Below are 55665 nucleotides of genomic sequence, written 5' to 3' on the forward strand. Positions count from 1 at the left end.
GGCAAAGTGCCAATGGGCTTCATCCCTGATCAAGACCAGGGCTACTACATCACCGTGGTGCAGATGCCCCCAGGTGCATCGCTTGAGCGGACCGATGAGGTGGTGCGCCGGGCAACCCGTGAGATCCTCGAGATTGAGGGTGTTGAGAATGCGGCTGTGTTCTCAGGCTTCAATGGCGCCACCTTCACGACCGAGAGCAACACGGGTGTCATCTTCTTCACCACCACACCGTTCGACGAGCGGGCCGAGGCTGGATACAACGGCGAGGCCGTGTTGGGTGAAGCGCGCCAACGGATGGCCGGTATCACCGATGCTGCAATCTTCGTGATTGCACCGCCAGCGGTGCGCGGCATTGGTAATGGTGGTGGCTTCAAGATGATGCTGCAGGATACCGGTGAGCTGGGCCCTGTCGCCCTTGAGCAAGCCGCCCGCAGCCTCACCGCCGCTGCCAATGCGGATCCCGATCTGGTCGCCGTATTCAGCCTTTATTCAACCGGTACCCCACGGGTCTGGGCTGAGATTGACCGCGAGCGGGCAGAGATGCTGAACGTCCCGGTCGCCCGGGTGAATGAAGCACTCGAGGTCTATCTGGGGTCGGCTTACGTGAACGACTTCAACCTCGCTGGTCGCACCTATCGGGTGACGGCACAGGCCGATGCCCCATACCGGGCAACGGCGGAGGATGTGGCCCGGTTGCGTACCCGTTCTGATGATGGCGCTATGGTGCCATTGGGTGCGGTTGCCACCTTCCACGACACCACGGGTCCACTGCGTCAGCCACGGTACAATCTGTTCCCAGCGGCTGCTGTCCAGGGCCAAGCAATGCCCGGCATCTCATCCGGTGAAGCACTTGATAAGATGGAGGCCTTGGCGGCCGAAATCCTACCTGAGGGCATCTCCTTTGAGTGGACTGAGCTGAGCTTCCAAGAGAAGAACACTGGCGATACAGCAATCTATGTCTTCATGCTGGCCGTCCTGTTCGTCTTCATGGTGCTGGCGGCACAGTATGAGAGCTGGGCCCTGCCTGCTGCTGTGATCCTGATCGTGCCAATGGTGCTGTTATCCGCCATCACCGGTGTCGATTTCCAGGGCTTTGACAACAACATCCTGGTGCAGATCGGCTTTGTGGTGCTGGTTGGCCTGGCGTCCAAGAATGCGATCCTGATCGTTGAATTCGCCCGCCAAGCTGAGCAAGAGGGCCACAACCGTTGGGATGCCGCGGTTAAGGCCGCGCAAACTCGGCTACGCCCAATCATCATGACCTCGCTGGCTTTCATCCTGGGCGTTGTGCCCCTGATGCTGGCCACTGGTGCTGGCGCTGAGATGCGACAGGCGCTTGGCACTTCGGTCTTCTCTGGCATGTTGGGTGTGACCCTGTTCGGCCTGCTGTTTACACCGGTCTTCTATGTGATCGTCCGTGGTGTTGAGCAGAAGCTGAGCCGCAAGAGTGGTGACGCCAACCAAAGCGACAAAGCTGAGGACATTGATCCTAACACTCTCGCCAACCAGATCGCCGGTGCGTGATTTGTCCTCACCTACGTAACCGGCGTTGAAAGGCCCGGGCTGGAGACGGCCCGGGCCTTTTGCTGTTTGATTGGACTGCTTAGAGAAGCATTAGTGAGACATCGTCCGAGGTAACGACAAAGAACCGGCCCCGTCGCCACCGGTCAGCGTATCGTTTCCAGCCCCGCCATACAGGTTGTCATCGCCCTGGCCGCCATACAAGTGGGGCTAGCCGTCTAATGACATGTGCGCACGACGCAAGCTGGGGTGACGTATGCTCAACGCACATGGTCACCAGAAACCGGACGTTAATCCCTGTCCACTAGGTAATCGGGGTAAAACTCTCTATCCTTGTTTCGGTAGTTTCTAGGCTGTGAGCGCCTCAAATCTGGGGCGTTGTCTCTGATGCAGAAAATCACCTTCATTACCGGCGCGGCGGGTGGTCTGGGCTCTGCCTTGACTGACTTACTCAAGGCCGATGGCCGGGTGGTGGGCTCGCTTGACCTGAACCCAAACCCTGCTGCTGATGCTTCAGCCTGCGTAGATGTTAGTGATCCGGAGGCGTTGGGTGAGGAGTATGCCAAGCTGGCTGATGAGCTGGGCACCCCTGATGCGATGGTCTGCCTTGCTGGCCGTGTGCAAGATGGGGTGGTGGCTGGCATTAAGCCCGGCGGCCTATCGATGTATCCGATTGATCAATGGCGCACCACGCTGGATGTGAACCTCACCGGCACCTTCAATGCCATCCAGTGCTTTGCCAAATCGATGATCATGGGTCGGCGCAAAGGGGCGATTGTAACCGTCAGCTCCCCCGCGGCGGTTGGCGCGCCAGGCCAAGCAGCCTATGCCGCATCAAAGGCAGGGGTTGAGGCGCTCACCAGATCGGCAGCGATTGAGTTGGCGCCCTACGGTATTCGGGTTTGTGGCTTCCGGCCGCCAATTACCAAGACCCCGATGGCGGACCTATACCCAGGCGAGATCATGGACAACCTGAAGAGCCGTAGCAATCTAGGCCGGTTCGCCACGACGGAAGAGGTGTCCGAGGCCATTAAGTTTCTGATCGATAGTCCCCTGGCCAGCGGTAAGACATATCCGCTGGATGGCGGGCTGGATCTTTAATCCAGAACGATCAGGAGTGGCGTGATGCAGGATGTGGTTTTGGTCGGTGCCGGTGGCTTTGCAAAAGAGCTGCTGGGCTATCTACACGNGACATCCCTGTTTAACCCGGTTGCCCTCTTGGTTGACCGTGACGCGGACACGCCGGAGCAGGTTCTGGGCGTGCCGGTTGCTGATCTCTCCAGCTTTAATGACGATCAGATGCCAGTCTTGCTCGCTGTTGGTGATCCGATGGGTAAAGAGTTGATCACCCGTCGTGCTGAGGTGCAGGGATTTAATTGGGCTAGCTATGTCGATCCACGGGCCCATATCTCGGGTTTTGCGAAGATAGGGAAGGGCAGCATCGTTGCCCCCTTTGCCGTGGCGGCTGGTGATTGCCAAATCGGTGATTTTTGCTTGCTGAATGCCTTTACCGGTGTCGGCCACGATGCCCGGTTATGCGCCTTCTGCAGCCTGATGCCTGGGGCTACCGTTACCGGTGGCGTTACCCTGGGCGAGGCCGGGTTCATTGGCCCGAACGCCACCATTACCCCTGATCTGACACTGGGTGATCGCTGTCGCGTGTCGGCCGGCACGACGGTTTTCAAAGATGCGGAAGCGGACCATTTGATCGCCGGATCGCCAGCAATGGCTCATATCGATGTGTTCTCCCTCAAAGAGCGCAAACGCCATGGCCTACCGCCGGGCGATGCCAAGGCGGGTGGGGCCTGATCTAGATGTCTCAACAAGCCCGCGATCTTGATCGATGCATGGTGTGTGGAAGTCCCGCCGACTTCTATTTTGAAAAGGACTTTGCCGGGCGGCACGATCTTGGGGTTGTTCGCTATGATCGTTGCCGATCTTGCGGCTTTGTCTATTCGCGTACCCATCAGGAAATGTCTGATGAGGTGTGGGGCAAGCTGAACATCGATGTTCATTCAGCCTATCAAGGCATTGACGACAATCCGGAGGATCCGAACTGGATCCCAAGGATGAAGGCCCAGGCCTCAGCGCTCAACCTGCTCGCCACACAAGGGGTAATCCCACAGGATAATCCTTGGGTTGATTGGGGCGCTGGCGATGCGACCCTAACCAAGTTCACGGCTGAGCATGGGCTCGATCTAAAGCCCTATGACAAATACATCAGCCAGCCGGGCTTCCTGACCGATGAAGAGCTGACCCCTGGCGGTTTTGACCTGGTGATCAGCACATCCCTGCTTGAGCATGTGATGGATTTGAGTGTGCTTGATGGCATGTCAGATCTGGTGTCGTCCAAGGGCATTCTGGCGGTCCATACCCTCGTTCGGGAAGAGGTGCCCAAGGACCCAAGCTGGTTCTATCTGGTCCCGGTTCACGTCTCGATGTTCACAAACAAGAGCATGCAAATCCTCTTTGATCGTTGGGGATATGCCTCATCGATCTACCATGTGCCATCACGGCTTTGGTTCTTCTTCCGTGACCCGGCTGTGAAGGTTGAGGAGATTGCCGCCCAGGACCCTGAGGCCTTCTTCGCCAAGCGTGGTTTTATGGATTATTGGAAGCTTTGATAGCGTTTGGTTAATCGAAACCCGCTTGCTCAGGGATTCCTTAACACTTATACACCAAGATACTGTTTTTCTTCTCTGGCGAGGCAAGTTGTGGCCGTGGCTACGGTAGATATTTCCGCCCTTCGCGATGTTTTTCAGAAGACCCTAGGCGTTGACCCCGAGCTGGTGACCGAGGCGGCGGGCCCCGATGATATTCCGGGCTGGGATTCACTCGGCCATATGACCTTAATGACCGCGCTTGAGCAGCATTTCGGTATATCCCTTTCCATCGATGACATCATGGAAATGGACACCATCGCGGCGATCCTAACGGTGTTGAAGCGGAACGCCGAAGGCTGATTTAGGGCGCCATGGGATCCGCTAACTTCGCCGCCTATCTCTTTGCGAATCGTTCTTTAGCGCCGGCCCTTATCGATGCGGCCGATGGCCGTGAGGTAACCGACCTCACCACAACCGTCGGACAGGCAGCGGCCTGGCTTGAGAGTGCCGGACTGAAGCCTGGCGATCGTCTGGTTCTCATCAGCACGTTAAGTCTCGACTGCGCCGTGGCCTATTTGGCCGGTCTTTGGGCTGGGTTGACCGTTGTTGCGGTTCCCGATGCGGTTGCCGCTGAGATTTCCAGAACGGTTGAGGCGCGGGCGATCTGGACGCCTAAGGACCCAGCGAAATTAGGCTGGGGTACCGATGCCCTTGTCTTCACCGGTATGCCCCAGGCTGATGGCGCTTGCGATGTTGCTGATCGGCAGGTCGATGATCCAGCGTTGCTGGTCGCAACCTCCGGCAGCTCAAGGACAACCCCGGATTTGGTCCAGCTGACCCATGGTAATCTGGTGACCAATATCGGTGCGGTGATTAAGTCCCAGGACCTAGTCGTCGATGACCGCGCGCTGCTGTTCCTGCCACTGCATTATTGTTTCGGCGTCAGCGTGTTTCTGAGCCACCTCGTGGTTGGTGGCAGCGTGGTCCTGGATCGGCAATTCATGTTCCCGCAGCGGGTGGTCGATAGTGCCGTTGCCCATAGCTGTACGACCCTGGCTGGCGTGACCACCCACTACCGGTCATTACTTGAGCATACGCGGTTTGCCGAGACGCCGTTGCCCAGTCTTAGGCGGCAATTGCAGGCCGGCGGGCCGATTGATGAGGATCTGGCCTCACGCTTACAGGCAGCACACCCAGGGGCTGGCCTCTACTCCATGTATGGCAAGACTGAAGCTACCGCGCGCATCTCAACGCTCCACCCGAATGACCGGGCGAAGTTTAAAGGATCGGTTGGCAAACCGGTTGAGGGTGTTGAAATCAGTCTCAGGCCACTTGATGCCGATACCCCCGATGGTGAAGGGGAGTTGATGATCCGTGGCCCATCCGTGGCGCCCTGCCTTTGGGGGCAGGCGGGTGGTGTTGTGGATGATGATGGATGGCATGCCACAGGCGATTATGCGGCCATTGATGCCGATGGGTTCATCTGGATTAAGGGGCGGCTATCCAACTTCACGAAGCTATCGGGCGAGCGGGTTTCATTTGAAGAAGTTGAGGACCGGGTGCGTTGGTTAAAGCTGGCCCATGACGTGGCCGCCCTGACCACGCGGAATGTTGCAGGCGATGAACAACTGGTCATCCTGCTGGAGGTTGGTGAAGGATCAGGGACGCCATCTGAGAAACCGGACGACGCAGCACAACAAATTAGATTTGCGCTACCCCGAAACTGGCCCATCGATTGCGTGCAATGGGTTGATGCACTTCCCCGCACCTCAAATGGCAAGCTGGCGCGGCGTAACTTGCCGTCGATGATCAGCAAGGAACCTGGCGATGCGTGACGACGCGGCTACCAATGATCAGATCCAGGAGATCTTAAAGCGTCCGGTCTATGACCGGGATGACGGCGCGGTGCTTGACCTCTTTCGCACCCATATTGAGCGCGGGATGGCGTTGAATGAGGGGTACCGGAACTTTGTCGAGCATTGGCCAAAAGATTTTGCCAGCGCTGAGTTGGCGGACTTTCCCTATCTGCCAGTTGGCATCTTCAAACGCGAAGTGCCGTTGGCACTCTGTGAGCCGGATAAGATCACCCGTGTGATTAGGTCGAGTGCCACAACTGGCCAGCAACCAGCCGCCATACCCATTGATTTGCAGACCGGTCGCACAATGGCAAAGAGTGCGTCCCTGATTTTCCAGTCTATCCTGGGTCCGGATCGGCGGCCCTTCCTGGTTATTGATGCGGCATCAGTGAACGCGGCACAGGCCGACCTCAACGCGCGCGGTGCCGCCATCCGCAGCTTGATGCCGTTTGCCAAGACGGTGACCTACGGCCTCTCAGATGATGATCTTGAGCCGCTGATTGATCAGCTGAGCGTCTTCTCAGAAGAGCATGGTGATGAGGATGTGCTGGTCTATGGCTTTACCTGGGTGCTCTGGGCCCGGTTGGTTGACCAGCTTCAGGATAAGGGGATTAAGCTCAACCTTAAGAACGCCAAGGTGCTGCATTCCGGTGGCTGGAAGAAGCTGACAAGCGAGGCCGTGGACAAAGCGACCTTCAATCAAAGGGTGGCCGAGGTGGTGGGCTGCACCCCTGCCGATGTCATCGATTTCTACGGCATGGTTGAGAATTTGGGTGTGGTCTATCCCGATGGGCCAACCGGGTTTAAGCATCCGCCGATCTTTGGTGGGGTGGTGATCCGTGATCCGTTGACGTTAGAGCCGGTATCACCCGGTGAAACCGGTCTACTGCAGGTTTGTAGCATCGTGCCGACCAGCTTTCCGGGCTGGCTCTTGCTGACCGATGATATGGCAGAGCTGGTGGGATACGATGACCCTGAAAGCCGCCGGCCGGGACCCTACTTCCGATTGAAGGGCCGTGCGCCAAAGGCCGAAATTAGAGGGTGCGGTGAAGTCATTGCCAAGCGTTTTGCCAATGCATAGCGATGGCCCGAACATGGTTCTGCGCCCGCAATCCGCCGAGGATGTTCGGGCGGCGGTGGCACCACTGACCCGGGTCGATTTTGAGCCTGAGCGGGACATCCAAGCCCTGGCCGCCTTTGGCGATGCGCTTGAGAAGGCGACGGACCTTCACACCATCCCAGGCTTTGTGTTCCTGCGCCTTTGGCTGCGCCAGGCGTCACTTGAACGGGTGATCGAACAGGATTTTGGGACAGACCAAACGCAAGCCGACAGCATCGTGATGCCACTTGGTGTGGTCAGCTGCTGGCCGGCTGCAAATGTTGAGATCCAGCCGCTCTTAGCAGCCTCAACCATCTTGCTGTCCGGCAATGCCTGTGTTCTGCGCGTACCTAGCGATCTAGTTAAGATCACGGAGCTGTTCTTAAAAACGCTTCGTGAGTCTGACGCTTGGCCCGTATTTGAGAACCGGTTGGTTGCCATGGCAATTGATCGGTCAAATACCGAGCTGCTCGGGGCCATGGCGGCGACGTCTGACGGCGCATCGATTTGGGGTGGTGCCGAGGCAATCAATGCTGTTCGTGCCTTGCCCTTCCGACCCGGCGCACGGTTTGTTGTGTTTGGCCCACGTTACTCAGTCGGCGTGGTGTCCGCTGATATGCTGGGCCGTCCGGATACCCATCAGCTGATCTGTGAGAGGTTGGCCCGGGATGTTTGGCCATTTGAGCAGAATGCCTGCTCCTCGCCCCATGTGCTTTATGTTGAGGCACCGGAGCAGGAACCTGGCGGTGCTTTAGGGGCGGCGGCAACCGGTTTTCTGGATACCCTGAAAGATGCGTTTGAGCGTGAGGATCGGTACCACCCGCGGGAGGTGTTGGAGCCTGTTATGGCGACCTCAGTCTCACTGGTGCGGGCCGAATGGTTGATGCGTGATCAGAACCATGTCGCGGTTCAATCGAGCGCCCCGTCTTGGACGATCCTCGCTGGTTCGTCGCCTGTATCCATGCCCACCTCTGGTTACCGGGTTTTGGTGACGTTGTTCGTCAATAACCTCGATGACGTTGTCGGCACGCTAGACCCTGATGTTCAAACAGTCGGCATGGCCTGCGGCGATGAGGGGCGAGAGCGAAAGCTGGCGCGAAGCCTTGCCTGCCGCGGCGTTGACAGGATTGTCCCGTTTGGGCAAATGCATATCTTCGATACACCTTGGGATGGACATGCAGTCTGTGCATCATTGACCCGCATTGTTCGCCATAATCTTTCAACCACTGCCTTCGGGAGCCAATCATGATGGATGGTTGCGCGTTCTTCTTGGACGCCGTCAAAACCCACGCAAAGCTATTCTATGGTGAGGCTGAGAAGGCGGTTAACGCCGATCGCGAGGTGGCCGGTTGGCTGCTGGATCCGCTCGCAACCTGGGCGGTTGACGCCTATGGCGACGAGATCGCGAAGCCAGCCGCCCAGGGCTATGCGACCTACGCGCTGCACGTCGCGAAATCCCAACAGGCCTATGAGGCGAATGGTTCGTTCAACGATCTGGAGTTGGATGAGATCGTGAACTCCGTCTATGACGAGCCCGGCTACATGGTCCCGTATATGTGGGCGGCGATCCTGATCTATGGCCTGTGGCCGACAATGCAGCCGCATCTGCGCCTGTTCCGCGATGATTTCCTGGCCCATCTACCAGAGGGCGCGACCGTTTCTGAGATTGCCTGCGGCCACGGTGTCCTGTCACTCCTGGCGCTGCAGAGCCGCCCAGATATCACGGTTATTGCCCAGGATATCTCACCCTCAGCGCTGAAGATTGCTGAACGCCTGTCTGCCAGCGCCGGCCTGACAGAGCGGATCGAACTCAGTGTTGGTGATGCAACCGCGCCGACCGATGACCCGCCGGTTGATGCGGTGATCGCGGGCATGCTGGCAGAGCATTTGCCCGAGCCACAGAAGATGTTCCATGGCGTAGCCGACCGATTGAAGCCAACCGGCACAGCGTTCATCGGTGCCGCGTTAGAGTCAGCGCAGCGCGATCATATCTATGAGTTCCACCGGGAGAGTGAACTCGTCGTCATGGCGGAGACGGCAGGTTTAAGGGTCGAGAAGCTGCTGTCCGAACGTGCCAAGCATCGTAATCGCGGTAAGTTCTCACCTCGTGCCTTGGCTATGACGGTTGAGAAGTTCCCGTTGAACGCATAACGCCAGCCCAAACCGCGTTCTGCTGTTTCCCCATCTGAATGTGACCCATGACAACTCTAGTATTTCCAAGCAGCACGCCAGAAAGTCATCGCTACCTTCAGGAGGCGGTGAACAGAGGTGAGCCGGTTGTTGCGGCATCCTCTGTTAAGGCGTCGCTCGATATTGATGGTCTAACGGATCATGCCTTACCGCTAATCAATCAAGACGGGTTTGATGAGGCGCTGATCGCCTTGGTTAAGGCCAATGGGGTAAAGCGAGTTTTCTCACCCTCGGCGGTTGTCTATGTGCACCTTCGCAAACTGATTGAGCGTGAGAATTTACCGCTCCAATTTGTCCAACTGCCACCGATCTATCAGGAGATGGAGCGGCAGACCGATGAGGCAGCAGCGGCAAGGCTGGATATTGAGTATGCGTCCCAGTTTCTGAACGGTGGTGACTTCCTCACCGCGCCACAGCTGCAGGCCCTATTGCGGGCTGCTTTTGGGATTTACGGTGAGTCTTACCGCCATAAGTTGGTTGCACTGGCGGCCTGCGCGTTTACCGCGCCAGCCGGTGACTATGTTGAGATTGGGTGCCTTTATGGCCGGTCCTGTAGCGTGATTGTGCAAGCGCTGAAGATGGCAGGTCGTTCGGATGCCGTGCTTGCGATTGATGCCTGGGCTAGTGATGTCGCCCACCAGACCTCTTTGTCTGATGATCTCGCCGATGAATGGCTATCCCGGGACCTAACCCCCATCGCTGATGCGTTTGATGCCAATCTGATGCCACTGGCAACCAGGGGGCAGTTTAACCGTTTGCGGCTACCCTCAGCGGAGGCACGCCCGCAATATGGTCCCAAGGCGGTCATCTCAACCGATGCATTCGGACCGACCCAGTACACTGGCCAGATCGGTTTTCTGCACATTGACGCCAATCACGATTATGAGGCGGTTAAGGCCGATCGCGATCTGTGGTGCCCACTTGTTAAGCCTGGCGGTTGGATCGTCTTTGACGATTATAATTGGCGCCATGGCGCGGGGCCTGGCCAAGCCGCTGATGAATTTTGCGCGGCGCGTCAGGATGATATCGAGCGATGCGTGTTCTTGGATGGCGCGCTGTTTATCAAGCTTGCCGCCTGAGGGGCGCCGGTTAGTTGAGCGCCGTACTGAGTGTTGAGCAGACAATTTCCACTTGCTCATCAGTCAGGTCGATTGAGAACGGTAGGCCAATCGTCGTTGTCGCCAACGCCTGCGTCGCGGGCAGCGGGTCCCGCGCGATGCCCATATATCCCGGATGGGTATGACAGCCGCCGCGCCACCAACGCCTCGTGTCGATGCCATGGTCATTCAAACGCTTGGCAACCCGGTGGCCATCCCCTTTGACCCGGACACAGCAATAGGATGAGACCCAGCCATCACCATAGGCAGGATGCAGCGAGACGTTATCCATCGAGCCTAACAGCTCTTGATACTTATGCGTGACGCGTTCCCAGGCGACGCGTTTATCCGGCCAATTATCCATGCAGGCCATGCCGACGGCGGCCGCATACTCACTCAACTTGGCATTCCAGCCGCTAATCTGTGCGACAGAGATTTGGTAGAAGCCAAAGTTACCGATCTGCCGGGCGCGTTGGACAAGATCACTATCGGTGCAGACGATAAAACCGCCCTCACCAACGCCAAAGGTCTTGGTGGCGTGTAGGCTAACCGCCATAGGCGTTGGTCCCGGCTTCATCATCTCAGTACTGGCAATGGCATCGAAGGCTGCCGCCGCATCGATCACCACAGGAATGCCGGTTTGTTCGGTAAACCGATCCCAGGCGGCCCGGTCGAGCGGCGCGCCAAATGGGGCGACGGTGACGACGGCGCCGATCTCATCCAGATCATTGCGGTCATAAAGCTGGTCTGGGGTTAGGGCCCAACTATCAATATCCACATCGACAAAGTACGGCTCCAATCCGGCCGTAATCACCGCCGATACGGTGCCCACAAAGGTCCAGGATGGCATCAGGCATTTGCGGCCAGGGACTGCACCCGCCGCTGTTAGGGCAACGGTGATTGCCAGGGTTCCATTTGAGACGCAGGCAATACCCTCTGGGATGACATTGACCGTGTCCGCAATCCCTTGCTCAAACTCAACCAACAAGGGGCCACGGTTGCTGTACCAACGGGTTTCGTCGATCCGCTGAAGATAAGGCAGGATCGCTTCCGCTGGCGGCAGCAGGGGTTTTAGGACGGGGATGCGATTGTTCTTATTGCCGTCGGCCATTGTCTTCTCACCTATATGACGATGATCCAGCCACGGGCTGGTTCTCGTCTTTTCCTCAGATTAACCCCAGCGCGCTTCTGCCCCGGCGATAAAATCATCGGCAAAATGGGTCATCAGATGTCGATCAAAGATACGACGTCGTGTCTCTGCACCCATCGTCGCAATCTTCGTGCCATCATATTCGTCGAAGATTGAGGCAGCGGATCGGTCCGTTCCATTCACCCAATCATCGCCCAGCTCTTTAACGAGAACCGGGGTGTGGTCACTGATGACCATGCAACCATAAGCACCAGCATTCACCACCCGCTCATGCAGGCATTCGGTCAGGTTGGGGTGAGAGTTCACCACTGCCTTCGACCGACCCATCAAGTCACAGAGCTGATCGGCGGGCAGTGCGCCGTGATGTTGAATGCCCGGTTGGGCAGCCGCGGGAATGTCGGAAAAGTCGCCAACCATATGAATACGGAGGTCGCCGATATCTTGCAGCAGCGCATTCACCAACTGTCGGCGCCGCTCATTTCGTGTCACGCGGTCAAGCTGGCTAAGCATTTGAAGCATCCCAAAGCCGGCATTCTTGTTCCGTGTAAAGAACTCCGGGAAAGCCATGTTTAAGGTCTGCTGGAACGCTTCGTTGAACAGATCAAAAGCTGGCCGCTCAACGGGTTTGCGCATCAGTTGGTAAGCAGCGTCCAGTACAGCCGATGCTTCCCTGTTCGACTGATACTGCTGTACCAAGTTGTCAATGGGGTTGCTTACCGTGTTGCCGAGGGGGATCAGAACATCAATATCCCGATCCTCATGGGGCAGATTGGTTATCTCTTTATCCTGGATAAGGGGCGTGTTGCAGAACCTGAAATGTTTCAAGCCGGGCTGTAGCAGCTGCGCCTGCGGTACGAAGGCGGTCTCGACAACCTGGATCAGCGTCTCTGGGTGGCAATTGCCGACCCGCTCCCACATGAAGTTGATGAAGGGCTGATCGGCGACAAACGCCATCGTCTTACAGGGGAATAGATCGTTCAGCCGGGCGTTCTGGAAGTGCTGATGCGCGGTTACCCGCAGGTCCATGAAGAAGTTGGTGTAGTAGATCAGGGTTTCCGGGTCCTGCGCCGCGGTGAACAGCCTGGGCAGGAAGTCCGGTTCGGTGACATAGGCCACCTCTGCTGTCAGGCCGCGCTGACGCAACGCCGATGATAGGCCCTCGGCAAACACACCGATGATATTGTTGTTATTGCCCAGACTTGGAACCAGGCTCAGAACCTTGCCGAAGCTACTGGGCATGGCTTGGGCTCTCCATGTTCATGGTCTTGGCGAACTCGGTAAACCGGTCAAACTGTTGATCGTAGATCCGCTTCATCCAAAAGCTGAGCTTCAGCTTCTCCCAGTTAAACTGGCGGTCCAGGAACTGGTCATATAGAGCGTGCCAGTCGTCAGGTGATTGGCCCAAGAACTCATCCCAATCATCGATAAGCAGGACCGGCAGGTCTTCCAGCTCGCCCATGAAAACCGCCTCCCGCTTAACCACGGGAATAACGCCTAGATAGAGGCAATCCCACATGCGGAAGCTTTCAATGCCATTGCCTCGAGGGCTGATGGCAAACTTCGACCGCGATAGCCGATCAAAGAAATCCGCACGGGAGAGGGAGTACTTCATGAACGCACCCATATGTTCGCACAGGATATCGGGTGCCTCGACCAGGCGCTCTGCCAGGGGTGGTCTGCTTGGGTGGGTGTTCACCGAGAAGTTGGCGTAGCAGAGGATATCCCGCTCCTCAGGTGTGCGGGGCTTAATCGACTGGGCTTCCGTTCTAGACCGGAAGTCGCATCCCATGGGCAGATACAACGCCCTTGGGTCGGTTGTGTTCACGCTACAGCCAGCGATCAGCACAACATTCGGTGGCAGCATGGCCATGAACGCATCATCGATCTCAAAATCGCTTTTGCCCATGATGATTGAGTATATGCCCTGGGCCTGGCCGACCGCTTGGAAGGCTGGTGCCAAGCCACGGACATTGTTCTGCACCAGGGCGTCCAGGCTTACATCCGCTGAGCCGACGAACAGCATCTGTTGACCGGTTGGCACTTGTTTGTGCTGCGCCAAATCGATACCAGCCCGGAGGTAGAAATACTTGTTCTGGAGCGTGTAGATCCGCTCCTCATCCGGGAATGGTGGCTGCTGAATGAAGTCGCGAAGTTTCATCAATGATCACGCGTCGCGCAGCATCTGCTCAAAATAGGCGATGGTTTTGGCCAACCCTTCATCCAAAGGCACCTTCGGCTCCCAATCCAAGTCTTGCTTAGCTTTGGTGATATCCGGGCGGCGCTGCAGTGGATCGTCAGTAGGCAGTGGTTTGAACACCAACTCGGACTTGCTGTTGGTTAGGTCAATAACCTTGTCGGCCAGCTCGCGGATTGTCATCTCAGCCGGGTTGCCGACATTGATCGGGCCGGTGAAGCCGGGCGGCGTATTCATCAACCGCAGCATGCCGTCGATCAGGTCGTCAACGTAACAGAAGCTGCGGGTCTGGTTGCCCTCACCATAGATCTCAATCGGGTCATTATTCAGCGCGCGCATGATGAAATTGGATACCACCCGTCCGTCGTTGGGGTGCATCCTAGGCCCGTAAGTATTGAAGATCCGTAAAACCTTAACGTCGACATTATGCTGCCGGTAATAATCGAAGCAGAGCGTCTCAGCGCAGCGCTTACCCTCATCATAGCAAGCGCGCGGGCCAATTGGATTGACGTTGCCCCAGTATTCTTCCGGCTGCGGTGAGACGGTGGCGGTGCCGTAAACCTCAGAGGTTGAGGCTTGCAGGAACTTCGCACGGGTCCGCTTGGCAAGGCCTAGCATATTGATGGCGCCATGCACCGATGTCTTCGTCGTCTGCACCGGGTCGAACTGGTAATGCACCGGTGACGCTGGGCAGGCGAGGTTGAAAATCTGGTCCACCTCAACATAGAGCGGGAAGGTCACGTCGTGACGCATCAGCTCAAAATTCGGGAGATCCATAAGGTGCTCGATATTCGCCCGGCGACCGGTGAAGTAGTTATCGACGCACAGGATCTCATGCTTACTCTCGGTCAGCCGGTCGCAAAGATGGCTGCCCAAGAACCCGGCACCGCCGGTGACAAGCACGCGGTTGCTGGTAAGGGATGTCATAGAGTTTGAGGATTGGGTCACGTCGCGGGAGGTGACCTCCTGATCCTTTGACCAGGTCATAGCGCTTAGACGGGTATCACGGGTTACAAGCGGGAATGAGGGTACCCCCATCGGCAGGCGGGGCGAAAGCGAAAAGCCAAGCACTCAATGAAACCGTTTTGGTGTCGCCACAATTTTGGTAAGCCCAGCGAAATCAATCTTCAGATAGTGACGAAGCCCGTGGACCCACTAGATACCAAGCCGGTCACCAGTGACCCGCGCTCGCTATACATCAATCTGCTGCTGCGTACCGTGGCCAATACCATCTATCGCGACCGCCCGCAGGTCGATAACCCGGACGTTCAGTTCGATATGACCGCGCGCGCAAATGGTGTCGATTGGCCGTCGGTCGCCCACACCATGATTGGCATCAAGCGACTGAATAGCCTACGCGCGCTATGTGAACAGGCCATTCAGGAGAATATTCCCGGCAATTTCATGGAAACCGGTGTTTGGCGCGGCGGCGCCTGCATCTTGATGCGGGGCATCCTCGCCGCCTATGGCGATACGGAGCGCAAGGTGATCGTGGCGGATTCTTTTGAGGGGCTGCCAGCGCCGAATGCTGAGCAGTTCCCCCATGATGCCGGCGGCACCTATCATGAGTTTGATGAGCTCAAAATCTCGATGAAGACAGTGGCGTCAAACTTTGCCCGCTACGGTCTTTTGGACGATCAGGTGGTGTTTCTGCCTGGCTGGTTCTCAGACACCCTGCCCAAGATGCGTGATCAGCAGTTCGCAGTGCTACGACTTGATGGTGACATGTATGAGTCGACCATCGTGGCGCTCGATAATCTGTATGACGGGCTCTCCCCCGGCGGGTTCATCATCATCGATGATTACGGCAACATTCCCGAGTGTAAGAAGGCGACAGACGATTTCCGTGCCACCCACGGTATTGATGCCGAACTTCACCAGGCTGACTGGACCGGTGTGTGGTGGCGCAAGCCATTGAGTTGATTGCCCAATGGTAAGCTGGTGTGTAGTCTCGTAAGCGTCGAGCTTCGCAGGCGCATCCGCGCCCTCTCTCACCCAAGAATTGCGGCATCTTCCATGAAATCTCTGTTGGTCCTCTTGGCCTTCTTTCTCACATCTTTGCCGCTTACCAGCGCGTCTGCGACTAGCTCCACGGACTTCCTGATTTGCCAGGCCAAGCAGCTTGAGGATGTGGCGCGGGTGGCGCCCGGGATTGATGAGCCTGCCGCCTTCATCGTTGAGGTGCTGTGTCGGGATGAGGCTTTGGCTGTGGCCCGAACCTTGGCTGCTAGCAACGCAGACCTTAAGGCACTCCCGCGGGATGAGGCCTTGGATCAGGCCATGGATTTGGTCCTGCGGCAGACCCGCTTGCGTATCTATGAGTATCGGCGAAATCGCTGACCCGCCAACTCCGGTTCGGCATGATTATCCAAACACTTAGGGCGCTGCTGCTCTTACCTGTGATTATCCCTCAGGCAATTTGGGTTCGGCGTAACGCAACCCGGATGCCAGAAGCGGCGGGACCCCGCCATGGCATGCGCGGCAATGGCCCACCCTTACGCATCCTTGTCATCGGTGACAGTTCGGCCGCTGGGGTTGGGGCGGAGCATCAGGATCAGGCGCTCACTGGCCAGTTGGTGCGACAGCTTGAGGCTAGTCATCAAGTTACCTGGCGGATTATCGCTAAGTCTGGCGGTACCGTTGCCTCAACGCTTGAGATGCTGACGCCAGTGCCCGCTGAAGCATTTGATGTGGCGGTCACCGCGCTCGGCGTAAACGACGCCAAGAATGGTGTTTCAATGGCCACCTGGCAGCGAGAGTATGGTGAGCTGCTCGACCTGCTTGAGCACCGCTTTGGCGTGACCAAAACCATTGTGTCGGGACTGCCGCCGGTTCGGCATTTCCCACTGCTGCCCTGGCCCCTGAAGCTAGTGCTGGGGGAGCGGTCTGAGCAGTTTGATCGCGCACTCGCCAAACTCGCTGATAAGCGTGAAAAGGCTGCCTATCTGCCGCTTAACTTCACCCTGGATATTTCGCATATGGCGAGCGATGGCTTCCATCCGGGGCCCGCGATCTATGCCGAATGGGCTGAAGGCGTGGCGGCGCTGATCGAGGCTGAGCGGACCACCTAAGGGGAGGCACGTAACCAATCTTCGGTGAACTCGACGCTCGTTGCGCCTGTTAGGCCCAGCAGGCGATCCAGCTCTTTGCCTAGGCCATTTGTCCTGGCCTTACCCATTCTCACTTTGGCCTCTGGCCAGAAGGCACGGACGGCCAGGACCTCATCCTCACGCTTCACATCCAACCGGCCGATTAGCTTGTCACCCTGCAGTATCGGGAAGACGTAGTAGCCATATTGGCGCTTGGCCTCCGGCACAAAAATCTCAATGCGGTAGTGGAAGCCAAACAGCCGCTCAGCCCGTTTTCGGTCACGAAGGGCTGGGTCAAAGGGTGATAGCAAGCGCACACGAGAGGATGGTTCGGGCAATCCCTGTGCCTGATCCAGGATAGCCTCGGTGGTGAAGCTGCGCCTTAAGGCGCCATCCGCCATCTCGATATCAATCTCAATGATGCGCCCGCTGGCGAGGGCATCCTGGCACCAGGCCTTTGCCTCGTCCTTGGTGATAATCTCAAAGAACGCCGCCATCTCACCACTGGTCGCAAATCCCAGACGATCAAGCGCGGCACTCATCGCCCAATCGATGATCTCATCCTTATCCAGCCGCTGGTTCAGATAGCTGCCCGGGATCACTCGCTCGGTAAGGTCATAGTATTTCCGAAAACCCCGGCGATGACAGATTGCCAAGCGGCCCGAGCGCCAGAGAAATTCCAGCGCGGTCTTGCTCGGGTGCCAATCCCACCAGCCGCCAGAATTGCGCTTCTCATCCTCCCCCACATCAAGGGAGCTGGTGACGCCATTTTCGTCCACATGGCGCAGTACCTTCTCAACCTCCGCCTGCCAGGCATCACGTCGCTGGGTTTGCCAACGATCCCTCATCCGCTGCTCATCCCGGGCGAATTTTAGGCGCCACTTAGGGTAAGCGGTCATCGGAATGACCGAGGCATCATGGGTCCAATGCTCGAACGCCGTCCGGTCCTTTGCCACCAGGCGCTGAAGAGCCGTTGGTCGGTATTGCTGACGGCGTGACCAGAGGATCAGGTCGTGGGCCCGGGCCAGGGTGTTAACGCTATCCACCTGCACAAAGCCAAGCCGGTCCAAGACCCCATCCAGATCGCGCCCCTTACCGGGCCCGGACTCTGACCGCAGCAATAAATGCCGATCCAGGAACAGCCGCCGGGCCTGCTGATTAGTTAGATTGGGCGTGGTCATGGCTCTTTGTCGCTAAGGCGGCGGCAACGGCCAGTAGGGTTAAGTGGCTGGCGCCTGATCTCAACCGAGGGTTTTGGCGAATTCAGCCATTTTGTCAAAGGCCTGATTCCAACCGCCATCGCCAGCGGTGCCCGCAACAACACCTTTATGGACCATGATCATGCGGGTCTTGTCGCCAGCTTCTGTTAGCTCAACAATCACTTCTGTGATGTCGGGGAAGTCGTTCGGCATACCCATGGCCTGTGGTGACAGGATGTTGCCCGCCTCATCGCACATACTCTCTGTGTAGATTAGGCGATTAGGCGCGCTCACCTCTTTATAGACGCCGGTGAACCACATCGTCATTGAGCGTTCCGGCGTCTCCATCGCCATACAGACCTTGCGTGTTCCGCCGATGCGCACATCCATCTCAGCAACGGGCACAGACATGCCACGCGGTCCGTACCACTGTTTAAACAAAGAGGGATCAGTCCATAGCTGCCAAACCATGTCGATTGGGGCATCAAACTCACGTTCGATCCGAACCCATTCCGGTTCATCATTCATGATGTCTTATCTTTCATCTCGCTAAGCAGCAGATCCATCTTCTGCAGCCGAGCATCCCAGATGTGGCGATACTGGTCGGTCCAACTCGCCACCGCTTTCAATTGTTCTGTTTCAAGATTGCACGGGCGGAACTGTGCTTCCCGCGCCTGGCTGATAAGGCCAGCCGCCTCCAAGACTTTGATGTGCTTCGACACGGCAGGAAGTGACATCGAGAATGGCGCCGCCAACTCATTCACTGTTGCTGTCCCCTCAGCCAGCCGCGCCAGAATGGCCCGTCTTGTCGGGTTGGCGAGGGCGGCAAAAGCCGCATCGAGTGCTTGGTCATCCGTCATATCTGTTTAATAAACTATCTGGTTAATTAAGCAAGTGGTTAAAAGATGGCTGAGCCAGATCACCTGATGCTGAAGTGCTGTGATTGGCCTGTTCAGCTGATCAATGCAAAACTACGAGTTGGTAGAGGATCGGCACTGGGAAAGATGATTTGATGCGGTCGAAATCTGGTTGGTTAACGCGCCTGGTCCTAATGGTGCTGTTGGCCCTGGTTCCTTTGTTCCAGGCTGATCCTGCACAGGCTGACAAACCGTTATCGCCCCATGTGATTGAGCAGTTTGGTGAGCCGCCAGCCATCCCAACCGGGCCGTTATCTGATGACCTGCAACGGGCGGTTCGGGTCGTCTTCATGGATAGTTTGGAGCAATCATCCTGGGGGCGTGATCAGGTGATCGCCTTGCATGAGTTATCGGAATCTGGTGACCCCAGAATTGCTTGGGTGATCAGCGATATGATGCGGTTTACCTGGCGGCGGGAGTTTGATGACGCACTTGCCAATGCGGCGGCCAACCTGCTGCAGATTGAGTTCACCTCCCCACGCCGCTGGGATGACATTACCAACCATCTAATCGCCTGGGATATCCCGGCCTATCCAGGGTATCTCGAGGCAAAGCGCGCGATTTTCACCCAGTTTGTGCCGGGGTGGGAGGAGATCTTTATCGAGGGTGAGATCGACTGGCGCATGGTTTCCTGGGGTGGGGTGCTGATCGATAACCGCCCCTATGACACGACGGACCAGGTCTGTAACTGCATCCCCGCCGCTGATAACCCGGAGGTCAGCAGCGCCGATGATGCCGATTGGCTGGATGATGACGACATCGTCTTTGGCGTGGTGGTGAATGGTGAGGCCCGCGCTTATCCGCGCCAGATCATGGAAGTGCGTGAGATGGTGAACGACACCCTGGGCGGTCGCGACCTTGGCATTCCTTACTGCACCCTTTGCGGGGCCATGCAGGCCTATTTCACCGACCGCCTGCCTGAAGGGGTGGAGCGGCCAATCCTACGCACCTCTGGTCTGCTGATCCGCTCAAACAAGGTGATGTATGACATCCAAACCTATTCGGTGTTCGACACCTTCCTAGGCCATGCGGTGACTGGCCCCTTGGCTGAAAAAGGGGTGAAGCTAGACCATGCCACGGTGATCACCACGGATTGGGCAACCTGGAAGGATAAGTACCCAGAGACCACCGTATTGGTTGAGCGCCTTGCCCTTGGTCGCGACTTCGATTTCCGGAATGGCCGTGATGCCAATGGCCCGATCTTCCCGGTTGGTGACGTGGATCCACGCCTTTCCGTGCATGAGGATGTGATCGGCGTGATCACCGCCTCAGGCAAGCCGGTCGCGTTCCAGCGCAGCACTGCCTTTGCCGCGCTTAAAGATGGCGCCGAGATCGCGTTTGAGAATGTGCGCCTTGAGCTTGATGCCGGGGGCATCCGCGCGGTGGATGCGGATGGTTCGGACCTTGGCAGCCATCAGGCCTTCTGGTTCGCCTGGTCACAATTCCATCCCGGTACTGAGCTCTGGTCACCGTGAAATTGAGGGCTTAACAGCCTGATGTTTGCCCGGGCCCGCCATTGGGCGTAGAAGTCAGCGCATACCCCGCGCTGAAGGAACCCCCATGGCATCACTCTTGGTCTATTACGCCCATCCCGGGCACCAATCCTCACGGGTTAACCGACCCATGGCCGAGGCCGCGGCAGCTGTTGAGGGCATCACCTTCATTGACCTCTATCATGCCTATCCGCGCCACCACATTGATGTGAGTTTGGAGCAGGAGCGCCTGCTTGCTGCTGATGTGGTGCTCTTCCAGTTTCCGCTGTTTTGGTACTCCACCCCATCGCTGGTTAAGGAGTGGATCGACCTGGTTCTTGAGCATGGCTTTGCCTATGGCTCAGGCGGTGATCGCCTGGCCGGTAAGACCATGATGCTGGCCCTAACCGCCGCGGGTCCGGAGGATGCCTACACGCCCGATGGGTATCAGAATTTTCCCCTTCGCACCTTCCTGACACCGCTGGAACAGACCGCGCGCCTTTGCCAGATGCGGTTCACCGCACCCTATGTCCTGCACGCCTCTCTCAAGGCACCGGTGGATGGTGAGGTTGCCCCCCATGTGGCGGGGTATGAGCGGCTGCTGACCGCCATCCGCGACGACAATTACGATTTTGATGCTGCCGATGCCCTGCAATCGGTGACTTACGCAACCCTGCCAATTCGGGGGACCAAGTAATGGGTGAACTGCTTTTCCTCGCCTTCGTCTTCCTGGTGGCCGGTGTGATTGCGGTGCCGATTGCCTCGCGCCTCGGCCTCGGTTCTGTGCTTGGCTATCTGATCGCCGGTATCGCGATCAGCCCGTTATTGGCCGCGTTCAATGTGGATGTGGTGAGCATCCAGCACTTCGCCGAGTTTGGCGTCGTCATGATGCTGTTCCTCGTCGGTTTGGAGCTTGAGCCAAAGGTCCTTTGGGAACGGCGGGCCAAGCTGTTGGGCCTTGGCGGTTTGCAGGTTGGCGCTACGGCGGCATTGGTCGCCGGGATCGGTATGGCTCTTGGCCTGTCCTGGAGTGTGGCGGTGGCCGTTGGTCTTGTCCTCTGTCTCTCCTCGACCGCGATTGTGTTGCAGACCTTGAGTGAGAAGGGGCTGATGAAAAGCGATGGCGGGCAGAGCAGCTTCTCGGTCCTGCTATTCCAGGACATCGCCGTCATTCCGATGCTGGCGCTGATCCCATTGCTCGCCCTGCCAGAGCTTGCGGATACCATGGCATCCGGAGCTCCCGCTGATCTCCATGCCGATCCCCATGCAGCCATGCCGACCGGTGAGTCCCATGGCGGTGATCATGGTCACGATCACGGACATGGTCATGGTGGCGGCCATGATGATCATGGCGGCCATGGTTCCATGAGCCTGGTTGATGGCCTGCCCGCCTGGGCCCAGGCTCTGGTCACCCTTGGCGCCATTGCGGCCGTTATTCTGGGTGGATCGCTGCTGACCCGTCCGGCTTTTAACTTCATCGCGGTTGCCCGGCTGCGTGAAATATTGGTCGCTGCTGCGCTGCTTTGGGTGATCAGTGTTGCCTTGCTGATGACCCTTGTCGGACTATCGCCAGCCCTCGGCACTTTTCTTGCCGGTGTGGTGCTGGCCAATAGCGAGTACCGCCATGAGCTGGAGAGCAATATTGAGCCGTTTAAGGGGCTGTTGCTCGGCCTGTTCTTTATTACCGTTGGGGCCAGCATCGACTTTGCCCTGTTGGCTGAGGGCTGGGATCAAACCCTGCTGCTGACCTTTGGTCTGATGGTCCTGAAGGCTGCCGTGCTGTTCGTGCTCGCGGTGATCTTTAAGGTGGGTGGGGCTGATCGCTGGTTGTTCACGTTGGGCCTTGCCCAGGCTGGTGAGTTTGGCTTTGTCCTTCTATCCCTCACCGTTGCCAGCTCGGTTGTTCCGCAGCCTTTGGCCGATCAGCTCTTGCTCGTCGTTGCCCTTTCCATGCTGCTGACCCCTGGTTTGTTTATTCTCTATGACCGGGTTATTGCGCCCATGTTCACCGCGGAGGAGGTCGAGGAGGATGGTGAGGCGCCGCATCAGGGTTCGATCATCATCGCTGGCCATGGTCGGTTTGGTGGAATCATAAACCGCATGCTGCGCGGCCTCGGCTATGAAACCGTGGTGGTCGACTACAGCTCAGCCCAGCTGAACCTTATTCGTACCTTTGGTATCCGCGCCTATTTCGGCGATGCCACGCGGCCTGATTTGCTGGAAGCGGCGGGGATTGAGCATGCGAAGGTGCTGGTCGTCGCCATTGATGGCAAAGAGCAGATCACCCAGCTGGTGCACTACGTTCACAAGGCCTATCCGCATGTTCATGTGGTCGCGCGGGCGGTGGACCGACCCCATGTCTACGAGCTCTATGCCGCCGGTGCCCGGGATATCATTCGGGAAACCTTTGATAGCGGTGTGCGTGCCGCCCGCTCAACGCTTGAGGCCATGGGCGTGCACCCGTTCCAGGCTGAGCGCAAAGCCCGACAATTTGTCGATTATGACCGGCAAACCATCGCGGCGCTTGCCAGCGTTTATGACCCGGACATCCCGCTCCATGAGAACAAGACCTATATCGAGCTTGCCAAGGAGATCGGCCTCGCCAATGACGAGATGATGCGGGGTAAGGATACGGCCTTTGCCGCCCGCTCAGACCGTGGCTGGAACCCACCGACCCTGGCCGATGTTGAGGCGGTCACTAAGAATGCAGAGGGTTAGGGGCGCAGGCCGTGCCATTAGGTCAGGTCTAGGCATTCCTGATGCAGATGGGCTGGGATCGTGACGCCCTGTTGCTTTGCCTTAGCGCGCTTATCCGCGCGACCGATACCGGGTAGTCTAACGCCGTCCTGTTCCGTCATGGCGGTCAACAGGACCTCTAGCTTTGGCCCAAAATCATGGGTTGCGATGCCACCCGGATCAAAGGCGATGATGGTGTGGCCAACGCCTGGGGGCGCACCCTCAGCATCGAAGAATGAGCTTGCCTCAAATGACTGATTGGCGCCGGTCAGGGTGGCGCAAAGGATCTCAACCATCAGGGCCAGCATCGCGCCCTTGGCATCCCCCGCCGGTAGCATCGTGCCGGCTAGGGCCGCTTCAGCATCGGTTGTTGGGTGGCCATCAATATCCAGCGCCCAGCCTTCTGGAATTGGCTTGCCCTGCTTGGCTGCCGCCATAACTTTGCCGCGTGCAACCTTCGAGATTGAGAGGTCAATCACCAGCGGCATCTCACCCAGTCGTGGGGCAGCGAAGGCGATCGGGTTGGTGCCAAAGAACGGTTGAGAGCCACCCCATGGCGCAATCGCTGGTGGGGCATTGGAGACCATTATGGCGACCAATCCTTCTTCAGCCAGACGTTCCACATGGGCGCCCAACTGCCCGCAATGGTGGGAGCGGCGGATTAGGGCAGCGGCAACACCGGTGGTTGGCGCAACCTCCACTAATTGGTCGATCACGGCATCAATTGCCGGGAAGGCAAAACCATGCTGCGCATCGATGGTCAGCAAGGCCGGTTTGGGACGATCGATAATCGGCTGTGCTTGCCCATCAACCTTGCCCGACTTGGCTTGGGCGGCATAGGCCTGAACGCGGGAGAAGCCATGACCAGCCTGTCCATCAATCTCAGCCGCAACCAGGGCCCTGGCGACGCTAAGCGCATTGGCCGCTGAGACATTGTTCGACTTCAGCGCGCTGACGATCAGCTGCTCCGCCTCTGCAACTGGCAGCGAGATCGTGTCTAGACCACTACCGGCGGATGGGGTCGTCATAGGGTGACCAACCCACTCTTCACCGCCAGGATGGCGGCACCCAACAGGAAGAGTGTCTCGGCCACAACGACGGCGATATGGCGCCAGCCGAGTTCGCCCATCGCCTTAATGCTGGTTTTCACGCCGAGCGCTGAGATCGCGGTGACCAGAAGCCAGGAGGATAGGGAGACCGCCGCCTGCGCCACCTGTTCAGGAATAATGCCGAAGCTGTTGGCAGCGGCGACGAGCACAAAGCCGATAACAAAGGCTGGCAGCTTGATGGTGCCGCCCTCACGCGGAGAGGTTGCAAGCGCCAGAACGATGATCAACAGGACCACCGGCAACATGGTGACCCGAAGCAGTTTCACGATGGTGGAGGTATCCCCTGCCTCAGTTGAGATTGAGTAACCGGCACCAACCACTTGGGCCACGTCATGGATGGTGGCACCGATGAGGAACCCACTTTCCATCTCCGACATACCGATGAGGGAGAACAGGATCGGGTAGACGATCATCGCCACGGTGGAGAGCGTGGTTACCGCCACCACGGTGAACAGCGTGTTGCGTTCGGTCTTATCGTTTTGCGGAATGACCGAGGATAGGGCGAGCGCAGCAGAGGCACCGCAGATCGCGACCGCACCGCTGGTTAAAAGGCCAAAACGCCAACCCCGGTTAAACAGCCGCGCGCACACAAAGCCAAAGGCGATGGTCAGGCCGATTAGGCTGATCACGGTAACCAGACCGGTAATGCCGATCGAGGCAATATCGCTGAAGGTAATGCGCGCACCCAGCAAGACGATACCGGCCCGCAGCAACGTCTTGGATGATAGATCGATACCCGGCTTACAGCGGGTGTCGGCGGCGAGGAAGTTGAAGGCCATGCCCAGCAACAGGGCAAACAGCATCACCGGTGCTGCGTAATGCCCGGCCAGAAACATCGAGGCAGCCGAGATCGTGACCGCCAGCATTAAGCCTGGGAAGAGGGCCACAACACGGTCGCGGGCAGAGGTGATTGATAGGTTTGGCATGGCAAAAAAAGCCCCCCACCGACTAGCGAACCAGCCGGTGGGGGCTAGGTTACGCAGTTAGGCGCTGCGATAGAGTTTAGTCATTGAGAACTCGCGGTGACCAAGAGCTTCAGCAGCGGTGAAACGGCCATTCGCGGTGCGGCGGATCATGTCTATCAACTCGTCCCCCGCCTCATCAATGGTCATCTCCCGGCGTAGGATGCCCGAGACATCAACATCGACATGCTCACTCATCGTACGAACAGTACGCGGGTTCGCGGTGATCTTGATCACCGGCACGATGGGGTTACCAACCACATTGCCCTGCCCGGTTGGGAAGGTGTGGATGACATAGCCACCGGCCGCCATCAGGGTCACGCACTCAGCCGCGGCTGACGAGCTATCCATGAAATACAGGCCCTTACCTGATTTCGGGATCTCCGCTGGCTCCAGGATATCGATGTATTTGGAGGTGCGGCCGATCTTCTCGAGGTTGCCGAGAGCTTTTTCCTCGATGGTGGTTAGGCCACCCTCAATATTGCCCTTGGTCGGCTGGCTGTCTGAGAGATCATCGGTCTGGTGGGCGAAGATCACCTCATCTTGATAGGCCTTCCACATCTTGTACCAACGCTCGCCCACCTCATCATTGGCGGCACGCTTTTGGCAGATATGCTCAGCGCCGGTGATCTCTGACGTCTCACCAAAGACGCCGTAGATGCCCTCTGGCAGCAACTTGTCATACATGTTGCCAACGGTCGGGCAGGAGCCGAGGCCAGTGGTCGTGTCACTCTCACCGCATTTGGTTGAGACCCAAAGCTCGGAGATTGAGCACTCTTCCTTCTCAAGCTCGGATGCCCAATGGACGAAATCCTTCGCCGCCCAGCTGGCAGCGCGGATGGTCTCGAAATCACCTTTCTGCTCGATTGAGAACTCAGCGACGGGCTTACCGGTTTCGCGGATGCCATCGGCGATCTTCTTGGTCCAGCCGGGTTCAATCCCGATGACCACCACGGCGGCCACATTGGGGTTTGAGCCGGTGCCGATCATGGTCCGGAAATGCAGTTCCAGATCTTCGCCGAATTGCAGGCGGCCGTAGGCGTGTGGGATCGCAAGCGTGCCCTTCACATTGTTGGCCACTGCCTCACAGGCGGCGTTGGAGATATCATCAACCGGGAGGATCACCACATGGTTGCGGACACCGACCCGATCATTCTCACGCCGGTATCCTTTAAAGGTCATGTTTGAGTATTTTGACGCCATCGGTCCGTCTCCTTACCAGCGTTTGGTTTTGCAGTTATGGGTGTGGACGTGGCGTCCCTGTGGGATGTCGGCGATGATCTTGCCGATATCCTCGCCATACTTGATGGCGGTGTCGTCCGTCTTCAGATCGACCAGCGCGATCTTATGGCCGATCGGCACATCATCCCCGGCCTTCAATCGGAAGGTTGAGTTGTCATGGGTGATGCAGCACAGCATATCGGTGCCAGCTTTCAGCCCTTCAACAACGACGACGCCGACATTGTCGGCCTTCTCATGCACCAGAAGATGCGGGGTTTCAGACATTGGGTGATCTCCTGTCAGTCCTTGGGATTTAGAATGATTTTGGGTGCGGCGGCGCGACCGTCCCGGATATCAGCAAAGGCCGAGGCGCCATCGGATAGGGGGCGCACCTCAAACCAATCGAGGGCGCCAAGCCGACCGCTAAACATCGCGGCCGCTGTCTCACGGAAGTCTTCCGGGGTGTAGGTATAGGTGCCGATAAAGGTGATCTCTTGCAGCGTTAGGCGCCGGATATCGAGGCCGCCTGAACCGCTGCCAAGGCCGATATGGACGATGACGCCGCCCGGCTTTGCCATGCGTGATGCAGCGGCGCGGGTTGCTTCAAAGCCGACGGCATCAACCACCACATCGATCTGGCCATAATCGCCATCTGAACGTTCGCTTGGATCAAAAACGGTGAACGGTCCGGCCTGCTGCAAGGGGGCATGTCGGAGGGTATTGGTCTCGGCAATCTCAATCCGCTCAGCGCCTGCGGCAGCAAGTGATAAGGCCGATGCGAGGCCGATGGCACCGCCACCTATGACAACACAACGTGCCTCAGTTAGCGGGATGGCCGATGCCTCACCGGCCAACCGCACGGCATGCCAGCCACAGGCGAGGGGCTCGGCGAGTGCGGCCTTCACCAATGGGAAATCATCGGGCACGGTCACCAAGTTCTCTGGTGGCATGGAAACATATTGGGCAAATGCGCCGGGCCTCGGCGGCATCGAGATAATCTCGCGATAGGCGCAAAGGTTGTTACGACCAGCAAGGCAGGCCGAGCATTTGCCACAGGTGACCAGTGGGTTGATGGTCACGCGTCGGCCCTTATCAAGTCCGGAGACCACAACACCAGCCGCCTCATGGCCAAGGATCAACGGCGCTGGTCGCCGCTCATCATGACCGAAATAGGCATGCATGTCCGAGCCGCAGATACCCGCGGCATCGACCTCAATCAGCATCTCGCCATCGCGTTCGGAGGCATCAACCTCGTCCCGGTATTCGAGCGCTTCTTTGCCGGTGTAAACGAGTGCCTTCATTTCGCGGTGAACCCGCCATCAACGAACAGCACCTGACCGGTCACGTAGTCTGAGGCCGGGGAGCAGAGGAAGAGCAGCGGCCCCTCGATATCGCTGAGCTCGCCATTCCGACCGATACAGGTTTGCGCCGCGTTGCGGGCCGAGCGCTCAGCATCGGAGAAGACAGGGCCGGTCAATTCGGTTGGGAAGAAGCCGGGCGCCAGCGCATTGGTGTTGATGCCAGATGATGACCACGCCTCTGCCATGGCCCGGGTCAGCTGCTCAACGCCGCCCTTAGAGGCGCCATAGGCAATACCGCCAGGGAAGGCCCGACGTGATTGCAAAGAAGCGAAATTGACGATGCGACCCCAGCCACTCTCCACCATGGCGCCAGAGAATTCTTGGGCCAGGAAGAAGGGAACGGTGAGGTTCACATGGATGGTTTGGTCCCAGCCCTCAGCGGTTACGTCATCGGCGCTTTCGCGCAGATTGACCCCGGCGGCGTTAACCAGAATGTCGGGCGCACCAAAGCAATCGGCCACCTGTAGGCAGATATCTGGCAAGGCGTCCCGGTCACCAAGATCGGCTGCAATGGCTACGGTTTCACCCTGTGTTTCCGATCGCCAGGCTTCCAATGCATCCGCGCGGCGCGCCAGGCCAATAACCTTGGCGCCAGCGCGTGCCAGCATGGTGGCTGCAGCGCGGCCCAGGCCGCTGCTCGCGCCGGTGACGCAAGCGACCTTACCCTCAACCGAGAATACCGGGCTGGTTGCCATTCCCGTCACCTCACTCCACTGCCGTAAGGTCGAAATTGGTCTCCGGGAAGTACTTCTTCAGACGGATGTCGGCGGTGCGGGCATGACCCTCCATCCCCTCAAGGCGAGAGATGCGGGCGGTTGCCTCGGCCACTGGTCGGGCACCGTCTTCGGTTGCCTGCTGCCAGGTGACGATCTTCATGAATTTGTGCACTGACAGGCCGCCGGTGTAACGCGCCGCGCCTGAGGTCGGGAGCACGTGGTTCGTCCCCGACGCCTTGTCCCCAAATGCTACAGTCGTCTGCTCACCAAGGAACAACGAGCCGTAGCATTTAAGGCGCCCAAGCCACCAAGGGAGGTCGTTGGCCTGAACGCTTAAATGTTCTGGTGCATATTCATCTGACGTTGCCGCCATCTCTTCGCGGTTGTCGCAAAGGATGACCTCTGCGTAATCGCGCCAAGCAGCTTCCGCATTCTCACGGTTAAGGTCAGGCAGGGTGGCGATTAGCTTTGGCACCAGGTCGATGACCTTCTCTGCCAGCGCTTCACTATCGGTCACCAACCAGACGGGTGAGTTGTAGCCATGCTCTGCCTGCCCGACGAGGTCGGCAGCGGCAATCTCTGGATCGGCATCAGCGTCAGCCAGGATCAGGCTATCCGTGGGGCCCGCGAACATGTCGATGCCCACACGCCCAAACAGGATGCGCTTTGCCTCGGCAACGAACTGGTTACCGGGGCCAACCAGGATGTCCGACTTCGGTACACCGAACAGGCCGAACGCCATGGCGGCGACACCCTGGACCCCGCCAAGGGCAAGGATGCTGTCGGCGCCGCAAAGGTCAGCGGTATAGAGGATGGCAGGATTGATCCCTACCTCTGGCCGGGGTGGGGAGCAGACCGCGATATGTTCACAGCCTGCAACCTTGGCCGTTGTCACCGTCATTACCGCAGAGGCAACGTGGCTGTAGCGGCCGCCGGGCACGTAGCAACCCGCAGCCTGACAGGGGATGGATTTTTGCCCAGCGGTTAGTCCCGGCACGACCTCCATCTCAAAATCCTGCAGCGTCTTACGCTGTGCTTCTGCGAAGCGGCGGACATTGTCATGGGCGAATTGAATATCGTCCTTCAGCTTCTGCGGCAGCTTCTCCGCCGCCTCACCGATTTCATCCGGCGTGACGACTAGATTGCCCTCATACCGGTCGAACTTCTCCGCGAAGCGCTTTGCCGCATCCTCGCCGCCATCCTCAATCTCGTTGAGGATGGACTGCACGGTTTCGGTTACTGATCCGGCATCCGTCGTGGAGGTCTTCTCAGCCTTTTTCAGATACTTCCGAGGCATCAACAAAACCCTCCTAGCGATAGATTTCAGGCAGCAGCGTCGTCGAGATTGCTGGCACATAGGCGATCAGCAAGGTGACGATCAGCATGAACAGCACGAACGGAATAGCGCGGTAGGCGATCTTCAATATCGACTCCCCGGTTAATCCCGAGACGACGAACAAGTTCAGTCCAAGTGGTGGGGTAATGAAACCAACGCCAAGCGCGGTGATCATCATCACGCAGAACTGGATCTCGTTCATGCCGATGCTGTCGGCCAGCGGCTTCAGGATCGGTGCCAGGATCACGATGTTTGGGGTCGTCTCCATCACGCAACCGGCGGCGATCAGGATGAACACCATCATCATGATCAGGATCCACGGCTCACTGCTGACTGAGGTCGCAACCGCCACAAAACCCTGCGGCACGCCAAGGATGGCGAGCGCCTGCGCCAGCGGGAGGGAGAAGGCGATGATCGGCAGGATCACACCATTCACCTTAGCCGAGCTGACCAGCATTGCGGGGAAGTCACTAAGCTTCAGCGTCTTCAGGATGAAGCCCATGCAGATGGTGACCACCACGGCAACGGCACCGGCCTCGGTCGGCGTCAGGCGGCCAGAGAAGATGCCGTAGAAGATGATGCCCGGCACGATGAAGGCATACCAACCGGACTTAAGCGCCCGGACGACATTGCTACCCCATTCAGCAAAGCTCAGATTACCACCACCTTCCCAGCCGGTTAGGCGGTTCATGATGATGTTGGTTGCAAGGATTGAGAGCAGGATCGCGACGCCTGGGATCACCGCTGCGATAAACAGGGTGGAGGCCGAGATACCAAGGACCAGACCAATAATGATGTAGGCGATCGAGGGCGGGATCAGAATGCCGGTACAGGCACCAGCAGCAACCAACGCACAGGCATAGGGGCGCGGGTATCCAGATTCCACCAGACGCGCGATGGTCATCCGACCAACCGCCGCCGCCCCCGCAGCGTCAGAGCCAGAGATGGCCGAGAACATGCCGCATACCAAAACGGTGGCAGAGCCAAAGCCGCCCTTGGCGAACTGGGTTAGCGCTTCCGCTACATCGAGGAACTTACGGCTCAGCCCGGTCCGGACCAGCACGTCACCGGTCAGGATGAACAGTGGAACCGCCGTCAGGGCAAAGTGATCGATGCCGTGAAACAGGCTCTCACCAACCAGAGAGAGCGGCAGGGCGCCAGACATGATCAGCATCAGAATGGCGGAGGCACCGATGGAGGCCCAAACCGGAACGGCGAGGGCAATCAGCACCACAAAGAGCATCACCGGCGCATAGAAGTCCCAGCCAAGCTCGATGGTTTGAGTTTGAAGTTGATTCCAAAGCATGGCGGTTCCTCAATCAAAGAGCTTGTCGCCCTCGTACACCTCACGCCCGCCGAGCAGGTCTTTGATGTCACGAAGGAAAGATTGGAAAAGGCGAAGCATCACCAGCGCAAAGCCGATGGGTACCGCCGAGAGGAACCAGACCTGGGAGATCCGCAGGCCATGGGTAACTGATCCGAACTTCGCCGAGACGAGCACCGTCTCAAACGACCAGTAGAGCGCCACAATCGCGACCCCGAACATGACCAGATCACCGAAGATGTAGAGCAGGGCCTTAACCCGCCGCCCGACATATTGGAGGATCACATCAATCCGGATATGCGCCCGCTCACGCACCGCCGAGGCAGCACCGATCCAGGCAAGGTAGATAAAGGAATATCGGACGATCTCCTCACCCCAGATGGATGAGTAGGCAAAGACTTCGCGTCGTACGACTTCGATGAACATCGTTGCGACCAGCATTGAGTAGAAGACGAGCAGGGCCCATCGTTCTGCATTGCGGTCCAACGCTGCGATAAAGCGCGGCATGGGACTCTCCAGTTAAGCGGAGCGGTTTTTTGGCAAGCACACCCGCCATTCTTCGGGCGGGGAAGAGTGGGGCCGGCAAACTAGCGCCAGCCCCGAACTCACTTAGGCATCGTGAACGTAGAAACGTCCCTTGGTGCTTGCGGCTTCTTCAAGCTTGGCAAAGGTATCCATGGAACCAGCAAGGTCGACCTTGAATTTGTCCCATTCGGAACGCTGGTAACCACCAGCTTCTTGCCACTCACCCAACTGATCTTGGTTCAGCTGGTGGAACTCAACACTGGCTTTCGCCAGCTCTGCCATCGCGTAAGCGCGGGCCGATGGAACCTTGGCGAGGTTCTGGTGGGCGGTTAGCTCACCGGCGAACTCGATACCAGCTTGAACATCAGCCGGCAGGGAGTTGAACCATTCCAAGTTCACCGAGAAGACCTGGCTGTCAGGCACAGCCTGGGTAAAGGTCACATGGCTCAGGATGTCTTTGAAGCCAAAGACAAACAGCGCACCAACCGATGGATCAAGGGCATCAGCGACACCTTGCTTGATCGCCGATGGGGTCTCACCCCAGGCAACTGGCGTCGGGTTGGCACCGACCATCCGGTAGTATTGCTGCAGCATAGCTGAGCCTGGAACGCGGAACTTAACGCCCGACAGATCACCAGGGGTCAGGACCTTGTTGCCGCCACGGCGAACCGCAACAACCCGTGGGTCGATCACTACATAGAACAGGGCCTTAAAGCCGGAGGCTTCAATCTTCGGGTGCACCTCAGTCTTCCACGCATCGGAGGAGACCAAGTTGGTGAAGCGCTGATTGGAACCGCAGAAATACGGCATGTTGATCAGGTCAACGACGCTGGCAAAGGGTGCGAAGTTGGACAGGGAGTGCTGGGCACATTGGATCGTGCCGGTCTGCACGGCCTGGGCCAGGGCACCACCGGCGCCGAGCTGACCACCGGGGGCAAGCTTCACATAGACTTTGCCGTTGGTGGCGTTCTGAATGTTCTCTTTAAGGTCGAGCTGCATGATCGGATAGCTGCGCGATGCCCCGAGGACATAGGCAGTTGCAATCGTCATGGTGTGCTCAGCGGCGCTCTCACGCTCCCGCTCTTCTTTAGCGGTTTGCGCGGCGGCTTCTTCCGACCACAGCGTACCCGCTGCGCCAGCAACCAAGGCCGCGGTAAACGCGCCGGTGCTGCTCAGCTTTAGGAAATTACGCCGCTCGGCTGATTGAATGTTATCCGGTGACCTCTTGTCGGTCATTTTGGTTCTCCTCCCTGTTTGGAATATCGGTGCCGTCGGCGCTGTTCATGCGCTCTAGTATCAGCACGCCAATCACGAAAGAGACGCAGGCCCCGAACAGGACCACCATTTCTGTGACATCACCGAGGAAGCCCGATTTAAACGCGGCACCCATGGTGACGTTGCCCACAAAGACGGCGAACAGGATGCCAGCGATGACGAAAGCCAACCCTTTTCCCTGTTTCATTATTCTTCTCCTTGGCTTCGTGATCTGAGCTTTGTAAGCGCTTACATTGCCTGATGCAAGCGCTTACATTAGAAATGCTTGCTCCTTATTCACATCCACGCCCGCGCTCTTTAGTTTCAAGGAATGGCTCAAGCCCAGAAACCAACCATCAATGATGTCGCCCGCGCCGCCGGTGTCTCCACGGCGACGGTCTCGCGCTGCGTGAATGAACCCGACCGGGTGTTGAGCGCTACCCGCGATAAGGTGATGAAGGCGGTTGAGCAGCTTGGCTACACACCGGATTTTGGCGGCCGGGCCCTCGCATCCCGGCGCACCAACACCGTGGGCGCGGTCATCCCGACGATGGAGAACGCGATCTTCGCCCGGGGCGTTCAGTCGTTTCAGGAAGTGTTGTCCGATGCCGGGGTCACCCTACTGGTCGCCAGCTCCGGTTATGATGAAGAGCAGGAGATGGCGCAGATTAAGGCGCTAATCGCCAGGGGGGCTGACGGCCTTCTGCTTATTGGCACTGCCCGACCCCAGACGACCTATGATTTCCTCCGCCAGCGGGGCGTGCCCTATGTGCTGGCCTGGAATATGGGTAAGACGGATGAACATTTCGTTGGCTTCGACAACGCCCGGGCTGCCGCTGACCTGACGGCCAAGGTCATTGGCCTCGGCCATAAGCGGATTGCGATGATCGCCGGCCTAACAGCGATGAATGATCGGGCCGCTGACCGGGTGCAGGGGGTGTGCGACGGCATGCGGCTGGCTGGCCTTGATGCCACCGCACTCCGGGTGATTGAGGCGCCCTATACCTTCCAGGATGGCAGCGAAGCCTTTGATCAATTGATGAAGTCCAGCCAACGCCCAACCGCTGTGATTTGCGGTAACGATGTGCTGGCCGTGGGTGCGATTAGCCGGGCGAAAGAGCTCAAGCTTCGCGTGCCAGAGGATGTGTCCATCACCGGCTTCGATGACATCGACATCTCCACCTTTGTTGAGCCGGCATTAACCACTGTCCATGTCCCCCATCGCCGCATGGGGTGGGCCGCGGCCGAACAATTGCTGCACCTGATCAATGGCGAGCCGGCAACGTCAAAAGTCGAAATCGAAACCGAAATCATCATGCGCCAATCCCTAGGTCCAGTTGGCTAAGACACTAGCCTTCCGCCGCGCGAGAAGAGGAAACCATCCCATGTACAAAAAGATCATCGTCGCCCTATCGCTTGAGCATCAGATCGCCGATCGTGCCCTCACCGCCGCAAAGGCGCTGGCCGATGATGGGGCCGAAATCATCGCGGTTCATGTCACCGAACCATTGCAGGGATCAGTCCGGGTTTTCATCTCGGATGAGGATTTGGGCAAGGTGCAGGCGGCAACGGCCGACATGCTAGCCGAACGCCTACAGGGCCATACCGGCATCACCTCTGTGATCTTGGAAGGCAAGGCTGGCCAAGCGCTGTCGGATTATGCGGCCAAGGTCAGCGCCGACTGCATCGTCGTCGGCTCGCACAAGCCAGGATTAAGCGATCACCTGCTGGGCTCCACCGCCTCCCGCATCGCCCGCCACGCCCCCTGCTCGGTGCATGTGCTGCGTTAGTCGTCGATGACTGGGCAAATGGAGTGGCGTCCCCGGCGGGATTGTCATGTGGGTTTTAAGTTATTGTTTTATCTAGTCTTTTCCGGCTGCGTGTCGCACTTTTTCGGAAAGGTGCGACACTTTTTTGATTTTATCCATGGCGGAATTGGCGATCCGGTCGCGTCGGGCGGCCTTGGTGTAGCGCTGAACCTCGGCGATTGTCTGGTGGCCGGTGACGCTCATAACCTCGTGGTCGGTGCCGCCAGCCTCGGCGATTGTGTCCGACATGGATTTGCGCAAACCGTGGGCCGAGCAGTGGTTTAGCCCGGCGGCATCACATACCGCGCGGAAGTAATTCCCGAAGCCAGCATCGGAAAACGCCTTGCCCGATTGGGTGACGAGAAACGTCAATCGATCGGCCGGCACCTGATCCAATTCATGTTGCAAGGCCGGGTGAATGGGGACACTGACCCGTTGTTTGGTCTTATGCTGTTTGTAGTCGATCCGACCGTTCTTTACGTGCTGGCGACCCATGCGGACGACATCACCGCGACGGGCGGCGAGATAGTAGAGCAGCGCATAGGCCAAGCGCTCGCGTGATCCACTCGGCCAGTGGCGTTCGAATTGCGCGCGCTCGGCCGGGGTCCAGCTATGGAAGCCGTCGGTCTTGGCGGAGAACCGCTTTACTGATTTGGCCGGGTTGTGTTCGAGGTAATCCTGTTCGCATGCCCAATCGAAGAGGACCGATAGCGCCTTTAACATGGCGTTACCCATGGATGGGGTCGCCGAACGTTCATCGCGCCAGCGGCGGATATGGCGAGGCTTTAGCAGTTTGATCGGGTTCTCTTTCCCCGGTATCTCGTTATAGAAGCGGGTGCGCTGTTTCTTGGTTGCATCACCCAGTGCGGCCCAGGCGGCCGATTGGTAGTATTCGCGGATCAGCCAGCCGAGCGAGCCCTTGACGACGCCCTGTTCGCGGCCCCCTTGGCCGTCAAGGCAACGTTGGTATTCGCGCGCGAAATCAGGGTCGCCCGGGGCCGGTAAGCGGATGCGGTTTTGGCCGCGCTTCCTGAAATAGTAACGATCGTTGCCGTGTCGATCCGGCTCGAACGATACGTATTTGATGCCGATTTTGCCCATTAGCTCGCGTCCCACGGATTGCCCCCTTCATCAAAGAAACAATCGAGAGCCGCGTCAAGCTTCCGCCGGCACCAGACCAGTTCGCCGCGTTTCGTACGCCGGCCCTTCGGGAACTCACCCTCGGCGACATACTCGTCGAACTCCGCCAACCCGAACCCGCAATACATCGCCGCCTGAATGCGGTCGAGACCCCGGGGATCTAGCTTCGGTTTGGTGCGGGGTGTGGGCACGGGCGCTATGAAGCCGCGACGATCGTTGCGAGGTTCCCGAATTGCGCCAAGCCGACAAGGCCGGCCGCGAGCCAACTCCAACCGGCCTGCGTGACGAGAACGTAAGGCAACCAAAGGAAGGACGTTCCCCAAAAGAGGCCGATCGCCACCAAGATCAACAAGCCGGCGAGGCCCATGGTTTTGCGAAATGGGTTCAGCATGTGTTTATCCTTCCTACCGTTGAGGTGTTTGTCGGATGCGCGCGGCGTCGCTGACCGCGGCGAGCAGTGCTTGTTGGGTTCGGTCTTTGGTTTTCAGCGATTGGAGGACCGCCGCGTCGATCGTGTCGTCGGCGGCGATGTAGTAAATCCGGGTCGGTTTGGTTTGGCCCTGGCGGTGGAGCCGGGCGTTAAACTGATCGTGCAGTTCGAGCGACCAGTTCAGGCCGTACCAGATCAGGATTGAGCCGCCGGCCTGTAGGTTGAGCCCGTGACCGGCACTGGCCGGGTGGGCGATCAAGATCGGGATTTCGCCCGCATTCCAGGCGTCAATTGTCGCCTTGCGCTTATCCAGCACACGGGCCTGCGGAAACTCAGCTAAGATCGCGTCTTTATCGAATTGGTAGTTATAGGCGACGAGAACTGGTTCACCGGCGGCGGCGTCGATCAATTCGCGCAAGGCATCCAGTTTCGCCCGGTGGATGCGCTCAACCCCGCCATCATCGGGTAGGTAAAACGCCCCATTGGCCGCCTGTAGCAGTTTGCCCGCCAGCACGCCTTGGGTGACGGCCGTCACCACCTCGTCATTATCGAGATGGAGCAGGAACTCGCGTTCCAGCGTGTCGTATTGCTTGCGCGCCTTTGCCGGTAATTGAACCCGTTCGATGTGATCGATCCGGGGTGGCAAATCGAGGTAATCATCGGCCGAGAGCCGCAAGACAAGGTCAGACACCTTGTTGTGGATCATCGCCGCGGCGGTGTCTTTCAACGTCCAGTTGAAGCCGGAATAATCCTGATCGAAATACCGGCCCTTATATTGGGTCATGGTCTTGCCCAGGCGTTCGCCGCGATCGAGCAAATAGAGTTGCGACCAGATATCGAGCAAGCCGTTCGGCGCCGGGGTGCCCGATAACTCCACCAGGCGATGGATTTCGGGTAAGACCTTGCGCAGATCCTTAAACCGTTTGGCGCTTGGCGATTTGAACAGCGACGCCTCGTCCAAGACGACCATGTCATAGGGCCAGCGGCCTTGCCGACGCGCATGGGCGACCAGCCAAGATAGGTTTTCGACATTGATAATCGCGACATCGTGGGGGCTCGCCAAAAGCGCCTCACGTTTGCCCTTGGGCGCGCCCGCCATATTGACGACCCGGCCTAGATCGATGTGATCCCAGGCGGCGATTTCATCGGGCCAAGTAAACCGCGCGACCCGAAGCGGTGCCACGATCAGCACCTTGGCGATCGCCACGCAATCGCGCAAATCTTGGAGGGCGGTTAAGGTCGAGACGGTTTTCCCCAAGCCCATATCAACCCAGAGGGCGCAATAGGGGTTGCGGTCAATGAAATTGGCCGCGCGCTCTTGGTAGCTATGTAGGTGGGAGCGGTTAAGCGAGGCCATCTATAAACGCCTTTCCGTCCTCGATATTGTCGACCACCGTGACCTGAAATTGCAGGCCCAAAAGCTTACGGATGATGAAGCCCTGTAGCTCGGTGGGTTTTTTCCCGAAACGCTTAAATTCGATGAAGACGATCCGGCCCGGCGCCTTCACCAACATCCGGTCAGGCATGCCGCGATTTGAAGGCGAGGATAGTTTCAAACACCACCAACCAAGCTTGGTCGCATGGGCGCAAACCTCGCGTTCGATCTTGCTTTCAGGGACGGCGCGCAGGTTCATGACGGCACGTACTCGGTCAGCCCGTAAAAAATGCTGAGGGCGAGGAAAAACCAGCCGCCCGCCAACTTTGCGAACCGTTGCCTCGGTTTCGTTTCAAGGTCAGCCGCGAGGAAGAACACCGCCGCAAGGGTTGTATGCTGTACGACGTAAATATCGGTCACGGTGCCACCGCCTTAGCGATACGCTCGCCGATCCAGCGCACCACGGTTACGGCCTTGGAATTGCCCAGGGCCTTATAGCGCGGGCCGTCGGGGCAGTTATCGGCCGCCTTGTTTCGGTAGGGAATTTGGGTGAAGTCGTCGGGGAAGCCCATCAACCGCTCGCATTCGCGGGGCGTCAGGCGACGGACGCCGATAGCGGTGCCGACGCCGTGTTGGGCGCCCGCCTGCAAGGTATACATCGGGTCGGTCGCCGCGCCGACACCGAGCCCAGCGCGCTTATCGTCTGTGCTTTTCCCGGTTCGCTTGCCCACTTCGAGAAGCGGATAAGCGACTAGTTGCGCGTTTCGGTCAGTGCCGGTCGTAAGCGAGCCGACCTGATCGCCGGTTGGGTAGGCGCCGTCATTGCCTGTTGTTCGAAAGGCCACCACGGCGGGGGTCCGGCCTGTGCCATCTTCGCTAGATTGCTTACCGTTATTGGCCGCCGTCACTGTCGGGGCGATATCCCCTGTCACAGATTGGGCGATGAAGGTGTCGGTTTCGAAATCTAGCCGGCCGGTGCCGGACCCGTGGGCGGTTAAGGAACTGGCGACGTCCCGTGGGCCGCTGGTTCGGTTGCCGCCATAGGCCACCTGCACGCCGCCCGCTAAGTCGAGATCGGTTCCGAGGCCGCCACCGCCTTTAGTGCGCGCTGTAAGAGTGCCGGTAACGTCTTGCCCCGTTTCGCGGCGCGGCGCAGTATCCCGGCGGCCGCCTTCGAACTCAAAAAGTATTTGGGCGGGGTCGATGGTTCCAGAACTTGCGACAACGAACACACGGCGGCGGCGTTGGGCCAATCCGAAAAATTGGGCGTCGATTTGTCGCCAAGCGATTGACCTTTCGGGTCCAGACACACAACCAGCGCGCGTCCATTTTTTCCCTGGCGGTTCGAGTGCGCAATCTTCGCCGGCAAGGCCGCCAAGGAAACAACCGAAGGCGTTGTCTTTGGTGTTGAGGACACCGGGCACGTTTTCCCAGATGATGATGGGGTCGCGCCCCGATCGATTTCGGACATGGTCGCAGAACTCCACGAATTTGAGGGTGAGATTGCCCCGATCATCGTCAAGACTGCGCCGCGCGCCGGCGACGCTGAACGCCTGGCACGGCGTGCCGGCGACGATGATATCGGGCCAGGGGATGCCGTCGGCGGCAATCTGGTCGACGGTGAGATCATTGAAGTCGCCGTAAAGGCGCGGGCCGTTGCCGCCAGTTTCACTGGCGCCGTAGCGGTGTTTCAGCACCTCACGGGGAAACGCCTCAATCTCGCATTGCAAGACGGTTTGCCAGCCGAGCGGATGCCATGCCGTGGCCGCCGCATCGATGCCGGAACAGATAGACCAGACAATCATTCTTTCCCCCATCGTTGGGCCTCGGCCTTGGCTTCGTAAGATTTAGCCCGTCGCTCTAAGATGCGAATGTCGTTGCCTAAGACCGCGTAGAACGGGTGCGTCGCGCCAATGAGGCCGCGGGCTTCGCGGAGCCTTAAACACGCTCGCCGTAAATCGGAAACCGCGTTCGACAGGGTTTCGCCGTGGCTCATTCTTTCCCCCATCGTTGGGCCTCGGCGCCGGCGGCGGCTAGGGGTAGGCCAACGGCCCAAGGCGGGTTGGTGGCCATGATGGCCGCCAAATCCTCGACCCGTTTATCGGGGTCGCATTCGGAGACGATTTCGTCATGGACGGTGAGGACAATGTCGAAGCCCGCCGCCTCAGCGATTGGCATGGCGTGGGCCATGACATCGCGGGCGATGGATTGGCACGCATTCTCAACAAACAGGCCGCCATAGAGTTTGCGGCGCGCCCATTGTTTGGTGAGCGGGTCGACGGCAAAACAGGTGACGTCGCCGGTCTTGCTAATCTCTGGTTCGAAATAGGCGCAAAGCTGGCCGGATGGCAGGCGCATGATCAGATAGCGTCGGCCCTTATGGGTGCGGGTTTGGAAGCGTAGGAACTGCCCCGCGCCGAACACCGCGCCGGGCTTTTCGATGGCGGCTTTCGCGTTCTCATTACAATCGCCCCAAAGCCGATCGATTTGCCGGTGGCGGTCGCGCCAGGCGAGTTTGATCGCCTCAGACGCTAACCATTCCTCACGCCCGATATATTTCTCGTCGCCATATTTTCGGACGTCTTCATTGTGTCGCTCTTCCCCCCAAGTGTCCCAATTCCATTCGGCGCGGGCGATCACCTCAGCGTCGAGGCCCTGTTCGATCAGGTGCCAGTAATCGACGATTTTGATCCCGAACTTACCGGCGAAGGTTTGGACAGCACCAACGCCGCCCTGATAGCCCAAGGCCAGTTCAGGGATTTTGCCCATAATCTGGCGTTCCGAACCGGTGACGCCGTCGGGGGTTTTGGCCAAGAGGCCGGCGGCCGTGACCTTGTACAAATCCGGCCCCTCGCCCCGGTCGAAGGCGGCGAAGGCGTCCAGCTTCCACCGCTCACCGGCGAGCCAGGCATTTACCCGCCCCTCAATGTTGGAGAGATCAGCGAAGGCCAGTTTACGGCCGTCGGGCGCCACCAGGGCACCGCGCAAGGCGGCGGAAGCGAAAGTCATGGTGTCGTCGACGACCAGATCGTCGAACCCTTCCTTCGCCGCCAGGATGAAGGCGTCGACATCCTCGGTCGGCGGCAGGCCGATTGAAGGCAGGTTTTGCGGTTGGAAGGTGCGGCCCGACCAGCGGCGGGTGCGGGCGGCCCCACAATATTGCAGGCCGCCACGGAACCGGCCATCGGCACTGGTCGCGCTTTCCAGCTTAGTGAATTTGGCCACGGATGATTTGGTCGCGGCGATAAACACCTCAATCAATCGGCGGGCNCCGTCGGGCAATTCACCCTGGCGCAAGGCGGCGGTTAAGGTGGCCGCTTGCGTGTTCGGCAGATTAACCCGGTAGGCGTCTTGTAAATAAGCCAGGAAGGCCGGGCGTTGGGTTGGGTTGGTGGTGAGGCCCGATAGCGCCTTAAACTCGGCAAAGAGGCGGGCTTTTGCCTCACCCGCCGAGCGGTCGACGGCGCGGATTAGCTCAAGGTCGACGGCGAAGCCGCGATCATTGATCCGCTGATCGAGGGCGTAGATATCGGCGTCACGATCCGGGTAGTTCCAAGCGGGCAGATGGTTTTGATGTAGCTCACGCATCGCCGCGACGTCGTTCATGGCGTATTGCACGAAGCGGAGCCAATCATCGGGGGCGTTATCGGGGCCGTAGCGCCGGGCCTTATGGTTCTTTGGTGCCGGCTTACAGAATTTGTTGATCAGCCGTTTGCCGTCGGCGATTTTGGATTTGTCATGGGGTAAGTTAAAGGTTTGGCACAACCCATCCAGGGAGCCAGGGAAGCCGTGGGATTGCGCCTGCGCTTGCGTGCAGAACCATTCACAGCGATCCGGTAGGTCGAAAGGACGAGCGCCCCAATTTTCCCAGACGTTTCGGTCAAAATTGCAGTTATGGGCGACAAACCTGCCTATAGAAAGTGGGTCGATTTCCGCTAAGAGCGGGTTAGGGCGGGCCGGTGACGTCACGATATCCCAACACTCAACCGGTTCATCGTTCACGGTATTCGCGAAGAGGATCGGCTCGCACTCAGGCGTGTAGCGGTAGCCGCCAACGGCCCGAAGGTCGAGCGTGGAGAAGGTTTCGAAATCACCAAATAGGACGTTCACCGGCCGCGACCCCTTATTCGAGATCCGACATGTCGTCGTCGAGTTCGGTCACATCGCCGAAGCCGGAGATCGCATCCTCAACACTGACATGACCGGCATCCAGCGCCTCACCATCGCCGAGGAATTGGATCGATAACAGCTTGGCGTTCACGCGTTTGCCGTAGTTATTGTCCTGCGCCCAAATGTCGATTTTGGCGCGGACCTTACAGCCGGAGTAGATTTTGCAATCTTCCTCATTCGCGATGACCGAGGCGCCGTCGTCGGCGACCACGATTGGCCGGCCCGGGTTGTTGGCATGGACGCACCAGACGCCCGACCACTCGTCGCGGCCGCTCTCGTCCCCGTCACGGAAGAACAGCCGCGCCGCGGGCGGCTTCTTACCTTTGAATTTGTTGGTGACGACGGCGTCGATCACCTTTTCAAGCTTGGCGGCTTGTTTCTTACCAGCCGCGGTGGTGCGGTCGAAGAAGACCACGGCGCCGTGGCTACCCTCTTCACCATTGATCATGGGTTTACGGAAGAGGTGGGGGAAGGAAACCCGGCCCTCGATAATCACATGCGTATCACTCATTTTCGGTACTCTCATTAACGGGGGAAAAACCGTCGAGGGCGCTGCTTAAGGCAGGGCGTTTATCCGTCTCTGGCACGACGGTCGGGGCGCCAGGCGGTTTCACGACATGATCAGCGATCAGCCGCGAGTTCTTGCCGAGAAGCTTCTCAGCCTTTGCGGGGGAGATCAGGGTTCGGGGTGCCACCTGATCGATTTTGAATTTACGGCGGAGCGCCTTTTCGGCGGCCGCCTCGTCGNGCCAGGCGCGGTTGGCGCGCCCCTCGACCAGTTTGTAGCCGCGGAGTTTTTGGCCGCGCTCTAACCGTTCCTTGGCCGCCGCCTCCACTGCCTTGGCCCAGGCTTTCACAAAGCCGGTCATGGGTAGCGCGTTCGCCAGGAAGTCGAGGGCCTGATCGTCGTCAATATTGGTGAAGCCATCGACGGCGATCTCTTCCACCAGATCACGGGCGGCGGTGCAGCGGGCGAAGCCCTTACACCATTTGCACTGCACCTCGCCCGGGCGTTTGAGGGCGTTGTCGCCGCCCTGTTCATAGGCCGCCATGGCGGCGGCGGCCTGCTGCACGACATATTCGCGCGCCCAGGCACGGAGTTCGGCCGGGGTTTGGGTGAAGGTGGAGATATGGTCGCGGCGCGGTTGGATGATGCACATCTCGACCACCTCAAACTCCGCGACCAGGGAAAAGAAATCGAGGGCGCCCAAGGCGTAGAGCATTAGTTGCGGGTTGTGTTCCGCATCGACCAGGGTGCCGCCGAATTTCAAATCGCAGATTGTGAGCTTGCCTGCATCCAGATCGTCGATGATGGCGTCGGCGGTGCCGAACCCGCCCGGGACGTAAGCACTGAAATCGACCCGGGTTTCGATCATCAGATTGTTGGCCGCGGGTAGTTTTTCCCGCACGAAATCCAGATAGGTTTGCACGTGATCGGCGAAGCCCTGATCGACGGGTCGCTTCGGGTCGGCGTGGGCGAGCGTGACGGCATTTATTTCGAGCGCGGGACCGGCCTTGACAATACGGCGTTCGGTTACGGCAACGATACGCGGCGGTTTTTCGATAGCCCCGAAGCCCTCGTCCAGACGGCGTTTGCGGATATCCAAACCGAGGTCGCCGACCAGCTAGACGGGGTGCTTCGCGACTATGTCGCCGCGCTAGACGTTTCCGGTGAAATCGACGTCGCCCGGGTTGAAGCCGATTTCGCGCTGATCAGTTCCGGTGGTGCCCTCTTTGAAGAGGTGGCGGAGGCCGCCGGCCAGTTCGAACAACAGCGCGACAACATCAATGCCGTGTTCGAAGACGCCACCGCGCGACTTAACGAACTGGCCGATAGTGGGATCAACGTCGCCGAGGTAATCGACGGGCTTAACCAGAACCTCGCCGAGACGCAGCAGCGGTTAACCGATGATTTCAACCGCAACATTCGCGACCAGTATCTTGCGGCCGCAGATCCGGGTGTCTTTGAGCGCATCCAGCTAGGCCGCCAGCGTCAAGACGCCCTCGACGAAGCGCTCGCCGTTGGTGGCGACGTCGATCAGGTGAACGCCCTGTTCGACGCCTTGCTTGAAGGCCTCGACGACATTAACCAGGCCGGCGAGGATATCGCCGATACCACCTCGCGCCTATCGGCGTTTCAATCTGCCGCCTCGTCGGTTTTCGGCGCGGCCGATCGCCTGCTGACCAATCCTAGCCTGTCGCCACTATCCCCGGGCGACCGCCTGGCCGAAGCTGAACGCCAGTTTAACGAAGCCGTTCGCCTCGCCAGCGGTGGCGGTACGCAGGAAGAGCAGCTAGCCGCCCTTTCCGATCTTGAAGGGCTAACCGCGACCTATCTTGACGCGAGCCGCGGTTTCTTCGCATCAAGTGAAGATTACTATGATGATTTCGCGGCCGCCGAGAGCGCGCTACGCGGGGTTGAAAGCCTGGTCCAACTGGAAATCACCATTCAGCAACAACAACTGGATGCGTTGAACCGTATCGCCGATAGCAGCGGTTTTGGCGGTGCGGCTAATGACAACACCCCAAGCGGGTTTTTCGGCGCCCGGCCGGACGTCAATCGCGACCTTTACAACATCGTCCGGAGCGCCGGGTTTGATGTGCCTGGCGGTTTTGGCGGCGGCAACTTCCTGAATGTGGCCGGCGGCCTGCCGCAATCGGTGCAGCAAGATATCAACGACTATCTTCTCGGCATCGGGGAAGGGCGTTTAGAGTTCAATTCGGGCGGTTCCGCGACGGTTCGGGGGCGGGGCGGTGTTGACGCCAATCTTGTTCCCCTTGCCCTGACCAATGGCGAGAGCGTTAGCGTAAGCCGGGCCGACACCATGGCCGCCGTGGGTCGTGAGCTTCGCGAGGTAAACGCGAAACTAGATCGCCTGACCCAAGTCACCGCCGCCGGTGCCAACGCCAATGTCGGCGCGACCCGCGAAGGCACCGACGTCGCGCGGCAACAGGCGCGGGCGGCCCGGCGGAGCGCCGCCGCATGATCTACATGGTAGAGGTCGAGGCGTTCAACACGGTCAGCCAATCAACAGAAACCTATTACTTCGCGACCGGTGGCGGCTTTACGACGCGACCAACCGATACGCCGGCGAACCAGGAATATAGCGGCCGGATTGTTGAGCCAGGCAATTACGAGCGCGGCTTGTTCGGCAGCGGCACAACCCGCGGCGAAGGCAAGGTCGGGTTTGGCGAGATCCGGATCGCCAACCCAGACGCCGTTTTCGATCACCTGATTGACTTGGCATTCGACGGGCGGCCGTGCCGGATTTACCGGATGCCGGGTTTAGGCGACTTCGCCAGCCGCGAGTTGTTGATTACCGGAACGATCGACCAACCGACCTTTGAGTTCGAGACGATCGATTTCCGGTTCCGGGACCGCCTGGCCGAACTGGCCGAAACCCAGTTAACGCAAAATGTCTATGCCGGGACGACAACCGCCACCGGCCCCACGGCCGAAGGGCGGCCGAATGATTTCGGCGGGCAACCGAAGCCGCTTTTGTTTGGGCGGGCCTATTCCATCCCAGCGGTGGCGGCCAATGTGTTCGACCTGATCTATCAGATCAGCGACAGCGCAATTTTCGCCGTTCTCGCCGCGCGTGATGCCGGCGTCCCCCTGACCGCCACCGGCGACCACGCCGATATCGCTGGCTTACGGGCGGCGAGCCTGTCGCCCGGCCAGTATGCGACCTGTCTTGCCGAAGGGTTAATCCGGTTAGGCGGTAGCCCAGCCGGGGTTATTGCGGTTGATGCGGTCGGGTTTGGCGGTGGATCGGCGGCCGAATGTGTCGAGGCGATATTCAATACCGCCGGGATCACCGGGCTTAACGCGGCCAGTGTCACGGCCTTGGAAGCCGCCAACACCGCACCGGTCGGTGTTTGGGTGAATGGCACGGCCGATACGCTGTCGGTTGTGCAAGACGTGCTGCAATCGATCGGCGCGTATATCTATGTCGACGCGGCGGGCGAGTTCATCCTCGACCGGTTAGAGCCAGCGAGTGGCACGCCCGATCATGTTCTCGGCCTGCAAGATGTTGAAGACAACGTTCAGCGCCTCGCAACCGGCGACGATGGCCGGGGGATACCGGCGAAACGCGTTACCGTCACCTATCGCCCCCGCTATGCCGGTGAAGCGGAAGACAGCTTCGCCGGGTCCGTGTCGCAAGCGGACCGAACCGAACTCGCCCGCGAGTTTCGGTCGGCGTCGGTGGCGGATACCGGTGTCGCGTCCGATCGCCTGTTAGCGCCGGAACTCACCTTCGACAGCCTGTTGTTTAACGACGCCGATGCCGATGCCGAGGCCGCCCGCTTGCTCGACATCTACAAGGTGCGGCGCGACCGGCTGACCGCGACAGTCAGCGGCCAACGGGGACCGTTCCAGCTTGGCGAGACCGTGCAACTTACCCTGAACCGGTTCGGGTTTGACGGTTCCCGCCTGCTGCGGATCGTCGGCCTGGTCGAAGATTACGCCAACAACACAACCGAATTGGAGCTTTGGTCGTGACCTTCCTGCTAGGTGGCCCGAACAAAACCGATAGCGCCACCGTGACCGGTACCAACTGGTCGTCGTTGAACCCGGTCGGCAATCTGTCTACCCGAGCGCTTAGCTCGGTTGCACGGTCGAACGTACTCGCAAACCCGGCGACCGTCTTGATCGATTACGGGAAGCCGCGCGCGACGCGTGTCGCCGCATTGATCGGCGACAACATATCGATCGCCGGCCAGTACCGGGTGCGGGGGTTGGCAACCTACACCCAAGACGACACGCGGACGAACTACATCCGCTGGTCGGATACCCAGGGGGTAGGCCAACCCGGCGGCCCCAATAACACCGCGAATATTACGATCACCGGGGGGATCGACGACCCGTTTGGCGGCCAAGACGCTTTTCGGTATTCGCTCGCCGCGGATAGCGGCGGCGCCAACTTCTTGCGGTTGACGTTAGACAGCTTGCCCCTCGACGGCACCGGCGAAGACGTTTCCGTCGGCTTTTGGGCGCGCCTCGTCACCTTGCCGGCCGGTCTGGCCACCGGTAACCCGCGCTGCGATGTTCAGGACGGTGCGCCGATCATTCAATACGTCGATCAATTGGTGTTGAACGAGTGGGTCTATATCGAAGGGACGGGCAACCGAACCAGCCCGGCAACCTTAACGTTCCTCGATCTAATCAATAACGTGAATACGAGCGGCCTAGCCGACCCCCTGGTTATCGATTTCGCCGATATTCAGGTGCAAAAAGCATCGAGCATCTCGCCCCTAATCAAAACCGCCGGCGCCGCAGCTAGTCGGGTCGCCGGCGAATACGTCGATTACCGTGCCCCGCTTTACGATACCGGCTTTATCGATCGATGGGGCTCGACCGTTCCTTCCGAATTGCTGGAATGGGAAGACGACAATTTCTGGGACGGCAAACCGTTGCAGGAAGATATCGAGCGCTTCCCGCAAAACCTGATCCATGTGGTGCCCGCCCCAATCCAGGCGCGGTATTGGCAAATCGACCTGACCGACCCGTCCAACCCGGCCGGTTATATCGAGGCCGGTCGCCTGTTTATCGGTAACGCGTATCAACCGCCGCACAGCCCGCGTTCGGGTCTGCGCCTGGGTTATGAGACGCGGACGACCGTGACCACGGCAATTGGCGGGGCCGAGTTTTTCGACCGGCGGGAAGGGTACCGGGTCGCCCGGTTCGACTTGCCGGTACTGGACCGCGACGAAGCGCTCGCCGCGTTACTCGATTTGCAGCGCGAAGTGGGGATCGACGGTGAGGTCTTGCTCGTTATCGATGCCGATGACGCGCAGAACTTGCAGCGCCAGAGCTTCCGCGGGCGGTTCCGCAGCCTCGAACCGCTTGTCTACATCGCCGCAGGCTATGCCGAACAAACCTTCGAGATTAAGGAACTGCAATAATGCCCCGCACACAGCAGCAGATCGACGCGACCGACCGTCTCGACGAATACAATTCCAACGCCTATGACGAGACCACCAATCCGCGCGGGATGGCGCAAGGCGGCCACCGGACTAACTTTCCGAGCGCCCTTAGCGACCTTGAACTCGCCGCCGACGGGGTGAAGGTGCTGGCGGACGATGCCGATAGCCTGGCCGGGGATGCAGCCACGGCGGCGACCAATGCCGGTAACTCTGCCGCCGGTGCCGCCAACGCCCAAACCGCGGCAATCATGGCCCAAGGCGGCGCAGAACTCGCCCGACAACAAGCCGAAACGATCGCGGCGGCAGCCGCGCAAACCGTGGCCGATGCCGCCGCCCTGGCCGGTTCTGGCGATTTCACCGGCGACGTCTCGGTCGATGGGGACGTTATTATCGAGGGCGGTTTGGTGGAGGACATTTTCTTCATCACCGGCGCCGATACGATCGGTACCGCCCATAGCTATATGATCTACGGCAACACCCAATGCACCATGTCGGACGACACGGTTATCGGGCGCGAATGGCAGATAGCGGGCCGCTGGCCCGACACGGTAGAGCCGAGTGATCAAGCGGTAACGATCGTCGCGGCCGGCGCCGATAGCTTTGTCGCGCGGCAAGACAACAAGCGCGTGATTGATACTGATTTCATTATCGAGACCGACGGCGCGAACACTTTTCGCCGCATCCGTAGCGATTTAATCTTGGTGGAATAAATGGCTCTAAAGTCAAGCAAGTTAACCGGGGTTTCCCCGCGCGGTGAAATCACCTTCCCATTTGGCCAGACCGATTGGGTGGTGCCTGATGGTGTGACGTCTATTTCGGCTGTTGCTGTTGGCGCCGGTCGCCAAGGCCTGAACGGCGGCGGCGGTGGCGGCGCGTTGTCTTACGTTAACGACCTAGCCGTGACGCCAGGCGAAACGCTGATCGTCGAAGTTATGAACGGATCGCAAGATTGTTTGATCCGGCGCGGTGCTGTGAACCTCTTACTAGCTAAAGGTGCTACCGGTACGGCGGGCGGCGATGCCGCTTCGGGTGTCGGCGACGTCACGCGGTCCGGTGCCGATGGCACGGGGGGCAGCGACGGCGGCGGCGGCGCGGCAGGTTATAGCGCTGACGGAAACAGCGGGACAGGCGGCGCGGCGGCCTCTGGTATCGCTAATGAGAGCGGCGGCGGCGTCGGGCTCTTCGGCGAAGGCGCGAGCGCCTCAGCCGGCACCGGCGGGGGCGGGTCTGGCGGGCAAAGCGGATATCCGGCGGCAGGCGCCGGCGGCGCGTATGGCGGCGGCGGGCGCTATTTGGACAGCAGCGCTAACGCCCGGCAACAAGGCGGCCCCGGCGCCGTTCGCGTCGTTTGGCCCGGCGCTACCCGACAATTTCCAAACACTGATGTAGGACCGAGCTAATGTTTACGATGATCGTTGTTCGTCTCGCGGCCGCCCTTGCAGGCGGCTTTTTCATGCGCGCGCGGGGGATGGACATCCTCGGTTCCACCACCGCGCAACGCATCGCCTATGCGCTCGCCTTCGCAGTGATGTGCTGGTGTGTCGGCCTACCTTGGCAGTACGCGGCACCCTTGGCCGTTGTCACCTATCTGGCGCATATCCGAGGGTGGGGCGCCCACCAGCGGATGCACCCCGACGTCTACGGCCAAACCTTCGACAAGACCGAGAAATTGACGGCCTGGCTTCCGACGCTGTTCGGCGCCTGGGATGACGATTGGTCGGCCTGGAAAAAGACGGCGTATCAAATTACCGGGATGACGGTTATCGGCCTCGCCACCGTGGCGCCGATGGCGGTTCCGTTGATGCTTTGGGATGCCTCAACCATCGGGTTTGCGGCGGTCGGCCTCGCCTGGGGTGTGGTTTATTGGCTTGGTTGGGAAGTGAACCGGTTTTGGGGTCTTGATTGGCATCAAACCTGGGTTCGGTGGCAGCACCACAAAATCCGCAAACACCTGCGCAGCGGCGGGGAATGGGGTGAAGTGTTCGTCGGCGCCATCACTTGGGCCGCCGCCGCGGGCGCCATCCTAGCGGCCGGAGTTTGACGCCATGACCGAGCAAATCGGACCCACCGAGCTAGCTTTCGCCCCCGGCTATGAGCGGCCGGTCCCCCTCGACGCGGCCTTCGGCACGCCTTATGCGCGGCCTGATTGGTCGACCTACACCGTTCGGGCGCATTTGGAGAACGAGTTCGTCAAAATCGAACTGCCGGCAGCGCAAATCACCTTGGAAAACCGGACGGTGTTCGCGACCCCGGGCACGACGGAAGGGCCAACCACGACCCACGTAATCCCGGTGATCACCTTAACGCCCGCAGATACGGCGGCGATTAAAGGCTCGCCGGCCGTGCTTTATGTCGATGTTGCCGCGGCCGGCGCCAACCCCCGGTTGATCATGACCGCCGCGTTGATCGAGCAGGCCGCGCCGGAGACCGCCTAACATGTCAGAGATCATTGTCACCCTGACAAACCCCGTCGCGACCGTGGCCGGCGAATTCAACGATGTTGTGTCGGCGCTGGTCGTGCCCGAGGAAGCGAGCGTCGTCGGCCTGCCTGCGCAGATCGGGTTGACGGGTCCAGCAGGTGCGCAAGGTCCAGCAGGTGCACAAGGTCCAGCGGGTCCAGCAGGCGATACCGGTCCAGCAGGTGCACAAGGTCCAGCGGGTCCAACAGGCGATACCGGTCCAGCAGGTGCGCAAGGTCCAGCGGGACCGCAAGGCAACGATGGCCAGTCGATCACGATCACGGTGGCAGCGGATCAGGCCGCGTTCGACGGGGCGACGCCGGGTGCGTTCGAGTTGGTCGTCCTGAATGCCTAAACTCGATCTGAGCCGGGCTGCGCGGATCAAACATTCGAGCGGCGAACTGACCGCCCTAAAAGGTGTCGGTTTTTCCTGGGTGCGGCCCTCAACCTCATTCAATCCGGAAGCGGGACTTGGTGCCATCGCGGTGACGCGAGCGCCCGGCCAGTTCGACCTGACCCCGCCCGCCAATGGGCGTGAGCAGATGGTGCTGGCCTTTGATCTAACGCTGCCAGCCACGCCACCCACGGCCAACTTAATCTTTGAGCAGGGCGGCGGCGGTCGCGGGATTATGCTTGGCTGTCGCGGAGCCTTTATGCGCTTCCGGTTCGGCACGGGCGGCAGCAACGGCAACATCACAACCGGTGGTGCAGTCGGCGGCTTCCACACTAACAACACTGTTTGCATGTTTGAGGTGCCAGTGACCGATCTACCGTTTGACGGCATGCCTCACACGATCGTTTGGCAGGTGGACCCGCGCCCGGGTCAGATCAAATCAATTGGCTGGGTTGATGGGGTTGAGATCTTCAATTTTCAACCATCCGGCGCCGTACAAAGCAACCAATGGGGCGGCGGGGCCAGCGGCGGTTTCCTGACCCACACCACCAACATTCAAGGCGAAACCGCATACGACAACCCCTGGCCGGTGCAGACAGGTGAGTGTCGCGTCTACTTAAACCAAGAGGTGATCACGTGAGCGACAGTGACGATCGCAATAACCAAGTGTTATTGGGCCGCCTGGCTGGTCTAACCGAAGGGTTAGACCGCACCTTGCGCCGCGTTGAAGGCAAAGTCGACGCGATCGATGAACGGGTCCGGAAGCTGGAACAACACAAGACCGGCGAGGAACGGGTGACGAAGTTCAAAGCCGGTTTGCGCACAACCCTTACCGCCGGGTTTGGCGGCCTGGTGACGCTCGCCGGTGGTTGGGTCGTCGATTACTTCAAATCAGGCGGGGGCGCCCCATGACCGGCCACGGGTTGCCCGACAACTGGCGCGATTACGCCACCGCCAAACAGACGCAGCAGTTAGAAGCCTGGGACGCCTACGGGACCGCGCGAGAAGCGGCCGAGGCCCTCGGCGTGACGCACCCCGCCCTATCGAAAGCCAAAAGCGCGGTTGCGAAGAAAATGCGCCTCGCCGGCCAGCGGTTGGATGAACAGAAAGCCGGTATTGTCGGCGACCCCATGGCCGTTAAACGCCAATCGGGTTTTTATAAGATCGACCCGGCCACGGGTGAGGCCAAGCTTTCCCATTTCTGGCAGATCGCCGAGAAGGACCGCGAGGCGCATAACAAAGCGCTGGTCGAGGCGTTCGAGGAATTATGCCAAGACTTGCCCCGCGCCACCCTGATCGCGGAGCCAGGGCATACCGACGACCAGATCCTTTGCAAGTATCCGATCGCCGATTTGCATATGGGCCTGCGGACCTATTTCGAGGAAACCGGCGAAGATTGGGACACCCAGAAAGCCGGGAAACTGATCCGGGCCGCGATGAACCATTTGGTTGACGGGGCACCGCCCGCCGAAACGGCGGTTATCGTCCAGCTAGGCGATCATTTCGACGCCGATGATCACAAGAACCGAACGCCGCTTTCCGGTAATCTGCTAGACCCCGATGGCAGTCGTCACCGCATCCTGTGGGCCGGTTTTAAGGCCCTGCAAGATTGCATTGATCTAGCCTTACAGAAACATAAGCGGGTGATTGTGATCTCGCTGTTCGGCAATCACGACATCAATGCGGCGGTGGCGCTGCAAATCATGTTGTCGATCCGGTACGAGAACGAGCCGCGCGTGACCGTGGAAGATAGCGCCATGCAACATCGGTATTCGGAGTTTGGGGTTAATCTGTTCGGCTATCATCACGGCGACGGGGTGAAGCCGAAAGAACTGCCCGCCACCATGGCCGCCGATATGGCCGAGGCGTGGGGCCGCACCAAGCACCGGGAATGCCATTCAGCACATCGCCATCACCTGCACGTGGAGGATGTGAAAGGGACGCTGGTGTTCATGCACCCGATCATCTCGGCCAGTTCTAAATACTCGGCCAACGCGTATCGATCGCAGCGCATGGCCTGGCGCCTCGACTACAGCAAAACCGGCGGCCCGATCGGCGACCAGAAAGTAACGGCCGGCCTGCTCTACACCCTGGCCGGGGTTGAGCCCCCGCCGGTTCGCCAACCGCTCGCCCTGGCGCCCGCCGCCGAATAACCACCCACCACCCCCGACAGGTGTTTGTTGCCGCGGCTCCGTGCCGAGGTCGCTGGCGCTTGTCTTCACCAATGGAAGGATGAACGACCATGGAACTTGCTCAATCAACCTGCGCTAACATCTTAGACACCGCCCGCGACATCACCAGCGGCGACCGAGCCGCGACCTACGGAGACAAGGTCGAGAACCACGCCAATATCGCTCGTCTATGGAATGCGCACCTCCACAACCGGGGCCTGTTGCGCGCCGATATCCCGGGTTCGGTTGTCGCCGAGCTTATGGGTCTGATGAAGTTCGCGCGCATGGCCGGGCCGCTACACCACCCCGACAACTATGTCGACGGTGTCGGCTACATCGCGATTGCCGGTGAGTGCCGCGCCCGCGAAGAGGTGTTGAAGGCTGACAAACAGGCGTCGGCCAAGTGATCGCCGCTGGTTTTTACGAACATTTCGATCATGTGCCGCTCGATCGGTGGCACTGGCCGAACTTCACCCCGCGCGAGTTTCGATGCGGTATCGGCGAGGACATGCCGCGCGCCGATGAAGGGGTCGACAGTGTCTTAATCGTGCCCGACGCGCTAGAGCGGTTGCAGCGTGCGCGCAGCAATTGGCGGCGGCCGTTTCGGATCACCAGCGCGTTTCGATCCGCCGCCTATAACAAGCGGATTGGCGGCGCCGCCGAAAGCCTACACTTGTTCGGGATGGCCTTTGACATCCGATGTGTGAAGGAAGACCAAGCGACGCTTGTCTCAATCCTTCGAGATGCCGGGTTCACCGGGATCGGTCGCTACCCCTATCGGGGTTTTGTTCATGCAGACATAGGACCGGCGCGAGAATGGACCGAGAGCCGATAAAACGCCCGCGCTGGTTCCTGTTCCTCGCGGCGATCGCCCTGTTCGCGGCGTATCTCTATTTCGCCCGGGATGTGACCATTGCCGAGCCGGATTTGTTGAGCCAAGTTCTGGCCACCCTGGCCGGGTTACTGGCCATTGTGTGTGGCTTGTTAGGCGGCGGCCCGCCCATGCAAGATGCGTTGGCGAAATTCACGGCGTTTATTGGGTCGCTTCGTCGTCGCGGATGATCTCGACCACGTCGTCGATCTGCACGTCGAGGGCATTCGCCAGCTTGGCGAAGGTTGTTACCGACGCGTTGCCACCCCCCTCAATCTGGACAATCTGAACCCGGTTGACCCCACTTTGCCGGGCGAGCGCACTTTGGGACAGGCCGCGCCATTCGCGAACGATGCGGAGCGGGTTTTCCCCGGCGATATAGCGGTCGACGACTTCGGCAGGCATGGCGACCCCGTCCCGGCTGTCGGCTTCATCAAGAGCCCGGAGGTCTTCGAGAAGGTCGCGCGCCTCAACCAGTTGGTCATATTCGGCGCGGGTGATTTCGATCGTTTCACTCATTTGTAGATACTCCCTCTGGGGCCAATTTTTAGCACGTCCAAGACCTCACCGTCTCGCATAACGACGCGCCAGTCGCCGACCCGCAACCGGATTTCATCATCGCCGCGCAACCGCTTGACGTTGTTCGCCAGGCTAGACGGATCGGCGGCGTATTGGTCGATCTTCCCGCGGATTTTCTCAGCTTCTTTCTGCGCCATCTTGCGAAGGGCTTTGCGAGCTTGTGCGTGGATCATGACCGTTTTCATGTCTGCATTGTAACAAACAGTTACACTGTAATCAACAATTACAGGGCAAGAAATGACCCAAAATCCCAACCTAGTCCCAAACCGTTAAGCGAAAGTGACGGCGATCATGTTGCAAATCGTTTGGTCGGCCTTCCGGAAGAACTGGTCGGTCGGCATCTTGTCCTTGGCCTTGATCGGCCTCGGCGGCCTTGTCTGGCGCAACCATAGCCTCGCCGAACAGCGTGACGCGTTGCAGGGTGAGCTATCGGGCGCGGTGCGCGTAAACCAGATGCAGCGGCAGCTATACGAGCTTCAACTCGCCAGCCTGCAAACCGCCCTACAAGCCGCCCGCGCGCGTGAGCAGGCCGACACGGACCGCGAACAGGTATTCGAACCCATAGAAAGGCAGATCGATGAAACCGAACCGGAAAACGACGGCCGCGTCGCTGGTGTTGTCGTTGATACTCTTGGCCGCTTGCACGACGCCCGAAACCATCGTCGAGCCAACGCTGATTAAAGAGACCTTCGCCCGCGGCCAATTCGAGTGTTTGCCGGCCGCCGACCTCACGATCGACGATCGGCAATCCTCGATCGCCGCGCTACTCGTTCGACAGGAACGGGCCTATTGGTCTTGTCGGTGCGCGCTAGAAGATCTCTCGCGGGCCGTCACCCTTGCCGATGGCGCGATCACAGTACCGCGGCCTATATTGTGCCAGCCGCAAGTCGGGGCCGCCCGTTAGCGGTTATACCGCTCGATAATGCGTTGGGCCTCGGCCAGTGAGGCCGCTTGCTGCGCCTCGCTGGCGGCTTTCTCATAGGCCGAATAGCGCAACCCCATCGCGATCGACCCGATAACCAAACCCAAGGCGACGATCCCGATCGCCGACCCCATCGACAACCCTTCCTCGCTCTTCCCTTCCGCCGCCTTCGGCAACCTATCCGCGATATCGGTCGCCACCTGGCCGAGTTTCCCCAAGCCTATAAACAGCAACGATGACGTTAGCCCGGCGATGCCCGCCGCGATCAGCGGGATAAAACCGGCCGACGGATCGACCATCGCGACCACAATCGGGAACACCGACCCAATGGCACCAAAGACGCCGATGACGAAGATCAGTTTAAACATCGCTATTCCCCGCAAAAATCCGGCCTAGTGGCGCCAGTGCCGTCCCACGGCAAGGCGTGGCCGGCTTCGATCAGCGCCTTGGCGATATCCGCCCCGGTCGGGTCGATGACCGTGGCCGT

The 55665-nt window shown here is 59.2% G+C and carries 64 protein-coding genes (2 of these 64 running past the window's edge); 33 read left to right on the plus strand and 31 right to left on the minus strand.

Annotated features, from left to right (window positions below; translation table 11 throughout):
- Positions 1-1524: the final stretch of a multidrug efflux RND transporter permease subunit gene (locus KI792_12430; protein ID MBV6633823.1), read on the plus strand. It extends 1683 nt beyond the left edge of the window; the window shows 1524 of its 3207 coding nt (coding positions 1684-3207); its start codon lies beyond the left edge, outside the window; it ends in the stop codon at positions 1522-1524.
- 90 nt (positions 1525-1614) lie between these two features.
- Here KI792_12430 and KI792_12435 read toward each other — a convergent pair whose 3' ends face one another.
- Positions 1615-1725, minus strand: coding sequence for a hypothetical protein (locus KI792_12435; GenBank protein MBV6633824.1), 111 nt, complete (start codon positions 1723-1725; stop codon positions 1615-1617).
- Between the two features lie 183 nt (positions 1726-1908).
- Between KI792_12435 and KI792_12440 the strand changes: the two genes are divergently transcribed.
- From KI792_12440 to KI792_12480, 9 genes are all read left to right on the plus strand, one after another.
- Positions 1909-2622, plus strand: a complete 714-nt coding sequence (locus KI792_12440; protein MBV6633825.1) for an SDR family oxidoreductase — start codon at positions 1909-1911, stop codon at positions 2620-2622.
- A 24-nt stretch (positions 2623-2646) separates the two neighbouring features.
- Complete coding sequence (locus KI792_12445) at positions 2647-3330, plus strand: hypothetical protein (protein MBV6633826.1); 684 nt, start codon at positions 2647-2649, stop codon at positions 3328-3330.
- A gap of 164 nt (positions 3331-3494) precedes the next feature.
- Positions 3495-4145: a methyltransferase domain-containing protein gene (locus KI792_12450; protein MBV6633827.1), complete on the plus strand. Its 651-nt coding sequence runs from the start codon at positions 3495-3497 to the stop codon at positions 4143-4145.
- Between the two features lie 96 nt (positions 4146-4241).
- Positions 4242-4484 carry an acyl carrier protein gene (locus tag KI792_12455; protein MBV6633828.1) on the plus strand — a complete coding sequence of 81 codons (243 nt, stop codon included), beginning with the start codon at positions 4242-4244 and terminating at the stop codon, positions 4482-4484.
- A gap of 11 nt (positions 4485-4495) precedes the next feature.
- Positions 4496-5959 carry an AMP-binding protein gene (locus KI792_12460; GenBank protein MBV6633829.1) on the plus strand — a complete coding sequence of 488 codons (1464 nt, stop codon included), beginning with the start codon at positions 4496-4498 and terminating at the stop codon, positions 5957-5959.
- A complete protein-coding gene (locus KI792_12465; protein ID MBV6633830.1) occupies positions 5952-7061 on the plus strand; it encodes an acyl-protein synthetase in 1110 nt (369 codons plus the stop codon). The genes KI792_12460 and KI792_12465 overlap by 8 nt, the downstream gene beginning before the upstream one ends.
- Positions 7027-8328 carry a hypothetical protein gene (locus tag KI792_12470; protein MBV6633831.1) on the plus strand — a complete coding sequence of 434 codons (1302 nt, stop codon included), beginning with the start codon at positions 7027-7029 and terminating at the stop codon, positions 8326-8328. Before KI792_12465 ends, KI792_12470 begins: the two co-directional genes overlap by 35 nt.
- Positions 8325-9230 (plus strand): class I SAM-dependent methyltransferase, encoded by a 906-nt coding sequence (locus KI792_12475; protein ID MBV6633832.1) that lies wholly within the window; start codon positions 8325-8327, stop codon positions 9228-9230. The genes KI792_12470 and KI792_12475 overlap by 4 nt, the downstream gene beginning before the upstream one ends.
- 47 nt (positions 9231-9277) lie before the next feature.
- Positions 9278-10348, plus strand: coding sequence for a class I SAM-dependent methyltransferase (locus tag KI792_12480; protein ID MBV6633833.1), 1071 nt, complete (start codon positions 9278-9280; stop codon positions 10346-10348).
- A gap of 10 nt (positions 10349-10358) precedes the next feature.
- Here the strand turns inward: KI792_12480 and KI792_12485 are convergent, their stop codons facing one another.
- Genes KI792_12485 through KI792_12500 form a run of 4 tightly spaced genes read right to left on the minus strand, consistent with a single transcriptional unit; the run spans position 10359 to position 14637 of the window.
- A complete protein-coding gene (locus tag KI792_12485) occupies positions 10359-11477 on the minus strand; it encodes an aminotransferase class I/II-fold pyridoxal phosphate-dependent enzyme (protein MBV6633834.1) in 1119 nt (372 codons plus the stop codon).
- 60 nt (positions 11478-11537) lie between these two features.
- A complete protein-coding gene (locus KI792_12490; protein MBV6633835.1) occupies positions 11538-12755 on the minus strand; it encodes a glycosyltransferase in 1218 nt (405 codons plus the stop codon).
- Positions 12745-13674 carry a hypothetical protein gene (locus tag KI792_12495; GenBank protein ID MBV6633836.1) on the minus strand — a complete coding sequence of 310 codons (930 nt, stop codon included), beginning with the start codon at positions 13672-13674 and terminating at the stop codon, positions 12745-12747. Before KI792_12495 ends, KI792_12490 begins: the two co-directional genes overlap by 11 nt.
- A gap of 6 nt (positions 13675-13680) precedes the next feature.
- Positions 13681-14637, minus strand: coding sequence for an SDR family oxidoreductase (locus KI792_12500; protein ID MBV6633837.1), 957 nt, complete (start codon positions 14635-14637; stop codon positions 13681-13683).
- A gap of 147 nt (positions 14638-14784) precedes the next feature.
- Here KI792_12500 and KI792_12505 point away from each other — a divergent pair, with 147 nt between their 5' ends.
- The 3 genes from KI792_12505 (at position 14785) to KI792_12515 (ending at position 16781) form a co-directional block, all read left to right on the plus strand.
- Positions 14785-15633, plus strand: a complete 849-nt coding sequence (locus KI792_12505) for a TylF/MycF family methyltransferase (GenBank protein ID MBV6633838.1) — start codon at positions 14785-14787, stop codon at positions 15631-15633.
- A gap of 93 nt (positions 15634-15726) precedes the next feature.
- Entirely contained in the window at positions 15727-16050 is a 324-nt protein-coding gene (locus KI792_12510; protein ID MBV6633839.1) for a hypothetical protein, read from the plus strand.
- 20 nt (positions 16051-16070) lie between these two features.
- Positions 16071-16781, plus strand: a complete 711-nt coding sequence (locus KI792_12515) for an SGNH/GDSL hydrolase family protein (GenBank protein ID MBV6633840.1) — start codon at positions 16071-16073, stop codon at positions 16779-16781.
- Here KI792_12515 and KI792_12520 read toward each other — a convergent pair.
- The 3 genes from KI792_12520 to KI792_12530 are packed head-to-tail and all read right to left on the minus strand — an operon-like array spanning position 16778 to position 18858.
- On the minus strand, positions 16778-17980 hold the full coding sequence (locus tag KI792_12520; protein ID MBV6633841.1) for a YcaQ family DNA glycosylase: 1203 nt from the start codon (positions 17978-17980) through the stop codon (positions 16778-16780). The genes KI792_12515 and KI792_12520 overlap by 4 nt on opposite strands.
- Before the next feature lie 60 nt (positions 17981-18040).
- Positions 18041-18526 (minus strand): SRPBCC domain-containing protein, encoded by a 486-nt coding sequence (locus tag KI792_12525; protein MBV6633842.1) that lies wholly within the window; start codon positions 18524-18526, stop codon positions 18041-18043.
- On the minus strand, positions 18523-18858 hold the full coding sequence (locus tag KI792_12530) for a winged helix-turn-helix transcriptional regulator (protein ID MBV6633843.1): 336 nt from the start codon (positions 18856-18858) through the stop codon (positions 18523-18525). Before KI792_12530 ends, KI792_12525 begins: the two co-directional genes overlap by 4 nt.
- A 152-nt stretch (positions 18859-19010) precedes the next feature.
- Here KI792_12530 and KI792_12535 point away from each other — a divergent pair, with 152 nt between their 5' ends.
- From KI792_12535 to KI792_12545, 3 genes are all read left to right on the plus strand, one after another.
- Positions 19011-20390, plus strand: coding sequence for a DUF3179 domain-containing protein (locus KI792_12535; protein ID MBV6633844.1), 1380 nt, complete (start codon positions 19011-19013; stop codon positions 20388-20390).
- An 85-nt stretch (positions 20391-20475) separates the two neighbouring features.
- Positions 20476-21084: an NAD(P)H-dependent oxidoreductase gene (locus KI792_12540; protein ID MBV6633845.1), complete on the plus strand. Its 609-nt coding sequence runs from the start codon at positions 20476-20478 to the stop codon at positions 21082-21084.
- On the plus strand, positions 21084-23105 hold the full coding sequence (locus KI792_12545; protein ID MBV6633846.1) for a cation:proton antiporter: 2022 nt from the start codon (positions 21084-21086) through the stop codon (positions 23103-23105). The genes KI792_12540 and KI792_12545 overlap by 1 nt, the downstream gene beginning before the upstream one ends.
- A 17-nt stretch (positions 23106-23122) precedes the next feature.
- Here the strand turns inward: KI792_12545 and KI792_12550 are convergent, their stop codons facing one another.
- The 11 genes from KI792_12550 to KI792_12600 form a co-directional block, all read right to left on the minus strand.
- The gene (locus KI792_12550; GenBank protein ID MBV6633847.1) at positions 23123-24115 is read right to left on the minus strand and encodes an Ldh family oxidoreductase; all 993 of its coding nucleotides are present in this window, start codon (positions 24113-24115) and stop codon (positions 23123-23125) included.
- Between the two features lie 32 nt (positions 24116-24147).
- On the minus strand, positions 24148-25158 hold the full coding sequence (locus tag KI792_12555; GenBank protein ID MBV6633848.1) for a putative sulfate exporter family transporter: 1011 nt from the start codon (positions 25156-25158) through the stop codon (positions 24148-24150).
- A 57-nt stretch (positions 25159-25215) separates the two neighbouring features.
- Positions 25216-26397, minus strand: coding sequence for a UxaA family hydrolase (locus KI792_12560; protein MBV6633849.1), 1182 nt, complete (start codon positions 26395-26397; stop codon positions 25216-25218).
- Positions 26398-26409: 12 nt separating this feature from the next.
- The gene (locus tag KI792_12565) at positions 26410-26700 is read right to left on the minus strand and encodes a UxaA family hydrolase (protein MBV6633850.1); all 291 of its coding nucleotides are present in this window, start codon (positions 26698-26700) and stop codon (positions 26410-26412) included.
- 14 nt (positions 26701-26714) lie between these two features.
- A complete protein-coding gene (locus tag KI792_12570) occupies positions 26715-27716 on the minus strand; it encodes an alcohol dehydrogenase catalytic domain-containing protein (GenBank protein ID MBV6633851.1) in 1002 nt (333 codons plus the stop codon).
- On the minus strand, positions 27713-28471 hold the full coding sequence (locus tag KI792_12575; protein ID MBV6633852.1) for an SDR family oxidoreductase: 759 nt from the start codon (positions 28469-28471) through the stop codon (positions 27713-27715). The genes KI792_12570 and KI792_12575 overlap by 4 nt, the downstream gene beginning before the upstream one ends.
- A gap of 10 nt (positions 28472-28481) precedes the next feature.
- Positions 28482-29789: a histidinol dehydrogenase gene (hisD, locus tag KI792_12580; GenBank protein MBV6633853.1), complete on the minus strand. Its 1308-nt coding sequence runs from the start codon at positions 29787-29789 to the stop codon at positions 28482-28484.
- A gap of 13 nt (positions 29790-29802) precedes the next feature.
- Positions 29803-31134, minus strand: a complete 1332-nt coding sequence (locus KI792_12585; protein MBV6633854.1) for a TRAP transporter large permease — start codon at positions 31132-31134, stop codon at positions 29803-29805.
- 9 nt (positions 31135-31143) lie between these two features.
- Positions 31144-31659 carry a TRAP transporter small permease gene (locus KI792_12590; GenBank protein ID MBV6633855.1) on the minus strand — a complete coding sequence of 172 codons (516 nt, stop codon included), beginning with the start codon at positions 31657-31659 and terminating at the stop codon, positions 31144-31146.
- Between the two features lie 102 nt (positions 31660-31761).
- Positions 31762-32913, minus strand: coding sequence for a TRAP transporter substrate-binding protein (locus KI792_12595; protein MBV6633856.1), 1152 nt, complete (start codon positions 32911-32913; stop codon positions 31762-31764).
- A complete protein-coding gene (locus KI792_12600; protein ID MBV6633857.1) occupies positions 32888-33139 on the minus strand; it encodes a hypothetical protein in 252 nt (83 codons plus the stop codon). Before KI792_12600 ends, KI792_12595 begins: the two co-directional genes overlap by 26 nt.
- Before the next feature lie 123 nt (positions 33140-33262).
- Here KI792_12600 and KI792_12605 point away from each other — a divergent pair, with 123 nt between their 5' ends.
- Together KI792_12605 and KI792_12610 are read left to right on the plus strand one after the other, a co-directional pair.
- Positions 33263-34276, plus strand: coding sequence for a LacI family DNA-binding transcriptional regulator (locus KI792_12605; GenBank protein ID MBV6633858.1), 1014 nt, complete (start codon positions 33263-33265; stop codon positions 34274-34276).
- Positions 34277-34316: 40 nt separating this feature from the next.
- On the plus strand, positions 34317-34721 hold the full coding sequence (locus tag KI792_12610; GenBank protein MBV6633859.1) for a universal stress protein: 405 nt from the start codon (positions 34317-34319) through the stop codon (positions 34719-34721).
- Positions 34722-34793: 72 nt separating this feature from the next.
- Here the strand turns inward: KI792_12610 and KI792_12615 are convergent, their stop codons facing one another.
- The 8 genes from KI792_12615 to KI792_12650 form a co-directional block, all read right to left on the minus strand.
- Positions 34794-35840 carry a tyrosine-type recombinase/integrase gene (locus KI792_12615; protein MBV6633860.1) on the minus strand — a complete coding sequence of 349 codons (1047 nt, stop codon included), beginning with the start codon at positions 35838-35840 and terminating at the stop codon, positions 34794-34796.
- 235 nt (positions 35841-36075) lie between these two features.
- Complete coding sequence (locus KI792_12620; protein ID MBV6633861.1) at positions 36076-36270, minus strand: hypothetical protein; 195 nt, start codon at positions 36268-36270, stop codon at positions 36076-36078.
- Between the two features lie 13 nt (positions 36271-36283).
- Positions 36284-37666 carry a DEAD/DEAH box helicase gene (locus tag KI792_12625; protein ID MBV6633862.1) on the minus strand — a complete coding sequence of 461 codons (1383 nt, stop codon included), beginning with the start codon at positions 37664-37666 and terminating at the stop codon, positions 36284-36286.
- A complete protein-coding gene (locus KI792_12630) occupies positions 37653-37943 on the minus strand; it encodes a VRR-NUC domain-containing protein (protein MBV6633863.1) in 291 nt (96 codons plus the stop codon). The genes KI792_12625 and KI792_12630 overlap by 14 nt, the downstream gene beginning before the upstream one ends.
- Positions 37940-38104 carry a hypothetical protein gene (locus KI792_12635; GenBank protein ID MBV6633864.1) on the minus strand — a complete coding sequence of 55 codons (165 nt, stop codon included), beginning with the start codon at positions 38102-38104 and terminating at the stop codon, positions 37940-37942. Before KI792_12635 ends, KI792_12630 begins: the two co-directional genes overlap by 4 nt.
- Positions 38101-39501, minus strand: coding sequence for a DNA cytosine methyltransferase (locus KI792_12640; GenBank protein MBV6633865.1), 1401 nt, complete (start codon positions 39499-39501; stop codon positions 38101-38103). The genes KI792_12635 and KI792_12640 overlap by 4 nt, the downstream gene beginning before the upstream one ends.
- Positions 39502-41807: 2306 nt before the next feature.
- The gene (locus tag KI792_12645) at positions 41808-42365 is read right to left on the minus strand and encodes a DUF2815 family protein (GenBank protein MBV6633866.1); all 558 of its coding nucleotides are present in this window, start codon (positions 42363-42365) and stop codon (positions 41808-41810) included.
- Entirely contained in the window at positions 42358-43284 is a 927-nt protein-coding gene (locus tag KI792_12650; GenBank protein MBV6633867.1) for a DUF2800 domain-containing protein, read from the minus strand. Before KI792_12650 ends, KI792_12645 begins: the two co-directional genes overlap by 8 nt.
- Between KI792_12650 and KI792_12655 the strand changes: the two genes are divergently transcribed.
- From KI792_12655 to KI792_12720, 14 genes are all read left to right on the plus strand, one after another.
- Complete coding sequence (locus KI792_12655; protein ID MBV6633868.1) at positions 43285-44841, plus strand: hypothetical protein; 1557 nt, start codon at positions 43285-43287, stop codon at positions 44839-44841. It begins immediately after the preceding gene.
- Positions 44838-46358: a hypothetical protein gene (locus KI792_12660; protein ID MBV6633869.1), complete on the plus strand. Its 1521-nt coding sequence runs from the start codon at positions 44838-44840 to the stop codon at positions 46356-46358. The genes KI792_12655 and KI792_12660 overlap by 4 nt, the downstream gene beginning before the upstream one ends.
- Positions 46355-47761: a hypothetical protein gene (locus tag KI792_12665; GenBank protein MBV6633870.1), complete on the plus strand. Its 1407-nt coding sequence runs from the start codon at positions 46355-46357 to the stop codon at positions 47759-47761. The genes KI792_12660 and KI792_12665 overlap by 4 nt, the downstream gene beginning before the upstream one ends.
- Positions 47761-48492, plus strand: coding sequence for a hypothetical protein (locus KI792_12670; protein ID MBV6633871.1), 732 nt, complete (start codon positions 47761-47763; stop codon positions 48490-48492). The genes KI792_12665 and KI792_12670 overlap by 1 nt, the downstream gene beginning before the upstream one ends.
- Positions 48493-49182, plus strand: a complete 690-nt coding sequence (locus KI792_12675) for a hypothetical protein (protein ID MBV6633872.1) — start codon at positions 48493-48495, stop codon at positions 49180-49182. It abuts the gene before it with no gap.
- On the plus strand, positions 49182-49823 hold the full coding sequence (locus KI792_12680; GenBank protein MBV6633873.1) for a hypothetical protein: 642 nt from the start codon (positions 49182-49184) through the stop codon (positions 49821-49823). Before KI792_12675 ends, KI792_12680 begins: the two co-directional genes overlap by 1 nt.
- A gap of 4 nt (positions 49824-49827) precedes the next feature.
- Positions 49828-50217, plus strand: coding sequence for a hypothetical protein (locus KI792_12685; GenBank protein ID MBV6633874.1), 390 nt, complete (start codon positions 49828-49830; stop codon positions 50215-50217).
- A gap of 1 nt (position 50218) precedes the next feature.
- On the plus strand, positions 50219-50596 hold the full coding sequence (locus tag KI792_12690; protein ID MBV6633875.1) for a collagen-like protein: 378 nt from the start codon (positions 50219-50221) through the stop codon (positions 50594-50596).
- Positions 50589-51275, plus strand: a complete 687-nt coding sequence (locus KI792_12695; GenBank protein MBV6633876.1) for a hypothetical protein — start codon at positions 50589-50591, stop codon at positions 51273-51275. The genes KI792_12690 and KI792_12695 overlap by 8 nt, the downstream gene beginning before the upstream one ends.
- Positions 51272-51547: a hypothetical protein gene (locus tag KI792_12700; GenBank protein MBV6633877.1), complete on the plus strand. Its 276-nt coding sequence runs from the start codon at positions 51272-51274 to the stop codon at positions 51545-51547. The genes KI792_12695 and KI792_12700 overlap by 4 nt, the downstream gene beginning before the upstream one ends.
- Positions 51544-52788, plus strand: a complete 1245-nt coding sequence (locus tag KI792_12705; protein MBV6633878.1) for a hypothetical protein — start codon at positions 51544-51546, stop codon at positions 52786-52788. The genes KI792_12700 and KI792_12705 overlap by 4 nt, the downstream gene beginning before the upstream one ends.
- Before the next feature lie 89 nt (positions 52789-52877).
- Positions 52878-53213 (plus strand): hypothetical protein, encoded by a 336-nt coding sequence (locus tag KI792_12710; GenBank protein ID MBV6633879.1) that lies wholly within the window; start codon positions 52878-52880, stop codon positions 53211-53213.
- On the plus strand, positions 53210-53641 hold the full coding sequence (locus KI792_12715) for a DUF882 domain-containing protein (GenBank protein MBV6633880.1): 432 nt from the start codon (positions 53210-53212) through the stop codon (positions 53639-53641). The genes KI792_12710 and KI792_12715 overlap by 4 nt, the downstream gene beginning before the upstream one ends.
- Positions 53623-53868: a hypothetical protein gene (locus KI792_12720; GenBank protein ID MBV6633881.1), complete on the plus strand. Its 246-nt coding sequence runs from the start codon at positions 53623-53625 to the stop codon at positions 53866-53868. The genes KI792_12715 and KI792_12720 overlap by 19 nt, the downstream gene beginning before the upstream one ends.
- Here the strand turns inward: KI792_12720 and KI792_12725 are convergent.
- Together KI792_12725 and KI792_12730 are read right to left on the minus strand one after the other, a co-directional pair.
- Positions 53840-54196, minus strand: a complete 357-nt coding sequence (locus KI792_12725; GenBank protein MBV6633882.1) for a helix-turn-helix transcriptional regulator — start codon at positions 54194-54196, stop codon at positions 53840-53842. The two genes, KI792_12720 and KI792_12725, sit on opposite strands and share 29 nt — an antisense overlap.
- On the minus strand, positions 54193-54441 hold the full coding sequence (locus KI792_12730) for a type II toxin-antitoxin system RelE/ParE family toxin (protein ID MBV6633883.1): 249 nt from the start codon (positions 54439-54441) through the stop codon (positions 54193-54195). Before KI792_12730 ends, KI792_12725 begins: the two co-directional genes overlap by 4 nt.
- A 106-nt stretch (positions 54442-54547) precedes the next feature.
- Here KI792_12730 and KI792_12735 point away from each other — a divergent pair, with 106 nt between their 5' ends.
- Positions 54548-54937, plus strand: a complete 390-nt coding sequence (locus KI792_12735) for a hypothetical protein (GenBank protein MBV6633884.1) — start codon at positions 54548-54550, stop codon at positions 54935-54937.
- Between the two features lie 219 nt (positions 54938-55156).
- On the opposite strand, the gene KI792_12740 is transcribed toward KI792_12735, so the two are convergent.
- The gene (locus KI792_12740; protein ID MBV6633885.1) at positions 55157-55546 is read right to left on the minus strand and encodes a hypothetical protein; all 390 of its coding nucleotides are present in this window, start codon (positions 55544-55546) and stop codon (positions 55157-55159) included.
- Between the two features lie 2 nt (positions 55547-55548).
- A protein-coding gene (locus KI792_12745; protein MBV6633886.1) for a thermonuclease family protein crosses the window boundary here: on the minus strand, positions 55549-55665 show its final stretch. 315 nt of this gene lie beyond the right edge of the window; only the last 117 of its 432 coding nucleotides appear in the window; its start codon lies off the right edge, out of view — the gene reads right to left on this strand; its stop codon occupies positions 55549-55551.

Source organism: Alphaproteobacteria bacterium SS10 (assembly GCA_019192455.1).
Classification (GTDB): domain Bacteria; phylum Pseudomonadota; class Alphaproteobacteria; order TMED2; family TMED2; genus TMED2.

Coding starts and splice junctions, on each gene's coding strand:
- KI792_12510 (MBV6633839.1), top strand. CDS start 15,727: ATGAAATCTCTGTTGGTCCTCTTGGCCTTCTTTCTCACATCTTTGCCG.
- KI792_12490 (MBV6633835.1), bottom strand. CDS start 12,755: ATGCCCAGTAGCTTCGGCAAGGTTCTGAGCCTGGTTCCAAGTCTGGGC.
- KI792_12480 (MBV6633833.1), top strand. CDS start 9,278: ATGACAACTCTAGTATTTCCAAGCAGCACGCCAGAAAGTCATCGCTAC.
- KI792_12585 (MBV6633854.1), bottom strand. CDS start 31,134: ATGCTTTGGAATCAACTTCAAACTCAAACCATCGAGCTTGGCTGGGAC.
- KI792_12725 (MBV6633882.1), bottom strand. CDS start 54,196: ATGAGTGAAACGATCGAAATCACCCGCGCCGAATATGACCAACTGGTT.
- KI792_12500 (MBV6633837.1), bottom strand. CDS start 14,637: ATGACATCCCTTACCAGCAACCGCGTGCTTGTCACCGGCGGTGCCGGG.
- KI792_12485 (MBV6633834.1), bottom strand. CDS start 11,477: ATGGCCGACGGCAATAAGAACAATCGCATCCCCGTCCTAAAACCCCTG.
- KI792_12615 (MBV6633860.1), bottom strand. CDS start 35,840: ATGGGCAAAATCGGCATCAAATACGTATCGTTCGAGCCGGATCGACAC.
- KI792_12495 (MBV6633836.1), bottom strand. CDS start 13,674: ATGAAACTTCGCGACTTCATTCAGCAGCCACCATTCCCGGATGAGGAG.
- KI792_12590 (MBV6633855.1), bottom strand. CDS start 31,659: ATGCCGCGCTTTATCGCAGCGTTGGACCGCAATGCAGAACGATGGGCC.
- KI792_12605 (MBV6633858.1), top strand. CDS start 33,263: ATGGCTCAAGCCCAGAAACCAACCATCAATGATGTCGCCCGCGCCGCC.
- KI792_12690 (MBV6633875.1), top strand. CDS start 50,219: ATGTCAGAGATCATTGTCACCCTGACAAACCCCGTCGCGACCGTGGCC.
- KI792_12730 (MBV6633883.1), bottom strand. CDS start 54,441: ATGAAAACGGTCATGATCCACGCACAAGCTCGCAAAGCCCTTCGCAAG.
- KI792_12475 (MBV6633832.1), top strand. CDS start 8,325: ATGATGGATGGTTGCGCGTTCTTCTTGGACGCCGTCAAAACCCACGCA.
- KI792_12675 (MBV6633872.1), top strand. CDS start 48,493: ATGGCTCTAAAGTCAAGCAAGTTAACCGGGGTTTCCCCGCGCGGTGAA.
- KI792_12620 (MBV6633861.1), bottom strand. CDS start 36,270: ATGCTGAACCCATTTCGCAAAACCATGGGCCTCGCCGGCTTGTTGATC.
- KI792_12720 (MBV6633881.1), top strand. CDS start 53,623: ATGGACCGAGAGCCGATAAAACGCCCGCGCTGGTTCCTGTTCCTCGCG.
- KI792_12535 (MBV6633844.1), top strand. CDS start 19,011: ATGCGGTCGAAATCTGGTTGGTTAACGCGCCTGGTCCTAATGGTGCTG.
- KI792_12595 (MBV6633856.1), bottom strand. CDS start 32,913: ATGACCGACAAGAGGTCACCGGATAACATTCAATCAGCCGAGCGGCGT.
- KI792_12540 (MBV6633845.1), top strand. CDS start 20,476: ATGGCATCACTCTTGGTCTATTACGCCCATCCCGGGCACCAATCCTCA.
- KI792_12560 (MBV6633849.1), bottom strand. CDS start 26,397: ATGGCGTCAAAATACTCAAACATGACCTTTAAAGGATACCGGCGTGAG.
- KI792_12460 (MBV6633829.1), top strand. CDS start 4,496: ATGGGATCCGCTAACTTCGCCGCCTATCTCTTTGCGAATCGTTCTTTA.
- KI792_12695 (MBV6633876.1), top strand. CDS start 50,589: ATGCCTAAACTCGATCTGAGCCGGGCTGCGCGGATCAAACATTCGAGC.
- KI792_12630 (MBV6633863.1), bottom strand. CDS start 37,943: ATGAACCTGCGCGCCGTCCCTGAAAGCAAGATCGAACGCGAGGTTTGC.
- KI792_12710 (MBV6633879.1), top strand. CDS start 52,878: ATGGAACTTGCTCAATCAACCTGCGCTAACATCTTAGACACCGCCCGC.
- KI792_12555 (MBV6633848.1), bottom strand. CDS start 25,158: ATGCCAAACCTATCAATCACCTCTGCCCGCGACCGTGTTGTGGCCCTC.
- KI792_12670 (MBV6633871.1), top strand. CDS start 47,761: ATGCCCCGCACACAGCAGCAGATCGACGCGACCGACCGTCTCGACGAA.
- KI792_12640 (MBV6633865.1), bottom strand. CDS start 39,501: ATGGGGGAAAGAATGATTGTCTGGTCTATCTGTTCCGGCATCGATGCG.
- KI792_12465 (MBV6633830.1), top strand. CDS start 5,952: ATGCGTGACGACGCGGCTACCAATGATCAGATCCAGGAGATCTTAAAG.
- KI792_12645 (MBV6633866.1), bottom strand. CDS start 42,365: ATGAGTGATACGCATGTGATTATCGAGGGCCGGGTTTCCTTCCCCCAC.
- KI792_12530 (MBV6633843.1), bottom strand. CDS start 18,858: ATGACGGATGACCAAGCACTCGATGCGGCTTTTGCCGCCCTCGCCAAC.
- hisD (MBV6633853.1), bottom strand. CDS start 29,789: ATGCCTCGGAAGTATCTGAAAAAGGCTGAGAAGACCTCCACGACGGAT.
- KI792_12685 (MBV6633874.1), top strand. CDS start 49,828: ATGACCGAGCAAATCGGACCCACCGAGCTAGCTTTCGCCCCCGGCTAT.
- KI792_12520 (MBV6633841.1), bottom strand. CDS start 17,980: ATGACCACGCCCAATCTAACTAATCAGCAGGCCCGGCGGCTGTTCCTG.
- KI792_12600 (MBV6633857.1), bottom strand. CDS start 33,139: ATGAAACAGGGAAAAGGGTTGGCTTTCGTCATCGCTGGCATCCTGTTC.
- KI792_12505 (MBV6633838.1), top strand. CDS start 14,785: ATGAAACCGTTTTGGTGTCGCCACAATTTTGGTAAGCCCAGCGAAATC.
- KI792_12705 (MBV6633878.1), top strand. CDS start 51,544: ATGACCGGCCACGGGTTGCCCGACAACTGGCGCGATTACGCCACCGCC.
- KI792_12450 (MBV6633827.1), top strand. CDS start 3,495: ATGTCTGATGAGGTGTGGGGCAAGCTGAACATCGATGTTCATTCAGCC.
- KI792_12575 (MBV6633852.1), bottom strand. CDS start 28,471: ATGGCAACCAGCCCGGTATTCTCGGTTGAGGGTAAGGTCGCTTGCGTC.
- KI792_12565 (MBV6633850.1), bottom strand. CDS start 26,700: ATGTCTGAAACCCCGCATCTTCTGGTGCATGAGAAGGCCGACAATGTC.
- KI792_12680 (MBV6633873.1), top strand. CDS start 49,182: ATGTTTACGATGATCGTTGTTCGTCTCGCGGCCGCCCTTGCAGGCGGC.
- KI792_12570 (MBV6633851.1), bottom strand. CDS start 27,716: ATGAAGGCACTCGTTTACACCGGCAAAGAAGCGCTCGAATACCGGGAC.
- KI792_12440 (MBV6633825.1), top strand. CDS start 1,909: ATGCAGAAAATCACCTTCATTACCGGCGCGGCGGGTGGTCTGGGCTCT.
- KI792_12545 (MBV6633846.1), top strand. CDS start 21,084: ATGGGTGAACTGCTTTTCCTCGCCTTCGTCTTCCTGGTGGCCGGTGTG.
- KI792_12740 (MBV6633885.1), bottom strand. CDS start 55,546: ATGTTTAAACTGATCTTCGTCATCGGCGTCTTTGGTGCCATTGGGTCG.
- KI792_12660 (MBV6633869.1), top strand. CDS start 44,838: ATGATCTACATGGTAGAGGTCGAGGCGTTCAACACGGTCAGCCAATCA.
- KI792_12610 (MBV6633859.1), top strand. CDS start 34,317: ATGTACAAAAAGATCATCGTCGCCCTATCGCTTGAGCATCAGATCGCC.
- KI792_12735 (MBV6633884.1), top strand. CDS start 54,548: ATGTTGCAAATCGTTTGGTCGGCCTTCCGGAAGAACTGGTCGGTCGGC.
- KI792_12515 (MBV6633840.1), top strand. CDS start 16,071: ATGATTATCCAAACACTTAGGGCGCTGCTGCTCTTACCTGTGATTATC.
- KI792_12625 (MBV6633862.1), bottom strand. CDS start 37,666: ATGGCCTCGCTTAACCGCTCCCACCTACATAGCTACCAAGAGCGCGCG.
- KI792_12525 (MBV6633842.1), bottom strand. CDS start 18,526: ATGAATGATGAACCGGAATGGGTTCGGATCGAACGTGAGTTTGATGCC.